The organism is Kitasatospora sp. NPDC023385 (assembly GCF_055664045.1).
The window spans coordinates 1-57,475 of sequence record NZ_JBVOOL010000016.1 but is presented as its reverse complement, the minus strand read 5'-3'; the positions used below and the strand labels follow the sequence as shown (position 1 = coordinate 57,475).

Annotated in this window: 50 protein-coding genes and 1 tRNA gene (1 of these 51 cut by a window edge); 10 read left to right on the top strand and 41 right to left on the bottom strand. The window is 72.8% G+C overall.

Annotated elements, in window-relative coordinates:
• Positions 1-793, bottom strand: the 5' portion of a protein-coding gene (meaB, locus tag AC0B61_RS24210; RefSeq protein ID WP_471742824.1) for a methylmalonyl Co-A mutase-associated GTPase MeaB. Its footprint begins 164 nt before the window's first position; only the first 793 of its 957 coding nucleotides appear in the window; the start codon lies at positions 791-793; its stop codon lies off the left edge, out of view.
• Between the two features lie 84 nt (positions 794-877).
• On the bottom strand, positions 878-2,071 hold the full coding sequence (locus AC0B61_RS24205) for an acetyl-CoA C-acetyltransferase (RefSeq protein ID WP_471742823.1): 1,194 nt from the start codon (positions 2,069-2,071) through the stop codon (positions 878-880).
• Positions 2,072-2,328: 257 nt separating this feature from the next.
• Between AC0B61_RS24205 and mce the strand changes: the two genes are divergently transcribed.
• The 3 genes from mce (at position 2,329) to AC0B61_RS24190 (ending at position 9,023) form a co-directional block, all read left to right on the top strand.
• Positions 2,329-2,769 (top strand): methylmalonyl-CoA epimerase, encoded by a 441-nt coding sequence (gene mce / locus AC0B61_RS24200; RefSeq protein WP_471742822.1) that lies wholly within the window; start codon positions 2,329-2,331, stop codon positions 2,767-2,769.
• A gap of 522 nt (positions 2,770-3,291) precedes the next feature.
• Entirely contained in the window at positions 3,292-7,986 is a 4,695-nt protein-coding gene (locus AC0B61_RS24195) for a hypothetical protein (RefSeq protein ID WP_471742821.1), read from the top strand.
• A gap of 107 nt (positions 7,987-8,093) precedes the next feature.
• Positions 8,094-9,023, top strand: coding sequence for a coiled-coil domain-containing protein (locus tag AC0B61_RS24190; RefSeq protein WP_030057505.1), 930 nt, complete (start codon positions 8,094-8,096; stop codon positions 9,021-9,023).
• 79 nt (positions 9,024-9,102) lie between these two features.
• Here AC0B61_RS24190 and AC0B61_RS24185 read toward each other — a convergent pair whose 3' ends face one another.
• A complete protein-coding gene (locus AC0B61_RS24185) occupies positions 9,103-9,423 on the bottom strand; it encodes a hypothetical protein (RefSeq protein ID WP_471742820.1) in 321 nt (106 codons plus the stop codon).
• On the bottom strand, positions 9,420-10,217 hold the full coding sequence (locus tag AC0B61_RS24180) for an alpha/beta fold hydrolase (protein WP_471742819.1): 798 nt from the start codon (positions 10,215-10,217) through the stop codon (positions 9,420-9,422). Before AC0B61_RS24180 ends, AC0B61_RS24185 begins: the two co-directional genes overlap by 4 nt.
• 92 nt (positions 10,218-10,309) lie before the next feature.
• On the opposite strand from AC0B61_RS24180, the gene AC0B61_RS24175 reads away from it, so the two are divergent.
• Positions 10,310-11,341, top strand: a complete 1,032-nt coding sequence (locus AC0B61_RS24175; protein WP_471742818.1) for an ABC transporter ATP-binding protein — start codon at positions 10,310-10,312, stop codon at positions 11,339-11,341.
• A gap of 1 nt (position 11,342) precedes the next feature.
• Positions 11,343-12,110, top strand: a complete 768-nt coding sequence (locus AC0B61_RS24170) for an ABC transporter permease (protein ID WP_471742817.1) — start codon at positions 11,343-11,345, stop codon at positions 12,108-12,110.
• Positions 12,111-12,135: 25 nt separating this feature from the next.
• On the opposite strand, the gene AC0B61_RS24165 is transcribed toward AC0B61_RS24170, so the two are convergent.
• The gene (locus AC0B61_RS24165; RefSeq protein ID WP_471742816.1) at positions 12,136-12,462 is read right to left on the bottom strand and encodes an ATP/GTP-binding protein; all 327 of its coding nucleotides are present in this window, start codon (positions 12,460-12,462) and stop codon (positions 12,136-12,138) included.
• A gap of 390 nt (positions 12,463-12,852) precedes the next feature.
• On the opposite strand from AC0B61_RS24165, the gene AC0B61_RS24160 reads away from it, so the two are divergent.
• Entirely contained in the window at positions 12,853-14,001 is a 1,149-nt protein-coding gene (locus AC0B61_RS24160) for an LLM class flavin-dependent oxidoreductase (protein ID WP_471742904.1), read from the top strand.
• Between the two features lie 73 nt (positions 14,002-14,074).
• Here AC0B61_RS24160 and AC0B61_RS24155 read toward each other — a convergent pair whose 3' ends face one another.
• Positions 14,075-14,467 (bottom strand): SCO5389 family protein, encoded by a 393-nt coding sequence (locus AC0B61_RS24155; protein WP_471742815.1) that lies wholly within the window; start codon positions 14,465-14,467, stop codon positions 14,075-14,077.
• A gap of 482 nt (positions 14,468-14,949) precedes the next feature.
• Here AC0B61_RS24155 and nucS point away from each other — a divergent pair, with 482 nt between their 5' ends.
• Complete coding sequence (gene nucS, locus AC0B61_RS24150; protein WP_360233661.1) at positions 14,950-15,609, top strand: endonuclease NucS; 660 nt, start codon at positions 14,950-14,952, stop codon at positions 15,607-15,609.
• Positions 15,610-15,613: 4 nt separating this feature from the next.
• Here the strand turns inward: nucS and AC0B61_RS24145 are convergent, their stop codons facing one another.
• From AC0B61_RS24145 to AC0B61_RS24125, 5 genes are all read right to left on the bottom strand, one after another.
• Positions 15,614-17,896: a P-loop NTPase family protein gene (locus tag AC0B61_RS24145; protein ID WP_471742814.1), complete on the bottom strand. Its 2,283-nt coding sequence runs from the start codon at positions 17,894-17,896 to the stop codon at positions 15,614-15,616.
• Positions 17,897-18,103: 207 nt separating this feature from the next.
• On the bottom strand, positions 18,104-18,427 hold the full coding sequence (locus AC0B61_RS24140) for an STAS domain-containing protein (RefSeq protein WP_471742813.1): 324 nt from the start codon (positions 18,425-18,427) through the stop codon (positions 18,104-18,106).
• 370 nt (positions 18,428-18,797) lie between these two features.
• Positions 18,798-19,667, bottom strand: coding sequence for a 3-hydroxyacyl-CoA dehydrogenase family protein (locus AC0B61_RS24135; protein WP_471742812.1), 870 nt, complete (start codon positions 19,665-19,667; stop codon positions 18,798-18,800).
• 166 nt (positions 19,668-19,833) lie between these two features.
• Positions 19,834-20,484, bottom strand: coding sequence for a response regulator (locus tag AC0B61_RS24130; RefSeq protein ID WP_471742811.1), 651 nt, complete (start codon positions 20,482-20,484; stop codon positions 19,834-19,836).
• Positions 20,481-21,683, bottom strand: a complete 1,203-nt coding sequence (locus AC0B61_RS24125) for a sensor histidine kinase (protein ID WP_471742810.1) — start codon at positions 21,681-21,683, stop codon at positions 20,481-20,483. The genes AC0B61_RS24130 and AC0B61_RS24125 overlap by 4 nt, the downstream gene beginning before the upstream one ends.
• Before the next feature lie 155 nt (positions 21,684-21,838).
• Between AC0B61_RS24125 and AC0B61_RS24120 the strand changes: the two genes are divergently transcribed.
• The gene (locus AC0B61_RS24120) at positions 21,839-22,477 is read left to right on the top strand and encodes a hypothetical protein (protein WP_471742809.1); all 639 of its coding nucleotides are present in this window, start codon (positions 21,839-21,841) and stop codon (positions 22,475-22,477) included.
• On the opposite strand, the gene AC0B61_RS24115 is transcribed toward AC0B61_RS24120, so the two are convergent.
• From AC0B61_RS24115 to AC0B61_RS23990, 26 genes are all read right to left on the bottom strand, one after another.
• On the bottom strand, positions 22,474-23,046 hold the full coding sequence (locus tag AC0B61_RS24115; protein WP_471742808.1) for a cob(I)yrinic acid a,c-diamide adenosyltransferase: 573 nt from the start codon (positions 23,044-23,046) through the stop codon (positions 22,474-22,476). The genes AC0B61_RS24120 and AC0B61_RS24115 overlap by 4 nt on opposite strands.
• Positions 23,047-23,069: 23 nt before the next feature.
• Positions 23,070-23,570, bottom strand: coding sequence for a DUF2550 domain-containing protein (locus AC0B61_RS24110; RefSeq protein WP_471742807.1), 501 nt, complete (start codon positions 23,568-23,570; stop codon positions 23,070-23,072).
• A gap of 146 nt (positions 23,571-23,716) precedes the next feature.
• On the bottom strand, positions 23,717-24,100 hold the full coding sequence (locus tag AC0B61_RS24105; RefSeq protein ID WP_471742806.1) for a F0F1 ATP synthase subunit epsilon: 384 nt from the start codon (positions 24,098-24,100) through the stop codon (positions 23,717-23,719).
• Between the two features lie 184 nt (positions 24,101-24,284).
• A complete protein-coding gene (gene atpD / locus AC0B61_RS24100) occupies positions 24,285-25,730 on the bottom strand; it encodes a F0F1 ATP synthase subunit beta (RefSeq protein ID WP_471742805.1) in 1,446 nt (481 codons plus the stop codon).
• A gap of 2 nt (positions 25,731-25,732) precedes the next feature.
• Positions 25,733-26,647, bottom strand: a complete 915-nt coding sequence (locus tag AC0B61_RS24095) for a F0F1 ATP synthase subunit gamma (RefSeq protein ID WP_471742804.1) — start codon at positions 26,645-26,647, stop codon at positions 25,733-25,735.
• A gap of 32 nt (positions 26,648-26,679) precedes the next feature.
• The gene (gene atpA, locus AC0B61_RS24090; protein WP_471742803.1) at positions 26,680-28,254 is read right to left on the bottom strand and encodes a F0F1 ATP synthase subunit alpha; all 1,575 of its coding nucleotides are present in this window, start codon (positions 28,252-28,254) and stop codon (positions 26,680-26,682) included.
• A 156-nt stretch (positions 28,255-28,410) separates the two neighbouring features.
• Positions 28,411-29,226: a F0F1 ATP synthase subunit delta gene (locus tag AC0B61_RS24085; protein WP_471742802.1), complete on the bottom strand. Its 816-nt coding sequence runs from the start codon at positions 29,224-29,226 to the stop codon at positions 28,411-28,413.
• Complete coding sequence (locus tag AC0B61_RS24080; protein WP_471742801.1) at positions 29,223-29,780, bottom strand: F0F1 ATP synthase subunit B; 558 nt, start codon at positions 29,778-29,780, stop codon at positions 29,223-29,225. The genes AC0B61_RS24085 and AC0B61_RS24080 overlap by 4 nt, the downstream gene beginning before the upstream one ends.
• A 37-nt stretch (positions 29,781-29,817) precedes the next feature.
• Positions 29,818-30,051, bottom strand: coding sequence for an ATP synthase F0 subunit C (gene atpE / locus AC0B61_RS24075; protein WP_350504378.1), 234 nt, complete (start codon positions 30,049-30,051; stop codon positions 29,818-29,820).
• An 84-nt stretch (positions 30,052-30,135) separates the two neighbouring features.
• Positions 30,136-30,951: a F0F1 ATP synthase subunit A gene (atpB, locus tag AC0B61_RS24070; RefSeq protein ID WP_471742800.1), complete on the bottom strand. Its 816-nt coding sequence runs from the start codon at positions 30,949-30,951 to the stop codon at positions 30,136-30,138.
• A gap of 285 nt (positions 30,952-31,236) precedes the next feature.
• Positions 31,237-31,680, bottom strand: coding sequence for a hypothetical protein (locus AC0B61_RS24065; RefSeq protein WP_471742799.1), 444 nt, complete (start codon positions 31,678-31,680; stop codon positions 31,237-31,239).
• Positions 31,681-31,977: 297 nt separating this feature from the next.
• Positions 31,978-33,255, bottom strand: coding sequence for an MraY family glycosyltransferase (locus tag AC0B61_RS24060; RefSeq protein ID WP_471742798.1), 1,278 nt, complete (start codon positions 33,253-33,255; stop codon positions 31,978-31,980).
• Between the two features lie 166 nt (positions 33,256-33,421).
• Positions 33,422-34,708, bottom strand: coding sequence for a serine hydroxymethyltransferase (locus tag AC0B61_RS24055; RefSeq protein WP_471742797.1), 1,287 nt, complete (start codon positions 34,706-34,708; stop codon positions 33,422-33,424).
• Between the two features lie 117 nt (positions 34,709-34,825).
• The gene (locus AC0B61_RS24050; protein WP_471742903.1) at positions 34,826-35,467 is read right to left on the bottom strand and encodes an arsenate reductase/protein-tyrosine-phosphatase family protein; all 642 of its coding nucleotides are present in this window, start codon (positions 35,465-35,467) and stop codon (positions 34,826-34,828) included.
• Between the two features lie 32 nt (positions 35,468-35,499).
• Positions 35,500-36,147: an L-threonylcarbamoyladenylate synthase gene (locus AC0B61_RS24045; protein WP_471742796.1), complete on the bottom strand. Its 648-nt coding sequence runs from the start codon at positions 36,145-36,147 to the stop codon at positions 35,500-35,502.
• Between the two features lie 174 nt (positions 36,148-36,321).
• Positions 36,322-37,188: a peptide chain release factor N(5)-glutamine methyltransferase gene (gene prmC, locus AC0B61_RS24040; protein ID WP_471742795.1), complete on the bottom strand. Its 867-nt coding sequence runs from the start codon at positions 37,186-37,188 to the stop codon at positions 36,322-36,324.
• Positions 37,189-37,250: 62 nt separating this feature from the next.
• Complete coding sequence (prfA, locus tag AC0B61_RS24035) at positions 37,251-38,330, bottom strand: peptide chain release factor 1 (RefSeq protein ID WP_471742794.1); 1,080 nt, start codon at positions 38,328-38,330, stop codon at positions 37,251-37,253.
• A gap of 129 nt (positions 38,331-38,459) precedes the next feature.
• Positions 38,460-38,681, bottom strand: a complete 222-nt coding sequence (gene rpmE / locus AC0B61_RS24030) for a 50S ribosomal protein L31 (protein ID WP_471742793.1) — start codon at positions 38,679-38,681, stop codon at positions 38,460-38,462.
• A gap of 138 nt (positions 38,682-38,819) precedes the next feature.
• A complete protein-coding gene (locus AC0B61_RS24025) occupies positions 38,820-40,025 on the bottom strand; it encodes an LCP family protein (RefSeq protein WP_471742792.1) in 1,206 nt (401 codons plus the stop codon).
• 141 nt (positions 40,026-40,166) lie between these two features.
• On the bottom strand, positions 40,167-42,296 hold the full coding sequence (gene rho, locus AC0B61_RS24020; protein ID WP_471742791.1) for a transcription termination factor Rho: 2,130 nt from the start codon (positions 42,294-42,296) through the stop codon (positions 40,167-40,169).
• Between the two features lie 588 nt (positions 42,297-42,884).
• On the bottom strand, positions 42,885-43,823 hold the full coding sequence (gene thrB / locus AC0B61_RS24015; protein ID WP_471742790.1) for a homoserine kinase: 939 nt from the start codon (positions 43,821-43,823) through the stop codon (positions 42,885-42,887).
• 344 nt (positions 43,824-44,167) lie between these two features.
• The gene (thrC, locus tag AC0B61_RS24010) at positions 44,168-45,268 is read right to left on the bottom strand and encodes a threonine synthase (RefSeq protein ID WP_471742789.1); all 1,101 of its coding nucleotides are present in this window, start codon (positions 45,266-45,268) and stop codon (positions 44,168-44,170) included.
• Between the two features lie 9 nt (positions 45,269-45,277).
• Positions 45,278-46,570 (bottom strand): homoserine dehydrogenase, encoded by a 1,293-nt coding sequence (locus tag AC0B61_RS24005; RefSeq protein WP_471742788.1) that lies wholly within the window; start codon positions 46,568-46,570, stop codon positions 45,278-45,280.
• 135 nt (positions 46,571-46,705) lie between these two features.
• Positions 46,706-48,097: a diaminopimelate decarboxylase gene (gene lysA, locus AC0B61_RS24000; protein ID WP_471742787.1), complete on the bottom strand. Its 1,392-nt coding sequence runs from the start codon at positions 48,095-48,097 to the stop codon at positions 46,706-46,708.
• An 88-nt stretch (positions 48,098-48,185) separates the two neighbouring features.
• Positions 48,186-49,841 carry an arginine--tRNA ligase gene (gene argS / locus AC0B61_RS23995; RefSeq protein WP_471742786.1) on the bottom strand — a complete coding sequence of 552 codons (1,656 nt, stop codon included), beginning with the start codon at positions 49,839-49,841 and terminating at the stop codon, positions 48,186-48,188.
• Positions 49,842-49,925: 84 nt separating this feature from the next.
• On the bottom strand, positions 49,926-50,342 hold the full coding sequence (locus AC0B61_RS23990; protein ID WP_471742902.1) for a response regulator: 417 nt from the start codon (positions 50,340-50,342) through the stop codon (positions 49,926-49,928).
• Positions 50,343-50,521: 179 nt separating this feature from the next.
• Here AC0B61_RS23990 and AC0B61_RS23985 point away from each other — a divergent pair.
• Positions 50,522-50,593 (top strand) — tRNA-Arg (locus AC0B61_RS23985).
• A gap of 133 nt (positions 50,594-50,726) precedes the next feature.
• Here the strand turns inward: AC0B61_RS23985 and AC0B61_RS23980 are convergent.
• The 4 genes from AC0B61_RS23980 to AC0B61_RS23965 form a co-directional block, all read right to left on the bottom strand.
• Positions 50,727-51,734 carry a trypsin-like serine peptidase gene (locus AC0B61_RS23980; protein WP_471742785.1) on the bottom strand — a complete coding sequence of 336 codons (1,008 nt, stop codon included), beginning with the start codon at positions 51,732-51,734 and terminating at the stop codon, positions 50,727-50,729.
• A 103-nt stretch (positions 51,735-51,837) separates the two neighbouring features.
• A complete protein-coding gene (locus AC0B61_RS23975) occupies positions 51,838-52,773 on the bottom strand; it encodes a carbohydrate kinase family protein (RefSeq protein WP_471742901.1) in 936 nt (311 codons plus the stop codon).
• Between the two features lie 123 nt (positions 52,774-52,896).
• Entirely contained in the window at positions 52,897-54,552 is a 1,656-nt protein-coding gene (locus AC0B61_RS23970) for an MFS transporter (RefSeq protein WP_471742784.1), read from the bottom strand.
• Positions 54,553-54,724: 172 nt separating this feature from the next.
• Positions 54,725-56,431, bottom strand: coding sequence for a DUF885 domain-containing protein (locus AC0B61_RS23965; protein ID WP_471742783.1), 1,707 nt, complete (start codon positions 56,429-56,431; stop codon positions 54,725-54,727).
• Positions 56,432-56,571: 140 nt separating this feature from the next.
• On the opposite strand from AC0B61_RS23965, the gene AC0B61_RS23960 reads away from it, so the two are divergent.
• Positions 56,572-57,327, top strand: a complete 756-nt coding sequence (locus AC0B61_RS23960) for a TetR/AcrR family transcriptional regulator (RefSeq protein WP_471742782.1) — start codon at positions 56,572-56,574, stop codon at positions 57,325-57,327.
• Positions 57,328-57,475 lie beyond the last annotated feature (148 nt).

Genomic DNA, 57,475 nt, shown 5'->3' with positions numbered 1-57,475 from the left:
CCCGGCGGCGGCGGCGCACCGCGAGTTCGCCGTGCTCCTCCAGCCAGGCGCGGTGCTTCTCCAGCGCCTCGACCACCTCGTCCACGCCCTCGCCGCGGGCGGCGACGGTCTTCACGATCGGCGGGCGCCAGTCCCCCGGCTCGCGGGCCTCGCCGAGGCCGAGCATGTGGTTGAGCTCGCGGGCGGTGGCGTCGGCGCCGTCCCGGTCGGCCTTGTTGACCACGAAGACGTCGCCGATCTCCAGGATCCCGGCCTTGGCGGCCTGGATGCCGTCGCCCATCCCGGGGGCCAGCAGCACCACGGTGGTGTCGGCCTGGGCCGCGACCTCGACCTCGGACTGCCCGACGCCGACGGTCTCCACGAGGATCACGTCGCAGCCGGCCGCGTCCAGCACCCGCAGGGCCTGCGGCGCCGCCCAGGAGAGCCCGCCGAGGTGCCCGCGGGTGGCCATCGAGCGGATGAACACCTCGGGGTCGGTGGCGTGGTCCTGCATCCGGACCCGGTCGCCGAGCAGCGCGCCGCCGGAGAACGGCGAGGACGGGTCGACGGCGAGCACCCCGACCCGCTTGCCGAGCCGCCGGTAGGCGGAGACCAGCGCCGAGGTGGAGGTGGACTTGCCGACCCCGGGCGAGCCGGTCAGGCCCACCGTGTAGGCCCGACCGGTGTGCGGCGCGAGCGCGGCCATCGCCTCGCGCAGCTGCGGGGCGGCGTTCTCGACCAGTGTGATCAGCCGGGCGACGGCCCGCGGCCGGCCCTCCCGGGCCTGCCCGACCAGCGTGGCGACATCGATCATCGGGAGCTCCTAGCGTGATGCGGACGCCGAAGGGGCCGCGGACCGCTCGTGGCGGTCCGCAGCCCCGAAGACCGGACCGGCCGATCAGGCCTTGGGGACGCGCACGATGAGCGCGTCGCCCTGGCCGCCGCCACCGCACAGCGCGGCCGCGCCGACCCCGCCGCCGCGGCGCTGCAGCTCCAGCGCCAGGGTCAGCACCACGCGGGCGCCGGACATGCCGATCGGGTGGCCGAGCGCGATCGCGCCGCCGTTGACGTTGACGATGTCCGAGGAGACGCCCAGGTCCTTGGTCGACTGGTAGGCGACGGCGGCGAACGCCTCGTTGATCTCGATCAGATCGAGGTCGGCGACCTCCAGACCCTCCTTGGCCAGCGCGTGCCGGATCGCGTTGGACGGCTGCGACTGCAGCGAGTTGTCCGGGCCGGCCACGTTGCCGTGCGCGCCGATCTCGGCGATCCAGGTCAGGCCCAGCTCCTCCGCCTTGGCCTTGCTCATCACGACCACCGCGGCGGCGCCGTCGGAGATCTGCGAGGAGGTGCCGGCGGTGATCGTGCCGTCCTTGGTGAAGGCCGGGCGCAGCCGGGCCAGGCCCTCGACGGTGGTGTCCGCGCGGATGCCCTCGTCCTGGCCGAACAGGACCGGCTCGCCCTTGCGCTGCGGGATGGCGACCGGGACGATCTCGGCCTCGAAGACGCCGTCGGCCTGCGCCTTGGCGGCCCGCTGGTGCGAGGCGGCGGCGATCTCGTCCTGCACCTCGCGCGGGATGCCCAGGCGGGTGTTGTGCTTCTCGGTGGACTCGCCCATCGGGATGTTCTCGTAGGCGTCGGTGAGGCCGTCGTACGCCATGGCGTCGAGCAGCTCGACCGCGCCGTACTTGTAGCCCTCGCGGGACTTCGGCAGCAGGTGCGGGGCGTTGGTCATCGACTCCTGGCCGCCGGCCACCACGATGTCGAACTCACCGGCCCGGATGAGCTGGTCGGCCAGCGCGATGGCGTCGAGGCCGGAGAGGCAGACCTTGTTGACGGTCAGCGCCGGCACGCTCATCGGGATGCCGGCCTTGACGGCGGCCTGGCGGGCCGGGATCTGGCCGGCGCCGGCCTGCAGCACCTGGCCCATGATCACGTACTGGACCTGGTCGCCGGCGATGCCGGCCCGCTCCAGGGCGCCCTTGATGGCGGCGGCGCCGAGGTCGGCACCGGAGAAGCCCTTGAGGGAGCCGAGCAGGCGCCCCATCGGGGTCCGTGCACCGGCAACGATCACAGAGGTGGTGTTGGTCATGGGACGGGCCCCTTCGCACGTCGTGGCCAGGTGAGGATGCCGCTCAATGTACTGACCTGTAACCCGCCCGTCACCGGACCGACGGTGTGATCGAGCGCACTGGCACCCTCCAGTCAACACCGTGCCGACGCGGCCCGGGTGAACGGTCCGGGTGAACCCCGTCGCGTGTGAGCAGGCTCGCACGTCCGGCACTGGCGTCCGCCGCGGGCCATGCGCTGCACTGGGTGCCACCTTCTCCCGACCCCCCGGAGGCCGTCGTGCTGACCCGAATCGACCACATCGGCATCGCCTGCCGCGACCTCGACAGGACGGTCGAGTTCTACCGCGCCACCTACGGCTTCGAGGTCTTCCACTCCGAGGTCAACGAGGAGCAGGGCGTCCGCGAGGCCATGCTCAGGATCAACGGGACGGACGACGGCGGCGCCTCCTACCTCCAGCTGCTGGAGCCCACCCGGCCCGACTCCACCGTCGCCAAGTGGCTGGAGAAGAACGGCGAGGGCGTGCACCACATCGCCTTCGGCACCGCCGACGTGGACGGCGACGCCGACGCGATCCGGTCCAAGGGCGTCCGGGTCCTCTACGACGAGCCGCGGACCGGCTCGATGGGCTCGCGGATCACCTTCCTGCACCCGAAGGACTGCGGCGGCGTGCTGACCGAGCTGGTCACGTCCGCGCAGGAGGCCCACGACGAGCACTGATCGCCCGCCGGACCGCCCCCGGGGTGCCGCCCGCCCCGGCGGCAACCGGCGGCAACCGGAGGCCCCGCCGGTCATGACCCGTCAGTAACCTGGCCGGAACAGCCGGAAAACCCCCCTGCGGCCATTCCCCCGCAGTGCGCGCCCACTACAATGCCCAAGTGCGCGAAGACTCCGGGGAACGGAGGCGACGGGCACGGCCGAAGACAGGCCCGTCCGCCCGCCGGTGGTCGGCCCGTCGCAAGGGGAGTCCAGTACGCGGGCACGGCTGAGCAGTCGCAAGACGGATCTGTCACCATTCTCCACAAGGCAAGAGTTCGCCCAGGAGTCCACCCGGACGGGGGAACGCGGTACCACCGCGCTCCCGCACCCCCGGACTCCGACGACCGCGGCGGGCGGTCCCGGCATGCCGGGGGTCGTCCGGCAACCGCGGATGCAAGGACCAGTCGGACCGGCGCCCGGAAAATCGGGAGTCCTGGACCGGCCGGGTCGAGGACGCAACCAGGAGATGGATGGGACCGCGGAGTGCGGGGCAACGACCGCTACGAGGTTGACGATCACCTCTCCCAGTTCGAGGCCGAGATGGGTCGGACTCGGAAGGAGCGGGACAAGGCAGTCGAGCATGCCGAGGACCTCGCCTACCAGGTGGAGGTGCTGCGGGCGAAGCTGCACGAGTCCCGCCGCATGCTCGCCCAGCCGCGCGCCTTCGACGCCGTCTCCGGCCAGGCCGAGCAGATGCTCCGCACCGCCGAGATGCAGGCCCAGCAACTGCGCGCCGACGCCGAGCGCCAGCTGCGCGACTCCCAGGCCGCCACCCAGCGGATCATGGCCGAGGCCGCCGAGCGCACCGCCCGCCTGGAGGCCGAGCTCACCGCCCGCCGCCGCCAGCTGGAGGACGAGCTCGCCGAGCTGCGCCGCACCGCCGAGCAGCACGTCAACGGCTGGGCCGAGCAGACCCGGGCCGGCTCCGAGCAGGAGGCCCAGCGCCTGCTGCGGGAGGCCCGCGTCGAGGCCGAGCGGATGGTCGCCGCCGCCCGCGCCGAGGCCGTCGCCCTCGCCGACCAGGCCCGCGCCCAGACCGCCGCCGACGTGGACGCCGCCCGCGGCGAGGCCCACGCCGCCGCCGAGGCCGCCCTCCAGCGCGCCCAGACCGATGCCGAACGCCTGCTGCGCGCCGCCTCCCACCAGGCCCAGCAGGCCGGCGCCCAGGCCGCCGCGGACGTCGACGCCGCCCGCGGCCAGGCCCAGCAGGAACTGGCCGCCGCCCACGTCGCCGCCGAACAGCAGCTGACCGTCGCCCACGCCGAGATCGGCCGGCTCAAGGAGCAGGCCGCCGTCGAGCAGGCCCGGGCCGAGCAGCAGCTCGCCGCCGCCAAGGCCGAGATAGACCGGCTGCGCGCCGAGGCGATCGCCGAGGCCGAACGCACCCGTCGCGAGGCCGCCGAGCTGCGCGCCCAGGCCGAACAGGCCGCCGAACAGCTCCAGGCCGACGCCGAGGCCGCCGCCGAACGCAAGGTCGCCGACGGCGAGGCCGCCAGCGAGCAGCGCTCGCAGACCGCCCGGGCCGAGGTGGCCCGCATGGTGGCCCAGGCCACCAAGGAGGCCGCGGCGATCCGCGCCGAGGCCGAGGCCGTCCGCACCGCGGCGGCCACCAAGCAGGCCGAGGCCGACGCCGCCAGGGCCGCCGCCGCGGAGGAGAGCGAGCGGCTGCGGGCCACCGCCGAGTCGGTCGCCGCCCAGCTGCGCGGCGAGGCCGAAGCGGCGATCGCCGAGCTGCGCGCCCGGGCCGAGCGGGACCTCGCCGAGCTGCGGGCGCACGCCGAGGCCGAGGCGCAGCGACTGCGCAGCGAAGCCGAGGAGGAGGGCCGGGCAGCCGGCGCCAAGGACGCCACCGTCCACCTCGCCAAGGCCGCCAAGACCGCCGAGGAGGTGCTCGGCCGGGCCAACCAGGACGCCGAGGCCGCCCGCGGCGAGGCCGCCGCCGAGGCCGAACGGATCCGCGCCGAGGCCGCCGCCGAGGCGCAGCGGCTGCGCGAGCAGGCGCAGGCCGCCGTCGAGCAGGCCCAGAACGCCGCCCTCGACGACGCCGCCGCGATCCGCGAGCGGATCGAGCAGATGCAGGACGAGGCGGCCCGGCTGCGCGCCGAGGCCGAGGCACTGCGGGCCCAGGCCGCCGCCGAGGCCGACCGGGTCCGCAGCGAGGCCCGCCGCCAGGCCGTGGTGCAGATCGAGGAGTCGGCGAAGAACGCCGAGGAACTGCTCACCAAGGCCAAGGCCGACGCGGACGAGCTGCGCGCGGGCGCGGCCGGCGAGATCGAGCGGCTGCGCGAGCAGGCCCAGGAACAGGCCGCCGAGACCCAGGGACGGGCCGAGCAGACCCTGGCCCGGGCCCGCGCCGAGGCCGAGAAGATCACCTCCACCGCCGAGCAGCAGGGCCAGGACGCGCTGTCCGCCGCCCGGGCCGCGGCCGCCGAGAACCGAGCCGCCGCCGAGCGGGAGACCGCCGAACTCCGGCGCGAGGCCACCGAGTTCGACCAGCGGGTGCGCGCCGAGGCGAGCGCCGGGGCGCAGGCCCTGACCGCCGAGGCACAGGCCGAGGCGCAAGCCGTACGGGACGCCGCCGCGGCCGACGCCGAGCGGGTCCGCACCGAGGCCGACGCCGAGGCCGCCCGCGCCCGGGCCGAGGCCGAGGCCGCCGCGAACGCGCTGCGCGAGGAGAGCCGGCGCGAGCGCGAGGAGGCCGCCGCCGGGCTGAGCCGCGAACGCGAGGAGACCGCCGAGCAGTTGGCCGCCGCCGCGGCCGCCCGCGAGCAGGCCGAACAGGCCGCCGCCGAGCTGACCGAGCGCACCGCCGCCGAGACCGCCGAACTGCGCGCCCTCGCCCAGCGCGAGACCACCCAGCAGCGCGAGGCCGCCGAGGCGTACGCCGACCGCGTCCGCACCGACGCCGAGCAGCACGCCGCCGAACTCACCGAGCGCACCGACAGCTACGCCGCCGAGGTGCGGGCCGAGGCCGAGCAGGCCGCCGCCGAACTGCGGGCCCTCGCCCAGCGCGAGACCACCGAGCAGCGGGAGCACGCCGAGGCCTACGCCGACCGCGTCCGCACCGACGCCGAGCAGGCCGCCGCCGAGCTGACCGAGCGCACCGCCGCCGAGACCGCCGAGCTCCGCCAGGCCGCCGAGGCGTACGCCGCCGAGCAGCGCGAGACCGCCGACCAGCTGCTGGAGCGCGCCGAGGCCGCCGCCGAGCAGCGCCGGGCGGAGTCCGCCAAGGACGCCAAGGCCACCCGGGAGAAGGCCGCCGCCGAACTGGCACTGGCCAACGAGCAGGCCGAGACCGTCCGCGCCGAGGCCGGCCGCGAGCTGTCCGAGGCCCGCGCCACCGCCGACGGCATCCGCGCCGAGGCCGCCGCCGAGCTGGCGCAGGCCGAGACGGAGCGTGCCGAGCTGGTCGCCGCCGCCAAGGCCGAGGGCGCCGAGCTGGTCGCCGTCGCCGAGGAGGAGGCCGCCGAGGTCCGCCAGTCGGTGGCCGGCATGTACGAGGCCGCCGCCGAGCAGATCGCCGCGCTCAGGGCCACCGCCGAGCAGGAGGCCGCCGACGTCCGCGAGGCCGCCGAACTGGCCGCCGCCGAGGTCCGCGACCTCGCCGAGCGCGAGACCGCCGAGCAGCGCGAGGCCGCCGACGCCTACGCCGCCGAGGTGCGCGAGCTCGCCGACCGCGAGACCGCCGACCTGCGCGCCCGCACCGAGGCCGAGACCGCGGAGCAGCGCGAGGCGGCCGATCGGTACGCCGCCGCGCTGCGCGAGCGGACCGAGCGGGAGCTGGCCGCCGAACGGGAGGCCGTCGAGGCCGAGCTCGGCCGGCAGCGCGCCGATGCCCAGGCCTACGACGCCCGGCTGCGCGCCGACGCCGAGGCCGAGCTGCGCGCCGCCCAGGAAGCCGCCGAGCAGCTGCGCGCCGAGGCGCGGGCGCAGGCCGCCCGGGCCGTGGCCGAAGCCGAGGCGCACGGCGCCCGGACGGTCGCCGACGCCGAGGAGCTGGCCGCCGCGCTGCACACCGAGGCCGAGGAGTACGCCCTGGCCACCCGCTCCCTGGCCGACGAGTACGACAGCGCCACCCACGCCCGCGCCGACGCCTACGACGCGAAGACCCGGGAGGCCGCCGAGCAGTTCGACAAGGCCACCCGCGACCACGCCAAGTCCGTCCTGGAGAAGGCGTTCGCCGACGCCGAGTCGCTCGGCGAGGACGCCCAGACCACCGCGCTGGCCACCACCGCCGCCGCCGAGGAGCAGGCCGACGCGATGGTCGCCGCCGCCCGCAAGGAGGCCGACCGGCTGGTCGCCGCCGGCGAGGCGGCCGGCCAGGCCGCGGTCGAGAAGGGCCGCTCCGACGCGGACGCGCTGCTCGCCGAGGCCCGCCGGGACGCCACCGCGATCCGCGAGCGCGCCGAGGAGCTGCGCGAGCGCACCGACGCCGAGGTGGAGGCGCTGCACGAGCGTGCCCGCAAGGAGAACGCGGCGGCCATGAAGTCGGCCGGCGAGCGGGTGGACGCGCTGGTGACGGCCGCCCAGGAGCAGCTGACCGAGGCCGAGGAGCAGGCGGTCGCCACCGTCGCCGAGGCCGAGGACCGCGCCGCGGCCCTGGTCGCCGCCGCCGAGGACCGCGCGAGCGAACTCACCTCGCAGGCCTCCGCCGAGGCCAGCAAGGTCCGGCTCTCGGCCGTCCGCAAGGCCGAGGGCCTGCTGAAGGAGGCCGAGACCAAGCTCGCCAACTCCACCGAGCGGGCCGAGGCGCTCATCGGGAAGGCCGAGGCGAAGCTGCAGTCGTCCGAGGCCGAGGCCGAGGGGCGGCTGGACGAGGCGGCCGCCGAGGCGGAGAAGCGCCTGCGGGACGCGGAGCGGACGGCCGACGAGCAGGTCGAGCTGGCGAAGGCGGAGGCGGAGCGACTGCTCGCCGAGGCGAAGGCGGAGGCCAAGCGGGTCACCGACGAGGGCCGGCGCGAGCTGGACGAACTGGTGCGCCGCCGCAAGGACATCAACACCGAGATCTCCAGGGTGCAGGACGTGCTGTCCGCGCTGGAGGCGTTCGAGGCACCGTCACCGGTCGCCCAGGCCAACGGGGGAAGCAGTACCAAGAAGGACGGGGGTGCCAAGGCCGGTGCCGGAGTCGGCTCCCCCCGGTCGGGTGGCAATCGCTCCAAGAACGCACCACCCGATTGAGCGGACATTGTCCGCGAGACAACGGCATTTCGCCGTCGACACTCCGGTACCGTGTCAGGATTCCCTCAACCACCTCAGCGGTTTGACGACAGGAAGCCCAGAACCCCATGAGCGACAGTCACTCCCCTCACGGCTTCGACCTGGTGCGCCGTGGGTACGAGCGCGCCCAGGTCGACGAGCGGATCACCAAGCTGGTGGCCGACCGTGACAGTGCATTGACCCGGATCAGCGCGCTGGAGAAGCGCATCGAGGAGCTCCACCTCGAGACCCAGACCGCCCAGGCGGCGGTCGTCGAGCAGGAGCCCTCGTACGCCGGTCTCGGCGCCCGGGTCGAGAAGATCCTGCGGCTCGCCGAGGAGGAGGCCAAGGACCTGCGCGACGAGGCGCACCGCGCCGCCGAGCAGCACCGCGAGCTCGCCGAGGCCGCCGCCCAGCAGGTCCGCACCGAGGCCGAGAACTACGCCAAGGACCGCAAGGCCAAGGCGGAGGACGAGGGCCTGCGGATCGTCGACAAGGCCAAGAGCGACGCGGCCCAGCTGCGGGCCGAGGCCAACAAGGACGCCCAGAACAAGCGCGAGGAGGCGGACGCCCTCTTCGAGGAGACCCGCACCAAGGCCGCCCAGGCCGCGCTGGAGTTCGAGACCAACCTGGCCAAGCGCCGCGAGCAGTCCGAGCGGGACCTGGCCGCCCGTCAGGCCAAGGCCGAGAAGCGCCTGGCCGAGATCGAGCACCGGGCCGAGCAGCTGCGCCTGGAGGCGGAGAAGCTGCGCACCGACGCCGAGCGCCGCGCCCGCCAGACCGTCGAGACGGCCCAGCGCCAGTCCGAGGACATCGTGGCGGACGCCAACGCCAAGGCGGACCGCATCCGCAGCGAGTCCGAGCGCGAGCTGGCGGCGCTCACCAACCGCCGCGACAGCATCAACGCGCAGCTGACGAACGTCCGCGAGATGCTGGCGACGCTGACGGGCGCGGCCGTGGCCGCCGCCTCGCTGCCGAACGACGACACCATGGGCGTGCCCGCCCAGCAGTCGCGCTGACGCCGGGACACCGCAGGCCCTCACCCGCCAGGGTGAGGGCCTGTCGGCTGTCGCGCCGTCATCACCTCGGGTCCTTCTGCTACCGGGGGTAGGCGCCGTCCGGCCGCTGGTGGCCGCTGCTGAGCTGGTTGCCCTCGTCGTCCGAGACGGTGCCGAACCAGGAGGTGCACCAGACCGACACCGAGTCGGGCCAGTACTGCACCTCGAAGGGGTGCCCGGGGCCGTAGTCGCCGTACGAGGTGACGATGAAGGTCTCCCCCGGCCGCATCCAGTAGTCCTCGCCGAGCGGTTCCAGCGTCAGTTCGACCAGCCCCTCGCTCCGGTTGGTCACGGGCATCCGGCCGCTCACCTCCAGCGCCGAGTAGTCCCAGGCGGCCGCGTCCTGGCTCTCCTGGCTCATCCGGCGGCCACCCGGGCCAGCAGGCCGCGGACGGCGGCGTCGAAGGCCTCGGGCGCCTCCAGGGGGCTCAGGTGGGCCGCCCGGGGGATGACGGTCAGCTCGGCGTCCGGGCGGGCCCGGACCATCAGCGCGGCCTCCTCCGGCGCCACCAGGGGGTCCTGGCCGCCCGCCACGACGGCGACCGGCACCCGTAGCGCGGCCAGCACGTCCAGGGCCTCCGGGCGGGCCGCCATGGCCCGCTGGGCCCAGGCGACGGCGGCCGGGGACGCGGCGGCGAGCATCGTCTCCACCCGCGCCACGAGGTGCTGCGAGTCGGGCCCGAGCTGCCCGGCCGCCACCTGCTCGTCCAGCAGCAGCTGCACGCTGTCCCGCGCGGTGACGGCGGCCGCGATCCGCTCCCGGTTGGCCCGGACGGCGTCGGTGTCGGCGGTGGCGCGGGTGTGGGCCAGCAGCAGCCCGGACAGCCGCCCGGGGTGGCGGCGGGCGAAGGCCAGCGCCACGTAGCCGCCCATGGAGATCCCGCCGACCACCGCGCGCTCGATCCCGGCCGCGTCGAGCAGCAGCGCGAGGTCGTCCGCGACCCGGTCCAGCGAGGGCTCGTCGACGCCCAGCTCGGTGCCGCCGAACCCCCGCTGGTCGGGGGCGAGCACCCGGGCCTCGTCCCCGGTCAGGCCGGGCAGCGTGTCCAGCTGGGACGACCACATCGAGGCGTTCAACGGAAAGGCGTGCAGCAGCACGAGGGGTGTTCCGGTACCGCTCTCGCGGACGGACACTGCGGAGGGGAGCTGGGTCATGGGCCCACCGTATTCCGGAGCGCCCGAGGGGCCCACTCAGCGGGCCCCGATATCCGCTTTGTCCTAGCCTGCCAGAGAGCAAGGGAGCGCGAATGATCGAGTTGCACGACCTGACCAAACGTTACGGCAAGACGCTCGCGGTGGACCGGCTCAGCTTCACCGTCCCGCGGGGAGTGGTGACCGGCTTCCTCGGTCCCAACGGCGCCGGCAAGTCCACCACCATGCGCATGATCCTCGACCTCGACCGCCCCACCGGCGGCCGGGTCACCATCGACGGCAAGCGCTACGGGCAGCTCAGCGAGCCGCTCAAGTACATCGGCGCGCTGCTGGAGGCCAAGGCCGTCCACCCCGGCCGCACCGCCCGCGACCACCTGCTCTGGCTCGCCCAGAGCAACCGCATCCCGGAGCGCCGGGTGGACGAGGTGCTCGCCCTGGTCGGCCTCACCCCGGTCGCCCGCAAGCGGGCCCGCGGCTTCTCGCTCGGCATGGGCCAGCGCCTGGGCATCGCCTCCGCCCTGCTCGGCGACCCGGAGATCGTCATGTTCGACGAGCCGGTCAACGGCCTGGACCCGGAGGGCATCCTCTGGATCCGCAACCTGATGAAGCGCCTCGCCGCCGACGGCCGGACGGTCTTCGTCTCCTCCCACCTGATGAGCGAGATGGCCGTCACCGCCGACCACCTGGTGGTCATCGGCAAGGGCCGGCTGCTCGCCGACCTGCCGATGCCGGAGTTCATCCGGCGCAACTCCCGCTCCGCCGTACGGCTACGCAGCCCGGAGCCCGAGCGGCTGCTCGACGTGCTGGCAGACGCCGGACTGCGCCACGAGCCCGGCCCGGACGGCTCCTACGAGGTCGTCGACGGCGACCTCGCCCGGCTCGGCGAACTGGCCGCGGCCAACGGTGTGGTGCTGCACGAACTCAGCCCGCAGCAGGCCTCGTTGGAGGTGGCGTTCATGCAGATGACGGCCGACTCGGTGGAGTACCACGCGGGCGGCGGACCGGACTCGGACACGACCGGCGGCCCGCACCGGGACGCGGCCGGGGACGCGCCCGTCGCCTGGGGCTCCGGCTGGAAGGCCGACGGCGCCCGGCAGACCACCGCCACGCGGCAGGAGGAGAACTGAGATGGCGTCCTTCCCGGCGATCCTGCGCTCCGAGTGGACGAAGATCAGCAGCGTCCGCTCGACGGTCTGGACGCTCGCGCTGACCTTCGTCGTCACCGTCGGCATCGGCGCGCTGCTGTCCCTGCTCACCAACAACAACTTCGCCGAGTTCCGCCGCAACGACCAGTCCCCGTTCGACGCCACCGGGACGGCCTTCTCCGGCATCATGCTCGGCGAGCTCGCCATCATCGTCTTCGGCGTGCTGGCCATCGGCAACGAGTACAGCACCGGCATGATCCGGGTCACCCTGGCCGCCGTCCCGCAGCGCGGCACGCTGCTCACCGGCAAGGCCGCGGTGCTCGGCGCGATGGCCCTCGGAGTCTCGGTGGTGACGGCCTTCGTCACCTTCTTCGTCGGCCAGGCGCTGCTCGGCTCGCACTCCACCGGCATCGGCGAACCGCACGTCCTGCGCGCGGTCTTCGGCGCCGCGCTGTACCTGACGATGCTCTGCCTGTTCTCGGCGGGCGTCACCACGATGCTGCACAACCAGACGCTCGCGCTCGGCGTGCTGGTGCCGTTCTTCTTCCTGCTCTCGCCGATCCTCTCGGCGGTGCCGAAGGTCAAGACCCTGGCCCACTACTTCCCCGACTACGCGGGCTCGCGGATGCTGCTGGTGTACGAGCAGCACGGCCAGCCGTACGGGCCGTGGCCCGGCTTCCTGATCTGCCTCGCCTGGACGGCCGCGGCCCTGACCGGCGGCGCGCTGGTGCTCAAGAAGCGGGACGCGTAAGGCGGTTCGGCCCCCGTACGGGGGCTCAGTAGCGCGGAGCGCCGCGGCCTCGCAGGACGTTGGAGGCCCGGCGCTCCCGTGCTCCCCAGCACGCCCGGTGCCAGTGCCGCCGGTCGTCCACGCCCGCGCCGTGCATCGGCCAGGCCACCACGTGGCCCGTCCTCGGCGGGATCTCCTGGTCACAGCCCGGGCAGCGGTAGAACCGCCCGGCCGTCCCGGCCACCGTCTGGACCACCCAGTCGTCGCCCTGGTAGCTCTCGGTGCGGCGCAGCGAGCCACCGAGTGGGGCGGCCGTCTCGGCGCTCTCGTGGGGGGCGGCGGCGCTCTTGATCCGGTTGCGGCGCGGCGACACGGCGGACTGCCTCTCTTCCGGGGCTGTGGGCCGTTCCAGCCTACGGCCGGCCGGCCTCCTGAACGGCCTCTATCACGGCTCCCCCCGGTGCTCCGGCGTTTTTGCCGAGATCCACCCGATCATCGGGGAAATTCGGGGTTCCGCGTGCCATTGGCACATGACATCGGATACCCACAAGGGGAAGAGGCGGGGCCCGCAGACCCTGCGCGCACCCGAGGAGGCCCAAGGATGACCAAGACCAGCACCCGCGCCGAGACCCGTCGGCCGGTCGGGGTCCGACCGCCCGCACCCGGTCCGACGCTGACCGCCGTCCCCCCGGTGACGGCCGCCGCCGGCGAGCCGCTGCCCGCGGCCCAGCGCGCGGGGGCGCGGCCGGCGGACACCGCGCCGGTGCGGGTCGGCCTGTTCATGCTGTCCGCGCAGTTCCCCGGGCAGAGCCACGGCGAGGCGCTGGAGCGCACCGTCCGGTCCGCCGTCGAAGGCGAGCGCGCGGGCCTGGACAGCGTCTGGCTGGCCGAGCACCACTTCGTGCCGTACGGGGTCTGCCCGGACGCCGCCACACTGGCCGCGCTGCTCCTCGGGCGGACCCGCCGGATCGGCGTCGGCACGGCGGTCAGCGTGCTCTCCACCCGGCACCCGGTCGCGCTCGGCGAGCAGGCCGCGCTGCTGCACCTGACCTCCGGCGGGCGCTTCACGCTAGGGGTCGGCCGGGGCGGGCCGTGGATCGACCTGGACGTGTTCGGCGACGGCGTGGCCGCCTTCGAGAACGGCTTCCCGGAACGGCTGGACCTGCTGCTGCGCTGGCTGCGCGGCTCCCGGGTGGGCGCGGACGGCCCGCAGTTCGAGTTCCCCGAGGTGGCGGTGGTGCCGCGGGCCACCGAACCGGTGCGGCGGCCCGGCCTGAGCAGCTGGCTCGGCCTCGGCGAGCAGTCCGGCCCGGTGCGCCTCCCGCGCCAGCGCCAGGACGAGGAGGGTCTCGGCGAGGAACTCACCGCCTCCGGCCGGCCGAAGGCCGGTCCGCCCGTGGTGGTCGCCTGCACCTCGCCGGGCGGGGTGCGGATGGCCGCCGAGCGCGGCCTGCCGATGCTGCTCGGCATGCACTCCGGGGACGAGGACAAGCTGCGGATGCTGGAGCTGTACCGCACCGCCTGGCTGGCCGCCGGGCGCAGCGAGGAGCAGCTGCGCCGGGTGGGCCGCCGTCACGTCGCGGCCGGGGTCGCCCAGGTCGACGACCGGACGGCGGCGGCCCGGTCCACCCTGCTGAACGCGATGCCCGGCTGGTTCGAGTACGGGCTCGGCGCCCACCGGACCGTGGACGGCCGCGAGCGCAAGATGCGCGACCCGCGCCAGTACACCGAACTCCTCTGCGACCTGCACGCGGTGGGCACCCCGCGGCAGTGCGCCGACCGGCTGCTGGCCACCGCCGAACGGACCGGCATCCGCCGGTTCGCCCTGCTCGCCGAGGGCAGCGGCGACCAGGAGGCGACGCTGCACAACATCGCCCGGCTCGGCTCCGAGGTGCTGCCGCAGCTGGGCTGAGGCCCGGGCCGCCGCCCCTCCCCCCGCACCGGGGGACGGGGCGGCCGGCACCGTGCCGGTCGAGATCGGGCGCTCAGCAGTCCCGCAGTTCCTCGGACTGGTTGAGCAGCTGCTCCCGGACGGAGGTGAAGCGCGTGAACCGCGCCTCATTGGCCTCCGACGGCACGAACACCGCGACCCGGTGACAGTTCTGGAAGGCCAGCCGGACGCCGAAGTGGCGCTGCAGGGCGCCCCGGATGGCATCGCTGGCGAGGGCGCGCAGCAGCTGGCCGCGGGCCTGCTCACTGGGCGGGGGTACGTGGTTGTCGGCGAAGTCGGTGCCGTCGACCTTCGCCTGGGCGACCAGCGAACTGATCAGGTCCCAGGCGTACGGCAGGGAGACGCGGACGCAGTCGACGAATTCCCGCTCGTCGACCTCGCCCCGCTCGGCCTTCTCCAGCAGGGCCGGTGAGACGTCGAGCGACATGGATTCTCCTCTCACGGTCCACCCGCGCGGCGCCCGGGTGGTCATGCGTAGTCCAAGCTCAGATGAGGTGGGCGTATCGCGCGTGGTGTCCGGAACACCGTGGAGCGGGCGTTTCCGGCACCTTCGCGACCAGTGGCGACGGGCACGGGACGTGACGTCCCGAACACCGACCGCGCTCAGGACAGCGTGTCAGTGAACAGCGGAGCAGGCCGGTCATTCCTGCGGATTGCTCCGGAAACCCGCCTCGGTGCACCAGATTGGCCGGATCCTGTCGGATCGTTCATCGGAAGTCTCCATCCCCGTTGACAGCGATCCCGCAAGCGTGCCGTCACACACCGTAGCGACCCCAGGGGATGGGCGCCAGACCACGAACGGACGGGAGCGGGAACCGCTGACCCTCCATGTTCGCGGGGTTCGCGCTTTCTTCACCCCGTCGTCGTGGAATCGCATCAACTGGCCCCGGTGGGCTAGCGTGGTCGACCGTGCGTCTCGTAATTGCCCGCTGCTCAGTCGACTATGCCGGTCGGCTCTCCGCCCATCTGCCCTCCGCCACCAGGCTCATCCTGGTCAAGGCCGACGGCAGCGTCAGCATCCACGCCGACGACCGCGCCTACAAGCCGCTCAACTGGATGTCCCCGCCGTGCGTCCTCAAGGAGGCCGACGGGGTCTGGACGGTGGAGAACAAGGCCGGCGAGAAGCTCATCATCACGCTGGAGGAGGTGTTGCACGACTCGTCCCACGAGCTCGGGGTGGACCCGGGCCTGATCAAGGACGGCGTCGAGGCACACCTCCAGGAGCTGCTCGCGGACCGGATGGAGGTGCTCGGCACCGGCTGGTCGCTGATCCGCCGCGAGTACCCGACGGCGATCGGCCCGGTCGACATCCTCTGCCGCGACAGCGACGGCGCCACGGTGGCCGTCGAGATCAAGCGCCGCGGCGAGATCGACGGTGTCGAACAGCTCACCCGCTACCTCGAACTCCTCAACCGCGACCCGCTGTTGGCCCCGGTCAAGGGCGTCTTCGCCGCGCAGGAGATCAAGCCCCAGGCCCGCGTGCTGGCCACCGACCGGGGCATCGGCTGCGTGGTCCTGGACTACGACGAGCTGCGCGGCATCGACGACGACAAGCTCAAGCTGTTCTGACCGCTCAGCGCGTCCCGGTCGGGGCGCCCGTCCCGCTCGGGGCCGTCGGCGACATGGACGACGTCGGCGACGTGCTGCTCGGGGTGGGCGCCGGGGGCGTCGAGGTGGTGCTGGGTACCGGATTCGTCGACGGCGCCCCGGTCGGCTGGGGCGGCTGGGACTGCCCCGGCTGCGGCACCGGCGGCTGCGGCTGGCCCGGCGCGGGCGACTGCGACTGCTGCGGGGCCTGCGACCCGGTCGCCCCCGGCGAGGAGCTCGGCTTCTTCGACGCCGACGGGCTCGGCGAGCGCGACGCGCCGGCACTACCCGACGGCTCCGGGCTGCCGCCGGGCTGCCCCGTCGCCGCGCCCGGCGCGGTGCCGACCGTGCTCGGGCCGGTGCTGCCGGAGGGCAGCGGGAACGGCGGGTCCTGGACGCCGCCGCCGTCGTCCAGCCGGCCGCTGTGCGGGTCGTTGCCCTGGTGGCCGTCCGGCCCGGCGAAGCTCATCGCCACCGCCGTCCCGAGCACGCCCAGGGTCAGGACGGCCGCGGAGACCACAGCCACCCGACGCCGCCTGCTGGACTTCAGACGGGCCGGCACCCGGGCCGCGATCTTGCGGATGACCGGGCCCCGGCTGGACACCGCGGCGGGCGGCCCGGCGGGCAGCTGCCGCCCGTCGGCGTGCAGCAGGTCGAGCATCCGGCGGGCGGAGGCCACACCGCGCTGCTCCCCCGCGGCCGCCCGCAGGGTGAGCGCGGTCTCCAGTTCGGCGACGGCCCGGGACGGCTGCTGGAGACAGATCGCGTGCACGCCCGCCTCGTGGTGGAACCAGGCCTGGTCGACCGCCGAGCCGCTGCGCCGGGCCGCCTCCAGGCCGAGCTGCAGCACCCGCTCCCAGGCGCCCCAGCGCAGCGCCAGCGCCAGCGCGGGCGCCGCCGCCCGGGCGAGCTTGACCACCGCTTCGTGCCGTCCGGCGGTCCGGTCGGCGAGCAGGACGCCGATCAGCACCTCGGCCTCGGCGGCGATCTGTTCCAGCGTCACCGAGCTGTGCCCGACCCACCAGGCGAAGTGCTGGGCGGCCCCGTCGACGCAGCCGAGGGGCGGCCAGTGCGGGGCGAGCAGGTCGAGTGCTCCGGCGGTCAGCCGGTGGTGCCCGCCGATGGACACCGCCAGTCCGGCGTCGGCGAGTTCGGCGAGGGCGGCCTCGCCCTGGCCGACGTCGATCAGCGCGGGCAGGTGCGGGGCGGTGGGGCACTCGCCGCCGAGCGCGACGGCGAGCCGCAGCACGGCCTGCGCGGGCTCGCTCAGCCCCTCGGCGAGCCGCACGGCGGGCGAGGCCGTCTCGGCGACCGAGGGCAGCGGGACGGTGCGGCGCAGCGCGTTCTCCCGGACCGCCGGGTCGGCGTCGCGGACGGGCCCCTCGACGGCGCCGAAGACGTCCAGCCGGTCGTCCTCGGCGGCGACCAGCGCGTCCACCGCGACGTCCCGCTGGCGCAGCAGCGCGGCGGCCTGGACGAAGCGCAGCGGCAGGCCCTCGGACTCGAACCAGAGGTCCACCGCCCAGGCCTTCTCGGCGACGTCCATGGGCCGCCCGGCCAGCCGGGCGGTGAGGGTGAGGCAGGCGGAGCGGGAGAGCCCGGCGACGAGGTGGTCCCGCATCCGGGAGTCGGCCGGCAGCGGCGGGCTCTCCGGCGCGACCGAGACCAGGAAGGCGCAGCCTGGCGCGGCGGCCAGCAGTTGCTCCAGTTCGGCGCCGGAGGGCTCGGCGGCGTCGATCACGACGACCGCGGCGAGCTCGGCGAGGTGGACGGCGAGCCGGCCCGGGTCGGGCCGGTAGCCGGGGGCGTGGTGGGTGGCGGCGAACAGGTCCTGGAGCAGGTCCGCGACGGTGCGGCGGTGGCCGCACAGCTGGACGACGCCGCCGGGGGCGAGGTCGGCGGCGGCCTCGGCGACGGCCGACAGCAGGGAGCTGCGGCCCGAGCCGGCCTGGCCGACCAGGCGTATCGAGCGGCCTTCGGCGAGCAGGCCGAGCAGTTCGGCGATGTCGGCCTCGCGGTCCAGCAGCGGCAGGTCGGCGGGGCCCGCGCCGAGCGCGAGCGGGCCGACCGCGCGGCCGACGCCGCCGACCGGGCCGCGGGCGGGCTCGCTGCGTTCGATCCGGCGCGGGCGCGGGCGCCACTCCTCGGGGCAGGGCCGCGCCTCGGAACCGTCCGGGGCGCCGACTCCCACCAGCAGTCCGCCGGAGACCAGTTCGCCGCCGCGGGTGCGGACGGCCTCCTGCCGGAACTCCCCGGATGGCTGTGCCACGTTCTGCTCCGCATCGTGCTCGGCCGCCGGCGCCGCGCGCCGGCCGGCGGACGCCCCGGTCATGGCCGCGGACGTCCCGGTCGTGGCCGCGGGCGGTCTGGGGCAGCCCCGGCGGCCGTCTTCTGACGGGCAGACTCTCGCACATCCGGGCCCGCCCGTGCAGGGCGGTCCCGGGGCGGGGCCGGTGGAGGGCGCTGACCAGGCGCGTTACAGGGCGATCCCGTGCGCTTCGGCGATGCCGCCGTCGACGGCGAGGATGCGGTGCAGCTTGGTGGCCACCAGCAGTCGTTGGAGCTGCGCGGGGACGGAGCGCAGCACCAGGCGGCGGCCGATCCGGCCGGCCCGCCGGTGGGTGCCCATGATCACTCCGAGGCCGGTGGCGTCCCAGAACTCCAGTCGGGCGAGGTCGAGCACGAGGTCGCCGAGGCCGCCGTCCACGGCCCGGTGCAGCTGGGCCCGCGCGTCGGCGGCGGTGCGCACGTCGAGGCGGCCCTCGATGGCCAGCGCCGCGTGGTCGCCGGTGATGCGCATGCTCTCCTCCTTCGCCTGGAAGGCCTGGTGCGGGGCGGGTCCACCCCGGCCGTACCGGGTGCGGGAGTGAGGGGCCGTTCCGGGCGGGTTCGTTCCGGGCGGGCCGCGGCCCCACACCCGGACCCGGTCGGAATGCCGGGTTCCCTCATCTGACGGTGAACCGGCTCCGCAGGTTGCTGGTTCCGGCCGGATCTGAAGCAACTTCACTCGTCCGAGGGAATATACGCAGGAAGTCTCCACACCTACGCTCGATTACCGCCCAAATCACCCGTCTGCGGCACCCGGCGTGAGGAAACTCACCCGCGCCCCGCGGGGCGGGCCGAACGATGCTTCGCCCGTACGGCCCACCCGGTCGTTCGACCCCGTCGGCTCACTTGCCTTCGTACGGGTAGAAGCCGCGGCCGCTCTTGCGGCCCAGGTCCCCGGCGGTGACCATGCGGGCCATGATCTCCGGGGCGGCGAACTTCTCGTCCTTGGTCTCGGTGTAGATGTTCTGGGCGGCGTGCAGCAGGATGTCGACGCCGGTCAGGTCGGCGGTCTGCAGCGGGCCCATGGCGTGGCCGAAGCCCAGGCGGCAGGCGGTGTCGATGTCCTCGGCGGTGGCGACGCCCGACTCGTACAGCTTGGCGGCCTCGACGACCAGCGCGGTGATCAGGCGGGTGGTGACGAAGCCGGCCACGTCGCGGTTGACCACCACGACCTCCTTGCCGACGCCCTCGGCGTAGGCGCGGACGGTGGCCAGCGTCTCGTCGCTGGTCTTGTAGCCGCGCACCAGCTCGACCAGCTTCATCATCGGGACCGGCGAGAAGAAGTGGACGCCGACGACCGACTCGGGGCGCCGGGTGGCGGCGGCGATCCGGGTGATCGGGATGGCGGAGGTGTTGGAGGCCAGCACGGCGCCGTCCTTGGCGAGCTTGTCGAGCTCGCGGAACACGGCCTCCTTGACGTCCAGTTGCTCGAACACGGCCTCGACCACGATGTCGGCCTCGGCGACGGCGCCCAGGTCGGTGGTGGTGGTGATCCGGCCCAGTGCGGCCTCGGCGTCCTCGGCGCTCAGCCTGCCCTTGGCGACGAACTTCCCGTAGGAGGCGCGGATGCCCGCGAGGCCGCGCTGCAGCGCCTCCTCGGTGACGTCCCGCAGGACCACCGGGTGGCCGGCCTGCGCGGAGACCTGGGCGATGCCGGCGCCCATCAGGCCGGCGCCGATCACGGCGATCTGCTTGCTGGACGCATTGCTCATGGCTGGGTCTCCCGATGCCGTCGCCGCCCCGCGGGCGGGCCCTGAAGGCGGCTCAGGGCAGGGGTGACCGCCTTCACGAGCCGCATCGCTCACGCGGACTCTAGTGCCCGAACCCCGCGCGCAATAGCAATCGGGAGTGTGATCTGCAACCGGCCTGGTCAGGTGATCAGATGGTCAGTCCGAGGTCCTGGGCCAGGATCGCCGCCTGCACCCGGCTGCGCAGCCGCAGCTTCGCCAGGATCCGGCTGACGTGCGTCTTCGTGGTCGCCTCGGCCATCTCCAGCCGGGCCGCGATCTCCCCGTTGGACAGCCCCGCCCCGATGCAGGCCAGCACCTCCCGCTCACGGCCGGTCAGCCCGCCCACCGCCGCCCGGGCCTCCGGCCCGACCTGCCGCTCCGAGCGGGCGAAGGACCCGATCAGCCGTCGGGTGACCGACGGCGCCAGCATGCCGTCCCCGCGCGCCACCGTCCGTATCCCCTCGACCAGGGTGTCCGCCTCCAGGTCCTTGAGCAGGAACCCGGCCGCGCCGGCCCGCAGCGCGCCGTAGACGTACTCGTCCAGGTCGAAGGTGGTCAGCACGAGCACCTGGGCGGCACCGGCGGCGACCACCTCGCGGGTCGCCGAGACGCCGTCCAGCCGAGGCATCTGCACGTCCATCAGCACCACGTCCGGCCGCAGCTCCAGGGCCAGCCGGACGGCCTCCTCGCCGTCGGCGGCCTGCCCGACCACCTCGAAGTCCGGCTCGGCGCGCAGGATCATCACCAGCGCCGCCCGTACCGCCGCCTGGTCCTCCGCCACCAGCACCCGGATCGTCATGCCCGCCCCTCGCTCTCCTGTGCCCGCGGCAGCACCGCGCGCACGCTCCAGTACCCGTCCTTCGGCCCCGCCTCGAAACTCCCGCCGAGCAGCCCGGCCCGCTCCGCCATGCCCACCAGCCCGGCCCGGGCCCCGGGGAGTCCGCGGCCCGGCTCGCCGCGGTACGGGCTGTCGACGGCGATCCGCAGCTCCTCGGGCCCGAACTCCAGCCGCAGCCGGACCAGTCCGGGGCCGGCGTGCTTGAGCGCGTTGGTCAGCGACTCCTGGACGATCCGGTACGCGGCCAGCCCGACCGGCACCGGCACCTGGCCGCGCTCGCCGTGCTCGGCGAGCTCGAAGTCCAGCCCGACGTCCAGGCCGGCCGCCCGGGCCTTGGCCAGCAGGGCGTCCACCGCGGCCAGGTCCGGCGCCGCGTACGACTCGTCGACCTCTCCCCCGCCGCTGTCCCGGAGCAGTCCGATCATGCGACGCATTTCGGCCAATCCCTGGACGCTGTTCTCCCGGATCACCGCCAGCACCTCCACCAGCGGGTCGTCCGAGGGCAGGCTCCGGCGCCTCGCCACGGACTGCGCACCGGTGGCGTGGATCGCGATCGCCGACAGATGGTTGGCCACCACGTCGTGCAACTCCCGTGCCATCCGCGCCCGTTCCGCGCCGACCGCCTCGCGCCGGTCCATCTCCGAGAGCAGCGCGGTCTGTTCGGCCCGCAGCCGCTCGGTGTCCGCCTCCTGCCGGTGCTTGCGCACCACGTCGCCGGTCCACACCGGCGCCAGGAAGACCAGCGCGCTGAGCACCGCGATCAGCAGCCCGGTCGAGGTGCCGTTGGCGTACCAGGCCAGGCCCGCGAGCACCAGCACGGTGGACCCGCCGGTCAGGTGCAGCACCCGCGACATCCGGCGGCCGCCGTAGATCACCGCCGCGTACAGCAGATCGGTGTACATGATCAGCGTCGCCAGCAGGCTGCCGGTGAGCAGGCCGGCCGCGAAGGCGAGCCCGCCGACCGACACCGCGAGCACCGGCCTGGTCCGCCGGCCCAGCTCCAGCCCGGCCATCACCAGCATCGGCAGCGCCACCGCCCAGACCGGCACGTGGTCGGCGTTGTCGTACACCCGGAAGACGATCAGCACCGTGCCGCCGAGCAGGCCGCACAGCGCGATCAGCCGGTCCAGCCGGCGCGGGGAGAGGGACGGAACGAGCACACCCCATCTCACCATCCCCGGCAGCCCGCCCGGCTCCGGTCCACGGACGAGCCCGCTACATCGAAAGATGCAGGCCCGGACGGCACCGCACGACGACGACACGGCCGCACCCGCCCCCGAGGCTGGACCCACCGCCGAACGCCCGGGAGCACAACGTGATCATCACCCTCATCGTCGCCGCCGAGATCTCCTGGTGGATCGTGCTCGGCCTCGCCCTCTCCACCCGCTACCTGCTGCGGTGGCGCCGCACCAGCACCGTGCTGCTGCTCGGCCTCCCGGCCGTCGACCTCGCCCTGTACGCGCTCACCGTGCTCGACCTGCGCGGCGGCGCCGAGGCGAGCTGGACGCACGCGCTCGCCGCGAGCTACGCAGGCTTCTCGGTCGGCTACGGCCCCTCGCTGGTCCGCTGGGCCGACCGGCACTTCCTGCACCGCTTCGCCGGCGGCCCCAAGCCGCTGCCCTCGCCGAAGTACGGCCCGGAGCGGACCAGGTACGAGTGGCAGATCGCCGGTCGCACCGTCGTCTCCGCGGCGATCACGCTCAGCCTGATCACCCTGCTCGTCCCGCTCTCCGGGGGCACCGCCCACTACGGCACCTTCGCCCAGTGGTACTGGCGCCTCGGCATCACGGCCGTGGTCAACGTGGTCGTGGCCGCCTGCTACTCGCGGTGGCCCAAGGAGGCGCCGGCGGGCGTGCCGGTCGAGAACGGCCGGGTCGTCGAGGTCGAGAAGGTCGAGAAGGCCGAGGATGCCCGGAGTGCCGAGGGCACCGAGACGGTCGGACGGCGCTCCTAGCGGTTCTCGCCCGGAACCCAGAGCACGTCGCCGCGCTCCTTGTTGGCCACCCGGGCCAGGATGAACAGCAGGTCGGAGAGCCGGTTGAGGTACTTCGCGGTCAGCGGGTTGACGGTGTCGCCGTGCTCCGCGATCGCCGCCCAGGTGGAGCGCTCGGCCCGCCGCACCACCGTGCAGGCCAGGTGCAGGTGGGCCGCGCCGGTCGTGCCGCCGGGCAGGATGAAGCTGCGCAGCTTCTCCACCTGCTCCAGGTAGTGGTCGCAGTCCCCCTCCAGCCGGTCGACGTAGGACTGCAGCACCCGCAGCGGCGGGTACTTCGGGTCCTCGACCACCGGGGTCGACAGGTCCGCGCCGACGTCGAACAGGTCGTTCTGGACCCGGACGAGCACCGCCGCCACGTCCTCGGGCAGGGCCCCGACCGCGAGGGCCACCCCGATCGCCGCGTTCGCCTCGTTGGCGTCGGCGTAGGCGATCAGCCGCGGGTCGGTCTTGGTGGTCCGGCTCATGTCACCGAGCGCGGTGGTGCCGTCGTCGCCGGTACGGGTGTAGATGCGCGTCAGATTGACCATGCGGCCACCCTAGCCGGGCACCGTCAGGCGACGTTGACCCTCTGCCCGGGCGGGGCCGCCTCCAGCCATGCGAGGAAGCCGGTGAGCGCGTCGTCGCTCATCGCCAGCTCCAGCGGCGCCCCGTTGTGCAGGCAGCGCAGCACCACCGAGCCGGAGAGCAGGGCCAACTCCTCCTGGCCCTCCGGGTAGCGCCGGCCGAGCACCTCGATCTCCCGGCGCGGCAGCACCCTGCGCGGGCGCGGGGCGTACGAGAACACCCGGAACCACTCGATCGAGTCGCCGCTGTACCGGCCGATACCGAAAACCCACCCCTTGCCGTCGGTCGGGGGGACCGGGGCGGAGGTGGGTTTGCCGTTCTCGTCGAGGTCGGGCTGGGTCGAGGCGTCGGCGGGCATTTTGAGCCGGTAGCTGCAGTCGAACGTGCCGCCCACCCGTTGGATCAGGCGGCGGCGCACGGCGAAGGCCACCAGGCCGATCACACCGAGGGCCACGACCGCCGCACACACCACAAGCGCGAGGACCATGCTCACCTACCTCCTCGCTACCCGCGTTCCCCGTAGCGGTCGTATCAAGCGACCGCCCTGACCTACCAACTACGACGACAGTCCCGGGGTCACGCTCGCGCGTCCCCGGGACCGTCGGTCGACCCCGAAGCCGGGGTCCGGCACACTCAGGCGTGGGCCTTGAGGCCGCGCGCCGCGAACAGTCGGACCTCGGCACGCCGCTCGGCGTGCTCGTCCAGGCCCGACTTGGCCTTGTCCAGTGCGCGCTCGGCGCGCGCGACGTCGATCTCGTCCGCCAGCTCGGCGATCTCCGCGAGCAGAGACAGCTTGTTGTCGGCGAAGGAGATGAAGCCGCCGTGCACCGCGGCGATCACGGTGCCGCCGTCCACCGTGCGGATGGTGACCGGTCCGGTCTCCAGCACGCTCAGCACCGGGGTGTGCCCCGGCATGATGCCGGTGTCACCGGAGGCCGTACGGGCGACGACGATGGTGGCCGCACCGGACCACACCTTGCGGTCGGCTGCGACCAGCTCGACGTGCAGCTCAGCCAACGTGGGCTCCTAGGCTCATGCAACGCCCGATTACTCGGGAGTTTCGGTAAGAATAACGGCCCCGCGCCTCCGGCATGAAACCGGCGGCACGGATTTGACCGGAATCACAGCCGATGCGACGCGAGGGGCGGTCCCCAGGCTCGGGGGCCACCCCTCACGGTCACTCAGCTGCTACCGGCCGCGACTACTTCTTCGCCAGCTCGGCGGCGTTCTTCTCGAGGTCCTCGATGCCACCGCACATGAAGAAGGCCTGCTCCGGGACGGAGTCGTACTTGCCGTCCGCGATCGAGTTGAAGGCCTCGATGGTCTCCGACAGCGGCACGGTCGAGCCCTCGACACCGGTGAACTGCTTCGCCACGTAGGTGTTCTGCGAGAGGAAGCGCTCGATGCGACGGGCGCGGTGCACCGTGATCTTGTCCTCTTCGGACAGCTCGTCGATGCCGAGGATCGCGATGATGTCCTGGAGGTCCTTGTACTTCTGCAGGATCCCCTTGATACGGATGGCCGTCTCGTAGTGGGTGTGCGCGATGTACCGCGGGTCGAGGATGCGGGACGTGGAGTCCAGCGGGTCGACGGCCGGGTAGATGCCCTTCTCCGAGATCGGGCGCGACAGAACGGTCGTCGCGTCCAGGTGGGCGAAGGTGGTGGCCGGCGCCGGGTCGGTCAGGTCGTCCGCGGGGACGTAGATCGCCTGCATCGAGGTGATCGAGTGACCGCGGGTCGAGGTGATGCGCTCCTGCAGGAGGCCCATCTCGTCGGCCAGGTTCGGCTGGTAGCCCACCGCGGAGGGCATGCGGCCGAGCAGGGTCGACACCTCGGAACCGGCCTGGGTGAACCGGAAGATGTTGTCGATGAACAGGAGCACGTCCTGCTTCTCGACGTCACGGAAGTACTCCGCCATGGTCAGCGCGGAGAGCGCGACGCGCAGACGGGTGCCCGGCGGCTCGTCCATCTGGCCGAAGACCAGCGCGGTCTTGTCCAGGACGCCCGAGTCGACCATCTCGTCGATGAGGTCGTTGCCCTCACGGGTGCGCTCGCCGACGCCGGCGAACACCGACACACCACCGAAGTTCTCGGCGACGCGGTAGATCATCTCCTGGATCAGAACGGTCTTGCCGACACCGGCGCCACCGAACAGACCGATCTTGCCACCCGTGACGTACGGGGTGAGCAGGTCGATGACCTTGATGCCGGTCTCGAACATCTCGGTCTTGGACTCGAGGTCCTTGAACGCGGGGGCCTTGCGGTGGATCGGCCACCGGACCTGGACCTGCGACTCGAACTCGTCCTTGTCGACGTTCAGCACGTCGCCGAGGGCGTTGAAGACCTTGCCCTTGGTGATCTGGCCGACCGGCACGGAGATCGCGGCGCCGGTGTCGGTGACCTGCGAACCGCGGACCAGGCCGTCGGTCGGCTGCATCGAGATGCCGCGGATCACGCCGTCGCCGAGGTGCTGGGCGACCTCGAGGGTGAGGAGCTTCTTGCCCGTGCCGTCGGGGTTCTCGACCTCGACGTGCAGGGCGTTGAACATCTCCGGAATCGCGTCGACGGGGAACTCCACGTCGACGACCGGGCCGATGACCCGCGCGACGCGGCCCGTCGCCGTGGTCGGCTCAACAGTGGTGGTCATACTCATTCGCTCCCGCGGCTAGCGTCGGCCAGCGCGTTGGCGCCACCGACGATCTCGCTGATTTCCTGGGTGATCTCGGCCTGACGGGCCGAGTTGGCAAGCCGCGTGAGCGACTTGATGAGCTCGCCGGCGTTGTCCGTCGCGCTCTTCATCGCGCGACGACGGGCGGCGTGCTCGGAGGCAGCCGACTGCAGCATCGCGTTGTAGATCCGGCTCTCGACGTACCGCGGCAGCAGTGCGTCGAGGACGCCCTCCGCCGACGGCTCGAAGTCGTACAGCGGGAAGATCTCCGACTTGGCCGGCGTCTGGTCGCTGAGCTGGACCTCGTCCAGCTTCAGCGGCAGCAGCCGGGCCTCCACCGCGTTCTGCGTCAGCATCGACACGAACTCGGTCGAGACCAGGTGGAGTTCGTCCACGCCGCCCGTCTCGGCCGTGAAGGCCTCGATCAGGTCGGCCGCCACGGTCTTCGCGTCACCGTACGTCGGCTTGTCGGAGAATCCCGTCCACGAGCCCGCGATCGTGAGACCGCGGAACGTGTAGTACGAGACGCCCTTGCGGCCGACGATGTACGTCACCACGTCCTTGCCCTCGGCCTTCAGGCGCTCGGTGAGCACCTGGGCGGCCCTGATGGCGTTGGTCGAGTAACCGCCCGCCAGACCGCGGTCCGCCGTGATCATCAGCACGGCGGCACGCGCGGCGTTCGGGTTCTCGGTGGTGAGCGGGTGCTTGGCGTTGGACCGGGTGGCCACCGCCGTCACCGCCCGGGTGAGCTCATCGGCGTACGGAGTGGAGGCGGCCACCGCGCGCTGCGCCTTGACGATGCGCGACGCGGAGATCATCTCCATCGCCTTGGTGATCTTCTTCGTCGCGGTGACAGAGCGGATCCGGCGCTTGTAGACCCGAAGCTGTGCTCCCATGGGTCGTTACGTCCTTTCCCTCGCTACCGGACTCAGGCCTGCTCGGAGAGCAGCTTGCCGTCAGCCGTCTGGTAACCCTGCTTGAAGGCCTCGATCGCGGTGGTCAGCGCGTCGACGGTGCCCTCGGCGAGCAGACCGGTCTCGACGATGCCGGCGAGCAGGTCCTTGTGCTGCAGGCGGACGTGGTCCAGGAACTCGCGCTCGAAGCGGCGGATCTCGGCGACCGGGACGTCGTCCAGCTTGCCGGTGGTACCGGCCCAGATGGAGACGACCTGCTCCTCGACCGGGAACGGCTGGTACTGGCCCTGCTTGAGCAGCTCGACCATGCGCGCACCGCGCTCCAGCTGGGCCTTGGAGGCCGCGTCCAGGTCGGAACCGAAGGCGGCGAAGGCCTCCAGCTCGCGGTACTGGGCGAGGTCCAGACGCAGGCGGCCGGCGACCGAGCGCATGGCCTTGATCTGGGCGGAGCCACCGACGCGGGAGACCGAGATGCCGACGTTCACGGCCGGGCGGATGCCGGCGTTGAACAGGTCGGACTCCAGGAAGCACTGGCCGTCGGTGATGGAGATGACGTTGGTCGGGATGTACGCCGAGACGTCGTTGGCCTTGGTCTCGATGATCGGCAGACCGGTCATCGAGCCGCCGCCCAGGGCGTCGTTGAGCTTGGCGCAGCGCTCCAGCAGACGGGAGTGCAGGTAGAACACGTCACCCGGGTACGCCTCGCGGCCCGGCGGGCGGCGCAGCAGCAGGGAGACGGAGCGGTAGGCCTCGGCCTGCTTCGACAGGTCGTCGAAGATGATCAGGACGTGCTTGCCGTCGTACATCCACTCCTGGCCGATGGCCGAACCGGTGTACGGGGCGAGGTACTTGAAGCCGGCCGGGTCGGAGGCGGGAGCGGCCACGATGGTGGTGTACTCCAGCGCGCCGGCCTCCTCCAGGGCGCCGCGGACGGACGCGATGGTGGAGCCCTTCTGGCCCACGGCGACGTAGATGCAGCGGACCTGCTTCTCCGGGTCGCCCGAGCGCCAGTTGTCGCGCTGGTTGATGATCGTGTCGACGGCCACCGCGGTCTTGCCGGTCTGGCGGTCGCCGATGATCAGCTGACGCTGGCCGCGGCCGATCGGGGTCATCGCGTCGATGGCCTTGATGCCGGTCTGCAGCGGCTGCTTGACCGACTTGCGGGCCATGACGCCGGGGGCCTGCAGCTCGAGGGCACGACGGCCGGTGGCCGCGATGTCGCCCAGGCCGTCGATCGGGTTGCCCAGGGGGTCCACGACGCGGCCGAGGTAGCCGTCACCGACCGGAACCGAGAGGACCTCGCCCGTGCGGCGCACGGTCTGGCCCTCCTCGATGCCGCCGAACTCACCGAGGACGACGACACCGATCTCGCGGGTGTCGAGGTTCAGCGCGAGGCCGAGCGTGCCGTCCTCGAACTTCAGCAGCTCGTTCGCCATGACCGAGGGCAGGCCCTCGACATGCGCGATGCCGTCCGCCGCGTCAGTGACCGTACCGACCTCTTCCACAGAAGCGGCGTCCGGCTGGTACGACTGGACAAAGTCGGCCAGCGCGTCCCGGATCTCCTCCGGACGGATCGTAAGCTCCGCCATCAGGCTTCCCTGCTCTCCTAGTTTGCGATCCTCGGCCCGCCATTGAGGGCCGCAAGTACTCGACTCTCGGCCGGGTCGTATGAACCGGCCGTACGATGTACCGGCTCCTTGGGGAACCGGTTTCCCGACCGAGGGTCGGATGTGCTGCTTCGGTGCTCAGCCTTCGAGCGACTGGCGAGCGCCTTCGAGGCGGCTCGACACGGTGCCGTCGATGATCTCGTCGCCGATCTGCACCCGGACGCCGCCGACGACCTCGGGGTCGACGTCGATGTTCAGGTGGACCTGGCGGCCGTACATCCGGCCCAGAGCGCCGGACAGGCGCTCCCGCTGGGCGTCCGACAGCGGCACCGAGGTGGTGACCAGGGCCACCATGCGGTCACGGCGCGCAGCGGCGAGCTTGGAGTAGGACTCCAGGCCCTGCTCCAGGCTACGGCCACGCGGTGCGTTGACCAGGGCGGTGACCAGTCGGACGGTGCCGGCGTTGGCGCGGCCGCCGAGCAGCTTCCTGATCAGCTCGGCCTTCGCGACGGCGCCGGCCTTCGGCTCGGTCAGCGCGGCGCGCAGCTCGTGCGAGCCGCTCACCACCCGGCCGAAGCGGAACAGCTCGTCCTCGACGTCGTCCAGGACGCCGACCCGGTCCGCGGCGATGATCTCGGCGTACGCGGCGAGCTCCTCGATCGCGTCCACCAGGTCACGCGCACCCGACCAGCGGGAACGGACCAGCCCGGAGACCAGGTCCACGGCCTCGCCGGAAACCTGACCGGTGAGCAGCGAGCTGACGAGCTGGGCCTTGTCCTGGCCGGACCGCGAGGGGTCGGTCAGGACTCGGCGCAGCGACACCTCGCGGTCCAGCACGGCCGTGACGGCGGTGAGCTCCTCGGCGAGCTTGGCCGGGTCCACCGCGGTGGAGTCGGTCAGGCTCTCCAGGTTCTGCCGGCCGGCGCCGAGGGCCTCACGGCTGGCGCCGATCACTTGGCCGCACCCTGAGCAACGGCGGCCTTGGCCTCCAGCTCGTCCAGGAAGCGGTCGACGACGCCGCTCTGGCGGGTGTGGTCCTCCAGGGACTCACCCACGATGCGGGACGCCAGCTGGGTGGCCAGCGAGCCCACGTCCTGACGCAGGGCGGCAGTCGCCTGCTTCTTGTCCGCCTCGATCTGGGCGTGACCGGCCGCGACGATGGCCTCGCGCTGGCGCTGGCCCTCCTCGCGCATCTCGGTGAGCTGGGCGGCGCCCTGCTCGCGAGCCTGCTCGACGATGCGGGCAGCCTCGTGGCGCGCCTCGGCGAGCTCGGCGCGGTACTGCTCAAGCACGGCCTGAGCCTCCGCCTGAGCGGCCTCGGCGCGCTCCATGCCGCCCTCGATGGCGTCCCGACGCTCCGACAGCACCTTCTCGATGCTGGGGAGGAGCTTCTTGCCGAGGAGACCGAAGACGATGAAGAAGCAGAGCAGGCCGATGACGATCTCGGGCCAGTTGGGGAGGAGAGGGTTCATCGTCTCCTCGGCCGCGAGCTGAGCCGCGATGCTCATATCTGGACCTTCCTCGAAAGGGTCTAACGGCGGGGAATTACTTGCCGGCGCCGAAGACGAACGGCATGACGATGCCGATGAGGGCGAGCGCCTCGGTCAGCGCGAAGCCGATGAACATGTTGGAGCGGATCAGGCCGGCAGCCTCGGGCTGACGGGCCATGGCCTGGACACCGTTACCGAAGATGAGACCAACACCGATGCCGGGGCCGATCGCGGCGAGGCCGTAACCGATCGAGGCGACGGAACCGTAGACCTCAGCGAGGTTCTGCATTTCAGCTTGTCCTTTGCGGGGTGGTGGACCGGTGGTGGTTGGCCACCGGGCGTTCGGGAGGGGAGGCAGCCGGAGCTGCGAGGCTCAGTGCGCTTCTTCCAGGGCACCGGCGATGTAGCTGCTGGCCAGCATCACGAAGATGTAGGCCTGCAGGAACTGGACCAGCAACTCGAAGGCGGTCAGGCCGACGGCGACCACGAAGGAGGCCGAGCCGTAGAGCGCGCCCAGGGTCGGGCTGAGCAGGTACCAGGAGGCGATGGAGAACATCACGATCAGCAGGTGGCCGGCGAACATGTTCGCGAAGGCTCGGACCGCGAGCGTGAAGGGGCGCACGAAGATGTTCGAGAAGAACTCGATCGGCACCAGGATGAACATGACCCAGCCGGGGATGCCCGAGGGCCAGCAGAGGTTCTTGAGACCGCCGACGAAGCCGTGCTTCTTGAAGGTCAGCGTCATGTAGGTGATCCACACGACCGCGGCCAGACCCGCCGGGAACGCGATCGACGCCGTCACCGGGAACTGGGCGAACGGGATGATCGACATGATGTTCATCAACCAGACGAAGAAGAACATCGAGACCAGCATCGGGACGTACTTCTCGCCCTTCTTGCCGATCGTCTCCATCACGATGGAACGCTTGACGAAGTCGTAGCCGATCTCACCGACCAGCTGCAGCTTGCCGGGGACCAGGCGCGGCTTGGCGAAGGCGGCCCAGAAGAACACGACCACCAGCAGCGCGACGATGATCGACAGCAGCATCGGCTTGTTGAAGTCGACGCCACCGACCGAGAAGATCGGCTTGAACTGGAACTCGTTCAGGCCCGGGGCCGGGAAGCCGCAGCCAGCGTCCCCGAAGTGGCAACTGCCTGAGGCGAGCGAGGACGTGAGTTCAGCACTCACCGCGGACTCCTTCGTCGTGACGCATGGTTACGGCAACCTCGGTGTGTCGGCGTGGCCTGCGACCACGGAGCGGCACTGGAACTTGATGGGTTTCTCGCCGACCCCGCGCGACGGCGTACTGCACGACCACGGGATCATCGAAGACTGCGCGGGTCCGGGGGGCGATCCGTCCACTGTCAGGACAGACCTGGCCTCTTCCCGTACTCCGTTGTTGCGACGGACGATAGCAGCCCGTCAGTGCGGCATAAACACCGCCCCCCTCGTTGGGGGGACAGTTGGCCCTCGTCACTGTTGACGACCCTTGTCGGAGGGCTTGTCACCCTTGCTTTCCGAGGCATTGGGGTCGACGTAGAAGGTCTTGGCCTTGAGCGCGCCGCGCACCTGGAAGCCGGTGAAGATCAGCACGCAGCCGATCAACGTGAAGGCGAAGGTCCGCCGGTCGAAGAGCTCGGTGTTCTTGAACACCGCCAGCACGATGCCGACCAGCAGGATCTGAGTGGTGTACACCAGCAGCGCCGCGGCCATCATGATCTGCGGGTTCGACCTGGTCAGCCGGTCGAGCGCGAACTGGCCCGAACTGAAGAAGGCCAGCACCAGGAGGGCGCCGAAGAGGGCGCCGAGCAGGCCCTTCCCGCCGGCGACGGCGAAGGAGATCGCCATGGCGATGATTCCGGCGGCCGCAGTGGGAATCGCGGCGCCTCGGAGGATCCGGGCGTCGGTGGACGGCATGTCGGCAGCTCCGGCGGCATGTCGATGTGGCGGGGGGACGGGCACAACGGTGACGGGTGACACCGGACCGAGCATCGCCGCCGGGCCGCCCGCGGGGACGGCGGGCCCGTCGAGGGAGACCAACAGGGACGGAAGTCATCCACCTGTCAGGTCTTTCGGCGTGTTCTCGGTACTCGTGAACGGTATCACAAACTATTTGATGAGAGCTTTACCATGAATGTGTGGCACCTGTCACACCGACGGCCCAGCGAACCCGCCGATCGGGTGAAGCCATCCGACGGATCGTCAACTCACCCGTCAGCGACGGCCGCCGGCCGGTCCGTGGTCGGCCCGCTCAGCGGAGTCCCGGCCGGCCTCACCGAGGAGTTGCTTGTCCTTCGCCGACAGTTCGGCCATCGGAGCGGAGGACTGCCGGCGGTACCGCGGCGGGACGAAGGACTGCACCGCCCGCGGGGCGCGCGGCCGGAACCGCGGGGTGAGCAGCACCACCAGGCCGACCAGGCAGAGCCCGGAGAGCGTCAGGGCCACCGTGCGGCCGGTGTTGGTCACCGAGAAGGCCACCGTGCCGAAGGCGATCAGCGCGGCCCAGAAGTACATGATCAGCACGGCCCGGCTGTGCGAGTGCCCGACCTGCAGCAGCCGGTGGTGCAGGTGGCGCTTGTCCGCGGCGAACGGCGACTGGCCGGCCCAGGTGCGGCGGACCACCGCGAGCAGCAGGTCGGCCAGCGGCAGCGCGATGACCGTCAGCGGCAGCAGCAGCGGGATGTAGATCGGCACCAGGGCGTGCACGGCGGCCCGCTCCGAGCCGGTCTCGTTGCTGATCAGGTCCGGGTCGACCCGGCCGGTGACGGAGATCGCGGCGACGGCCAGCATCAGGCCCAGCATCATCGAGCCGGAGTCGCCCATGAAGATCCGCGCGGGGTGCATGTTGTGCGCCAGGAAGCCCAGGCACATGCCGATCAGCAGCACGCTGAACAGCACGGCGGGCGCCGCGTCGGTGATCGCGTAGCCGTACCAGAGCCGGTAGCTGTACAGGAAGAAGGCCATCGCGGCGATGCAGACCATGCCGCCGGCCAGCCCGTCCAGGCCGTCGATGAAGTTCACCGCGTTGACCATGACGACGACCAGGGTGACCGAGATGACCATGCCCTGGGTGGGGCTCACCGCAACCGCGCCGACGCCGGGCACCGGGAGGGTGATCACCGTGACGCCCTGCCAGACCATCACACCGGCGGCGATCATCTGGCCGCCGAGCTTCACCAGCGCGTCCACGCCCCACTTGTCGTCGAGCACCCCGAGCAGCCACATGATCCCGGCGCCGGACAGCAGCGCGCGGATGTCGGTGCCCTGGGTGAACACCTTGCTCAGGTTGTCGAGTTGCGAGGCGACCAGGATGCCCGCGCACAGCCCGCCGAACATCGCGATGCCGCCGAGCCGCGGCGTGGGCTCGCGGTGCACGTCACGGGCGCGCACCGGCGGCATCGCGCCGGCCGCGATGGCGAACTTCCGGACCGGGCCGGTCAGCAGGTAGGTGACGGCGGCGGTGCAGAACAGCACCAGCAGATACTCACGCACCACTGGCCTCCTGCATGACTGTCGAACGGGGAAGTACCGAAGGTACTCCCCTGCCTTCCCGGGGTTCGAGGTGCGTCGCCACGGCACACACCTTATTGAGTCGGACGCCGGGGACGTGCATCGCGGTTCGCCCTCCCGGGTAGGAGATCGGGATGCCCGTGGCCGGTCAGCCCCGGGCCGGCCCGGCGAAGGCCGCCGCCAGCTCCCGGACCCGGGCCGCGGCCGGGGCGGTGGCGCCGCCGGCGACCACCCGCGCGATCAGCCCGGCGATCTCCGACAGCTCCGCCTCGCCCATCCCCTGGCTGGTCACCGTGCCGGTGCCCAGCCGGATCCCGGAGGTCTCCGCGGCCGGCGCCGGGTCGTACGGCAGCGCGCACTTGCCGAGCAGCAGCCCGGCCGCCGCGCAGCGCCGCTCGGCCTCCGCGCCGCTCACGCCCAGCGGGCTCACGTCGGCCGTCACCAGATGCGTGTCGGTACCGCCCGTCAGGGGGCGCAGGCCGGCCGCTGCGAGCCCCTCGGCCAGGGCCCGAGCCCCGGACACCGTCCGCTGCGCGTACGCCCGGTAGGCGGGCGTCGCGGCCTCCGCGAGGGCGACCGCCTTGCCGGCCACCTCGTTCATCGCCGCGCCGCCCTGGCTGAACGGGAACACCGCCCGGTCGACCCGGTCGGCCAGCTCGGCCGTGCACAGCAGCAGGCCGCCGCGCGGGCCGCGCAGCAGCTTGTGGGTGGCCGCCACCGTGACGTCCGCGTACGGCACCGGCGAGGGCGCCACCCCGGCCGCGACCAGGCCGGTGGTCTGCGCGACGGAGGCGATCAAGTAGGCGTCCACCTCCTCGGCGATCTCCCGGAAGGCCGCCCAGTCCGGGTGCCGGGGGTAGGAGATCGACCCCGCGACGATGGCCTTCGGGCGGTGCAGCCGGGCCAGTTCGCGCACCTGGTCGAGGTCGATCAGCCCGTCGTCCTCGCGCACGCCGTACCCGGTGAAGTCGAACCAGCGGCCGGAGAAGTTGGCGCGCGAGCCGCAGCTGAGGTGGCCGCCGTGCTCCAGCGACATCGCCAGCACCCCGTCGCCGGGCCGCAGCAGCGCCGCGTACGCCGCCAGCATCGCCGAAGTCGCCGACCGGGGCTGGACGTTGGCGTGCGGGGCGGCGAACAGCTCGCGGGCCCGGTCGATCGCCAGCAGCTCGGCGGCGTCCGCCAGCGCGCAGCCGGTGTGGTGCCGGCGGCCCGGATAGCCCTCGGCGTACTTGTCGATCAGCGGGCCGGTGAGGGCCGCCAGGACAGCGGGAGTGGTGAGGTTCTCCCCCGCCAGCAACTGGATCGTCTCGGCCCGCCGTTCGGCCTCCGCGGCCAGCAGGTCCGCGAGCTGCGGATCGGCGCGGTGCAGCGCCTCGGACGCCGACGGGCGCCCCTGGGTCGTGGTCGGTCCGGTCGCGGCATCGGTGACGGTCATGGCGGGGCTCCCGGTCGCTGCGAGTGGGGGCACCTCCCAGCCTGCGGCCGGGGGACGGTCCGACCAGCGTAGGACCGTTGCCGCCGCCAGGCCCGCCGGGACAGGGCCGTTCGGCCGTCAGCGGCGCGCCGCAACCCCCGTGAGCGCGGTGACCACCGGGTCGACCGCGTGGAATATCTCCTCGCCGCAGTTGCGGAACATGCCGATCGGTGCCCCGTACGGGTCGTCCAGCTCGTCCGACTCCGGAATGGCGGCCAGCAGCCAGCCGCGCAGCGCGGCGGCCGCCCGGACCAGCGCGCGGGCCCGTTCCGTGACGTCCGCGCCGCGCCGGGGATCGGGCAGCGTGCCCGGGTCGATCGTCCGCACCAGGCGGGTGAACTCCTTCAGCGTGAACGTGCGCAGCCCCGCCTCGTGGCCCATCGAGATCACCTGGGCGCGGTGGTCCAGGGTCGCGGTGAGCACCAGGTCGGCCTCGACCACGTGCTCGTCCAGCAGCTCGCGGCCGGTGAAGCCGCCGCTGTCCGCGCCGTACTCGTCCAGCACGGTCGCGGCGTGGTCCTCCATCGGCGCGCCCACGTGGCCCCAGGTGCCGGCGCTCTCCACCAGGATCCGCCCGGCCACCCGGGGGCTCAGCCGGGTGTCCAGCTCACGCCGGGTGAGCCGCTCGGCGATCGGCGAGCGGCAGATGTTGCCCGTGCAGACGAACAGGATCCGGAAGTGGTCCAGCGGCCTGGGGCCCACACTCAGGTACGGCGCTATGCCGGGCCCGGAGTGGAGCGAGGCGGTCGGCGTCAACTGCCGGCCTCCAGGTCGGGGACGACCTCCCTCAGCTGCTCGACGCTGATCGCGCCCGCCCGCAGCAGGACCGGGACCTTGCCGGTGACGTCGACGATGGACGAGGCGGCGGTGTGGTCCGCCGACCCGCCGTCCAGGTAGACCGAGACGGCGTCGCCGAGCTGCGCCTGCGCCTCGTCACAGGTCACCGGCGACGCCCCGCCGATCCGGTTGGCACTGGAGACGGCCATCGGGCCGGTCGCGTTCAGCAGCTCGATCGCCACCGGGTGCAGCGGCATCCGGACGGCGACGGTGCCGCGGGTCTCGCCGAGGTCCCAGCGCAGCGAGGGCTGGTGCCGGGCGACCAGGGTGAGCCCGCCGGGCCAGAAGGCGTCGACCAGCTCCCAGGCCTGCTCGGAGAAGTCCGTCACCAGGCCGTGCAGGGTGGTCGGCGAGCCGACCAGCACGGGCGAGGGCGTGGCGCGGCCACGGCCCCGGGCCGTCATCAGCTCGCCGACGGCCTCCGGGGAGAAGGCGTCCGCACCGACCCCGTACAGGGTGTCGGTGGGCAGCACGACGAGTTCGCCGCGGCGGACCGCCGAGGCGGCCTCGCGCAGGCCGGTGGCGCGGTCCCCGGCATCGGCACAGTCGTAGCGGCGGCTCATCGGTGCGGTCCCCTTCCGGAGTGGCTCATGGCAGTCACGGCGATCGTCACAGCGCGGCCGTGCGCGCACTGGTGCTGCGCTTGCTGGTCAGGACGACGCCACCCTCCGGGCGGTCGTACTGTGCCTGACCCTTCACGACGCCACCCTCCGGGCGGTCGTACCGTGCCTGACCCTTCACGACGCCACCCTCCGGGCGGTCGTGAAGCGGGGCCGGTTGTTCAGGTCGCGGTGGTCGGCGGTGTCCGTCCAGCCGTGTTCCTCGTTGAAGATCCACGGCACCTGGCCGCCCTGCTGGTCGGCGTGCTCGATGACCACCGCGCCGCCCGGGCGCAGCAGCCGGGCGGCCACCCGCTCGATGCCGCGGATGGTGTCGAGGCCGTCCTCGCCGGAGAACAGCGCCATCTGCGGGTCGTGGTCGCGGGCTTCGGGCGCGACGTACTCCCACTCGGCGAGCGGGATGTACGGCGGGTTGGAGATGACCAGGTCGAAGCGGCCGTCCCAGGAGTGGTCGTCCTCGAAGGCCCGGGTGGCGTCCCCGGCGTGCAGGGTGACGCGGGCGCGGTCCGGGCTGGCGTCGATGTTGCGCCGGGTGTACTGCAGCGCGCCCTCGTCCAGTTCGAAGGCGTGCACGGTCGAGCGCGGCAGTTCCTGGGCCAGGGCGAGGGCGATCGCGCCGGAGCCGGAGCACAGGTCCACCACCAGCGGCTCGGCCACGTCCATGTCGCGCACCGCGTCTATGGCCCACTCGACGACCGTCTCGGTCTCCGGCCGGGGCACGAACACCCCGGGGCCGACGGCGAGTTCGAGGTAGCGGAAGAACGCCCGCCCGGTGATGTGCTGGAGCGGCTCGCGCGCTTCCCGGCGCGAGACCGCCTCCCAGTAGCGGGCGTCGAAGTCGGCGTCCTTCACCGTGTGCAGCTGGCTGCGCTTGACGTTGTGGACGTAGGCGGCGAGTTCCTCCGCGTCGAAGCGCGGCGACGGCACGCCGGCCGCGGCCAACCGCTGGGTGGCCTGGGCCACCTCGGCGAGCAGCAGGTTCATCCGTACGACCTCGTTTCTGCGCTCCGGCTCGCGGACTGCGCGTGGGCTGGGGCGCGCCGGTCTCAGTTCTCTTGGGCCGCGGCGAGCTTGACCGCCGCGTCCTTGTCCACGCAGGACTGGATCACCGGGTTCAGGTCGCCGTCCAGGACCTGGTCCAGGTTGTACGCCTTGAATCCCGTGCGGTGGTCCGAGATGCGGTTCTCGGGGTAGTTGTACGTCCGGATCCGCTCGGAGCGGTCCACGGTGCGGACCTGGCTGCGGCGCGCGTCCGAGGCCTCGCGCTCGGCCTCCTCCTGCGCGGCGGCCAGCAGCCGCGAACGCAGGATGCGCATCGCCTGCTCCTTGTTCTGCAGCTGGCTCTTCTCGTTCTGGCAGGACGCCACGATACCGGTCGGCAGGTGGGTGATCCGGACGGCGGAGTCAGTGGTGTTGACCGACTGGCCGCCGGGGCCCGAGGAGCGGTAGACGTCGATCCGCAGGTCGTTGGCGACGATCTCGACCTCGACCTCCTCCGCCTCGGGGGTGACCAGCACGCCCGCCGCGGAGGTGTGGATGCGGCCCTGGGACTCGGTGGCGGGGACACGCTGCACGCGGTGCACGCCGCCCTCGTACTTCAGCCGGGCCCAGACGCCCTGGCCGGGCTCCGTGCTGTTGCCCTTGGTCTTCACGGCCACCGAGACGTCCTTGTAGCCGCCGAGGTCGGACTCGTTGGCGTCGATGATCTCGGTCTTCCAGCCGATCCGCTCCGCGTAGCGCAGGTACATCCGGAGCAGGTCGCCGGCGAACAGCGCGGACTCCTCGCCGCCCTCGCCCGCCTTGATCTCCAGGATGACGTCCTTGTCGTCGCTCGGGTCGCGCGGCACCAGCAGCAGCCGCAGCTGCTCGGTGAGCTCGTCGCGGCGCGCCTCGGAGTCCTTCACCTCGGAGATGAACTCCGGGTCCTCGAGGGCGAGTTCGCGGGCGGCCTCGATGTCCTCGCCGGCCTGCCGCCACTCCCGGTAGATCCGGGTGATCGGGGTCAGCTCGGCGTAGCGCTTGGCCAGCTTGCGCGCGTTGTTCTGGTCGGCGTGGACGGACGGGTCGGCCAGCCTCTTCTCGAGGTCGGCGTGCTCGACGAGGAGCTCTTCGACTGCCTCGAACATGGGGTGGCCTTCTTCCCGGGGGTTCGGATGGTGCGGTGTGGGCGGTGCGTGGGGGGACGCGAACGGCGCCGGTCCCCGGCGCCCCCGACAACGAGTACGGGGGCGCCGCGAACCGGCGCCGAGGGAGCGCTAGGCCTTCGCGCTGTGCTGCTTGCCGAAGCGGGCCTCGAAGCGGGCCACACGGCCACCGGTGTCGAGGATCTTCTGCTTGCCGGTGTAGAACGGGTGGCACTGCGAGCAGACCTCGGCGCGGATCTCGCCACTGGTCTCGGTCGAGCGGGTGGTGAACTCGGCACCGCAGGTGCAGGTCACGTGCGTGAGCACATACTCGGGGTGAACGTTGGACTTCAAGGGATGCTCCTAGGTTTCGGGAGGGCACCGGGTCGGCGGCTGGAGCGCCGCACGTGAACCGGGACCGACGGACCAGTCTGCCAGGACCGGCCGCATCTTCCCAAACCGGGGCCCGTTCCGGGATATTCCGGGCCCCGCTCAGCGCGCGGTGGCCGGGTTCGTCCCGGTCTTCGGGGTGGCGTGCGCGGTGGCCTTCGGGGAGGGCTTCCCCCCGGCACCTGCGGTACCTGCGGCTGCGGAGGCCCCGGCGGCTCCGGAGGTCCTCGCGGACGTCGACGGGGTGGCCGCGGGGTCGGCCTGGGCGGGGTTCTCCGGCTGCGCGGAGACGACCGCCTGCGGGAACGGCTGGTCAGCCTTGAGGGCGGCCCAGACCTGGTCGGCCTGCGGCTGCTGCTCGACCACCCGGTTCGGGTCGCCGGGGGCGGCCGCCACCGGCAGGGTGACCATGCCGAGCTGCTCCGGCCCGATCCCCTTGAGTTCCTGGGCGAGCCCGACCAGCGCGTTCACCGAGCCGAGCGCGGAGTCGGTGGTGACGCTCCTGGTCACCGTGTCGCCGATCGACCACGCCTTGACCGGGTCGGTGAACAGTCCCGCCCCGCCGGCCTGCCGGAGCAGCGACTTCACCATCTGCTTCTGCAGCTCGATCCGGCCGAGGTCGCTGCCGTCGCCGACGCCGTGCCGGGTGCGGACGAAGGCGAGCGCCTGCTGCCCGTCCAGGTGGTGCTCCCCGGCCGGCAGGTCGAGGCCGCTGTCCTTGTCGTGGATGGCCACCGTGGTGGTCACGGTGGCCCCGCCTATCGCGTCCACGACCCGGGCGAAGCCGGCGAAGTCGACCTGCAGGTAGTGGTCCATCCGCAGTCCGGTGAGCTGCTCGGTGGTCTTGACCGCGCAGGCCGCGCCGCCGGTCTCGAAGGCGCTGTTGTACATCGCGCGTTTGGCCCCGGCGACGGTCCTGCCGCTCGCGTCGGTGCAGTCGGGGCGGGTGACCAGGGTGTCGCGCGGTATCGAGACGATCTGCGCGCCCGAGTGGGCCTGGTTGATGTGCACCACCATCGCGGTGTCCGAGCGGGCGGTGTCGCCGGTGTCCCCGCCGGCCAGGGAGCCGTTGTCGCCGTTCCGCGAGTCGGAGCCCAGCACCAGGATGTTGAAGGAGCCGTCGGTGGCGGCCGGCGGCCGGGCGCCGCCGAGGCGGCCGTCGATGTCGACGCTCTTGATGTTGCCGTTGAGCTTGACGTACGCGTAGACGGCCGCGCCGGCGCCGAGGACGACGAACGCGACCAACGCGCAGGCGGCCGTCCGCAGGACCTTGCGGCGGCGACTCAGGACCCTCTTGTGCTCGGCCATACGGTCCAGAGTAAATCGGACAAGATGATCCAGACGCCCCCAAGATGTCCCGACTCTGGAACAAAGCGGGCCTGGACGCACGGAACCCCGGACCGCTCGCGCGATCCGGGGTTCCGTGCTGTGACAACCGTCCGGCTACGGTCAGTCGTTGGAGCCGGGGGTGGTCTTGGCGATCTGCATCAGGAACTCGGCGTTGCTCTTGGTCTGCTTCATCTTGTCCAGGAGCAGCTCGATCGCCTGCTGCGAGTCGAGCGCGTGCAGCACCCGGCGCAGCTTCCAGACGATGGCCAACTCCTCGCTGCCGAGCAGGATCTCCTCCTTGCGGGTGCTGGAGGCGTCCACGTCGACGGCCGGGAAGATGCGCTTGTCCGAGAGCTTCCGGTCGAGCTTGAGCTCCATGTTGCCGGTGCCCTTGAACTCCTCGAAGATCACCTCGTCCATCCGCGAGCCGGTCTCGACCAGCGCGGTGGCCAGGATGGTCAGCGAGCCGCCGTTCTCGATGTTGCGCGCGGCACCGAAGAACTTCTTCGGCGGGTACAGCGCGGTCGAGTCGACACCACCGGACAGGATGCGGCCGGAGGCCGGCGCCGCCAGGTTGTAGGCGCGGCCCAGGCGGGTGATCGAGTCCAGCAGGATGACCACGTCGTGGCCCAGCTCGACCAGGCGCTTGGCGCGCTCGATGGCCAGCTCGGCGACGGTGGTGTGGTCCTCGGCCGGGCGGTCGAAGGTCGAGGAGATGACCTCGCCCTTCACCGACCGCTGCATGTCGGTGACCTCTTCCGGACGCTCGTCGACCAGGACGACCATCAGGTGGCACTCGGGGTTGTTGTGGGTGATCGCGTTGGCGACCGCCTGCAGCACCATCGTCTTGCCGGTCTTCGGCGGCGCGACGATCAGACCGCGCTGGCCCTTGCCGATCGGCGACACGAGGTCGATGATCCGGGTGGTCAGCACGCCCGGGTCGGTCTCCAGGCGCAGCCGGTCCTGCGGGTACAGCGGGGTGAGCTTGTTGAACTCGGGGCGGCCCCGGCCGCTCTCCGGGTCCATGCCGTTGACGGAGTCCAGCCGCACCATGGCGTTGAACTTCTCGCGGCGCTCACCGTCGCGCGGCTGGCGCACCGCACCGGTGATGGCGTCGCCCTTGCGCAGGCCGTTCTTGCGGACCTGGGCGAGCGAGACGTAGACGTCGTTCTGGCCCGGCAGGTAGCCGGAGGTGCGCACGAACGCGTAGTTGTCGAGGATGTCGAGGATGCCGGCGACCGGGATCAGGACGTCGTCCTCGCCGACCACGGGCTCGGCCGGGCCGGCCTCGAAGCCCTCGCGGCCGCGACGGCCCCGGCGGTCGCGGTAGCGGCCACGACGGCCGCGACGGCCCTCGCCGAACTCGTCGTCGTCGTAACCGCCCTGCTGAGCCTGGGGCTGCTGCTGGGTCTGCGGGGCCTGGCGGCCCTGCTGGTCGCCCTGGCTGCTCTGGCCGCCGCTCTGCGGCTGGCCCTGCTGGCCCTGGCGGTCGGTGCGCTCACGACGGTTGCGGCGGTCGCGGCGCGACTCGCGCGAGTCGGCGTCCTGGGCCTCGGCGGACTCCGGACGCTCGGCGCGCTCGGTCCGCTCCGTGCGGTCAGCGCGGTCAGTGCGCTCGGTGCGCTCGCCGGAGTCGCGGCGGTCACGCCGCTCGCGGCGGTCGCGACGGCTCTCGCGGCTGTCCTCGCGGCTCTCGGCCGTGCGGGCCTCGCCCTGCTTCGGCTCGGCGACCGTCACGGCGGCGTCGGCCGAGCCCTCGGCGCCGACCGGCGCGGTGGGGGCGCCGGCGGCCGCGGTGGCGCGGCGGCGGGTGCGCTCGGCACGGGCGGGCGCGGCGGTCTCGGCGGCGGCCTGGACCGGGATCTCGATCTGGGCCTGCGGCTCGGCGGCGGCCGGGGCCTCGGCGGCGGCAGCAGCGGCCGCGGCGGCCTTGGTACGGCGGGCCGGCTTCTCCGCCGGGGCCTCGGCCTCCGCCTTCGCGGCGGTGCGCTTGGCGGCCGGGGCGCCACCGGCGGCGAGCAGCGGGTCTCCGCCGCTCTTCTCCTTGATGGTCTCGATCAGCTGGCTCTTGCGCATGCGTCCGGTACCGGTGATGCCAAGGTCCCCGGCGAGCTTCTGCAGCTCGGCCAGGACCATGCCGTCCAGGCCCGCGGCGGCGCTGCGGCGGCGGCGCGCCGGGGCAGCGGGGGCGGCTGCGTCCGACGCTTCGGCGTCCGGGCGCGCGCCCATCAGATCGGTGGAGTCGCTCACTAAGGGTCCTTCCCTGGAGCGGACGTCGGCCTGTCTGGCTCGGCGACCGGTTGTGCTGTCCTGACCGACGCTCGACTGCGTCGGTCCGAGGCGGTGATCCCTCGAACGGCGGGAGCCTGTCGAGGGAGGGCTGCGAGGTGCGGTGCGTGAAGCACGGTGGTGCTGAGTGGCGCGTGGGCCGGTCGTGTGTCGACCTCCCCTGAGGGCGTAACCCCCACGCTGCCTGCGAATCCCGGGCCCCCGTCGCGTGACGGTGGCCCGCGCTCCGCCCGTCCTGGCCTCAAGGTGGGAGGCCGCGGGTGGGAGTCAGGTGCCGTCACGGCTTCGGGATGCGGCCGCGTGTCGCGCAGGCAGGCTGCGTACGCGCTGCGGTGGGCTCCCGGAGAATCGTCGCCCCGTGCATCGCCGGGACTCCACGGCAGTGGAGTGCTGGGATCGGGACGCGGCGCACCGGGCCCCGGAGGGCACCTGGTGCAGCAATGAGGTTAACACTACCGACCCCCTCAGACATTCCCCAGCCTGGTGCTTGCCAATCGTGTCCGTGGGCCCGGCTCGGCGCGGTGCCGGGGCCGGGCCCGTACGGGCAGCTCAGACGTCCAGCGGGAGCACCACGGCCCCGGCGCGGTCGACGTCCAGCCGGTGCGCGGCGAACCCCGGATCGCCGCCGTGGCCGTGGTGCCCGGCGAAGGAGAGCACCTTGTCGACGCCCGCCTCGTCGGTGAGCGCCAGGACGGTCGGGCCGGCCCCGGAGATGACCGCGGGGACGCCCTCCGCGCGCAGCGCGCCGACCAGTCCGGCGCTGTCCGGCATGGCGGAGGCGCGGTAGTCCTGGTGCAAGCGGTCCTCGGTGGCGGGGAAGAGCAGTTCGGGCCGCCGGGTCAGGGCCTCCACCAGCAGCGCGGAGCGGCCGGCGTTGATGGCGGCGTCGGCCAGCGGGACGGTCCTGGGGAGCAGGCCGCGGGCGGTCTCGGTGAGCACCGCGCCGGCCGGGACGAACACGACCGGGACGACCAGCTCGGAGGGTTCCAGGGAGACCGCCTTGGCCGACTCCTCGTCGGTCCACGCGATGGTGAAGTTGCCGCGCAGGCAGGCCGCGACGTTGTCCGGGTGGCCCTCCAGCTCGGAGGCGAGGGCCAGCAGCGCGTCGTCGTCCAGCGCCGACGGGCCGCCGATGGTGACCGCGCGGGCGGCCACGATGCCGGCGCAGATGGCGGCGGAGGAGGAGCCGAGGCCCCGGCCGTGCGGTATCCGGTTGGCGCAGACCACTTCGAGGCCGCGCGGCTGGCCGCCGAGCCGGTCGAAGGCGGCGCGCATCGAGCGGACCAGCAGGTGGCGCTCGTCGCGCGGCAGCGTCTCGGCGCCCTCGCCGGCGATGTCGACGGCGAGGCCGGAGTCGGAGACCCGGACGACCACGTCGTCGTACAGACCCAGCGCGAGTCCGAAGGCGTCGAAGCCGGGGCCGAGGTTGGCACTGGTCGCGGGAACCCGGACCCGGACGGCGGCGGCACGGAACGCAGGACCGGCCATGCGGTGGACTCTCCTGGGGAAATCGGGCGGCGCGGAGCGCGTCGTCGGTGCGAGGTGGGGGAAAGGGCCGCGGGCCCCGGTCGGGGCGGGTGGCCGCGGTCGTCGGCGCGGCCCGGACGGCGCCGGGCCCGGGGCATGTGCCACACGGCCGAAGCCAGAGTATCGAAGAGAGGTTCCCCAGCGGTACACCCCGTGGGGCTTCGATCTGGTGTGTTGCCGGTTCTGGCCGGAATGCGTGCCGGAATCGGATCGGAATGCGAAGCGGAATTGACACAAAAGTGTCAGTGGAGAGCTTTGACGGGCCGACCCCCGAAAGGGTCAGCCCGTCGAAGTGTCAGACTCCGCTACCGGTCGAGCAGTCCGAGCTGCCGGGCCGCCGCCTGCGGGTCGACCGGGACGATCTGCGGCTGCGGCGCGCCGGCCACCGCCCAGTCCGGGTCCTTGAGGCCGTTGCCGGTCACGGTGCAGACGATCCGCTGGCCCGGGTCGACCAGGCCGGCCTCCGCCTTGGCCAGCAGGCCGGCCACCGAGGCGGCCGAGGCGGGCTCCACGAAGACGCCCTCCTGAGAGGCCAACAGCCGGTAGGCGGCCAGGATCTGACGGTCTGTCACCTTGTCGATGAGGCCGCCGGACTCGTCCCTCGCGGCGAGCGCGAAGTCCCAGGAGGCCGGGTTGCCGATCCGGATCGCGGTGGCGATGGTCTGCGGCTTGAGCACCGGCGCGCCGTCCACGATCGGGGCCGAGCCGGAGGCCTGGAAGCCCCACATCCGCGGGGTGCGCGAGGAGAGGCCGTCCGCGCGGTACTCGCGGTAGCCCTTCCAGTACGCGGTGATGTTGCCCGCGTTGCCGACCGGCAGGACGTGGATGTCCGGGGCGTCGCCGAGCATGTCGACGATCTCGAAGGCCGCGGTCTTCTGGCCCTCGATGCGCACCGGGTTCACCGAGTTGACCAGGGCCACCGGATACTTCTCGGACAGTTCACGCGCAAGGGTGAGGCAGTCGTCGAAGTTCCCGTCGACCTGCAGGATCCGGGCGCCGTGCACCAGCGCCTGGCCCATCTTCCCGAGGGCGATCTTGCCCTGCGGGACGAGCACCGCGGAGACCATCCCGGCCCGCACCGCGTACGCGGCGGCGGAGGCCGAGGTGTTGCCGGTGGACGCGCAGATGACCGCCTGCGCGCCCTCCTCCTTGGCCTTGGAGATGGCCATCGTCATCCCGCGGTCCTTGAAGGAGCCGGTCGGGTTGGCGCCCTCGACCTTGAGGTAGACCTCGCAGCCGGTGCGCTCGGACAGCACCTGGGCGGGGACCAGGGGCGTGCCGCCCTCCAGCAGGGTGACCACCGGGGTGGCCGCGGTGACCGGCAGGCGGTCCCGGTACTCCTCGATCAGGCCGCGCCACTGGTGGGTGTGCGCGCCTCGGACGACGTTCTCGGCAACGGCGTTCATGGCAGTTCCTTATTCCCCTTCGACCCGCATGATGCTGGCCACGTCCCGCACGCTGTCCAGCGCGCGGAGCTTGTCGACCGTCGCCGACAGCGCGGCGTCGGTGGCACGGTGGGTGACCACGACGAGCGAGGCGTCGCCGTCGCGGCCCTGCTGGCGCACGGTGTCGATGGAGACGCCGTGCTCGGCGAAGACGGACGCCACCTGGGCGAGCACACCCGCGCGGTCGTCCACGTCCAGGCTGACGTGGTAGCGGGTGACCACCTCGTCCATCGGCTTGGCGGGCAGCTGCGTGTACACCGAGTCGCCGGGGCCGGTGGCGCCGGCCAGCTTGTTGCGGCAGACCGCGACCAGGTCGCCGAGCACCGCGGAGGCGGTCGGCGCGCCGCCCGCGCCGGGGCCGTAGAACATCAGCCGGCCGGCCGCCTCGGCCTCGACGAAGACCGCGTTGTACGCCTCGCGGACGGAGGCCAGCGGGTGCGAGAGCGGGATCATCGCCGGGTGGACCCGCGCGGTGACGGACTCGCCGTCGGCGGCCCGCTCGCAGATCGCGAGCAGCTTGACCACGCAGCCCATCTCCTTGGCGGAGGCGATGTCGGCCGCGGTCACCTCGGTGATGCCCTCGCGGTAGACGTCCGCCGCGGTCACCTCGGTGTGGAAGGCGATGCCGGCCAGGATCGCGGCCTTGGCGGCGGCGTCGAAGCCCTCGACGTCGGCCGTCGGGTCGGCCTCGGCGTAGCCCAGCGCGGTGGCCTCCTCCAGCGCCTCCGAGTAGCCGGCGCCGGTGGTGTCCATCTTGTCGAGGATGAAGTTGGTGGTGCCGTTGACGATGCCCAGCACCCGGTTGACCTTGTCGCCCGCGAGGGACTCGCGCAGCGGGCGCAGCAGCGGGATCGCGCCCGCCACCGCCGCCTCGTAGTACAGGTCCACCCCGGCCCCGGCGGCCGCCGCGTGCAGCGCGGTGCCGTCCTGGGCGAGCAGCGCCTTGTTGGCGCTGACCACCGAGGCGCCCTGCTCGAAGGCCGACAGGATCAGGGATTTGGACGGCTCGATGCCGCCCACCACCTCGACCACCACGTCGATGTCGCCGCGGCCGACCAGGGCCTCGGCGTCGGTGGTGATGAGGTGCTCGGGCACGCCCGGGCGCACCCGCCCGGCCCGGCGGACCGCGATCCCGGCCAGCTCCACCGGGGCACCGATGCGAGCGGCGAGGTCGTCGGCCGTCGTCGTCATGATGCGCGCCACCTCGGAGCCCACCACACCACAACCCAGCAACGCCACCTTCAGCGGGCGCGTACGCATCATCCGACTCCGCTCTGCATTCATCTGCTTCGGTATTTCCGGCGGTTTTCCCGCCCGCCGGGAACTTCGGTCCGTACCAGTCTCCGGGACTTTCCGCACGGATCTACGGTCGTTCCATGATCTGAGACAAGGATTTCGTCATCCGATATCGAGACGCAGGAGATCCTCCTCCGTCTCGCGCCGGACGATCACCCGGGCCGCACCGCCCTCGACGGCCACCACCGGCGGCTTGAGGGCGTGGTTGTAGTTGCTCGCCATCGAACGGCAGTAGGCGCCGGTGGCGGGCACCGCGATCAGGTCCCCCGAGGCCAGGTCGGCCGGCAGGAAGGCGTCCCGGACGACGATGTCGCCGGACTCGCAGTGCTTGCCGACCACCCTGACCAGCATCGGCTCGGCCTCGCTGGTGCGCGAGACCAGGGCCACCGAGTACTCGGCGTCGTACAGCGCGGTACGGATGTTGTCGGACATCCCGCCGTCCACGCTGACATAGGTGCGCAGGCCCGCCACCGGCTTGACGGTGCCGACCTCGTACAGCGTGAACGCCGTCGGGCCGACGATCGCCCGGCCCGGCTCCACGCTCAGCCGGGGCGCGTCCAGCTGCGCGGCGGCGCACTCGCGGCGGACGATGTCGGCCAGCGCGGCCGCGATCTCGGCCGGCTCGCGCGGGTCGTCGTCGCTGGTGTAGGCGATGCCGAGGCCGCCGCCGAGGTCGATCTCGGGCAGCTGCACGCCGTGCTCGTCGCGGATCTCGGCCAGCAGGCCGACCACCCGGCGGGCCGCCACCTCGAAGCCGGCCGTGTCGAAGATCTGCGAGCCGATGTGCGAGTGGATGCCGCGCAGCTCCAGGCTGCCGTGGCCGAGCACCCGGCGCACCGCCTCGGCGGCCGCTCCCCCACCCAGCGACAGCCCGAACTTCTGGTCCTCGTGCGCGGTGGCGATGAACTCGTGGGTGTGCGCCTCGACGCCGACGGTGACCCGGATCAGCACCTGCTGGCGCACGCCCTGGCGGGCGGCGATCGCGGCCAGCCGCTCGATCTCCTCGTACGAGTCGACCACGATGTGCCCGACCCCGGTCTTCACCGCGTTCTCGAGCTCGTCCACCGACTTGTTGTTGCCGTGCAGCGCGATCCGCTGCGGCGGCATCCCGGCGGCCAGCGCGACGGCCAACTCGCCCGCGCTGCACACGTCGAGGTTGAGGCCCTCCTCGTGCAGCCAGCGCACGACCGCCTTGGAGAGGAACGCCTTGCCGGCGTAGTAGACGTCCGCCCCGGCGCCGAAGGCGTCCCGCCAGGCGCGCGCCCGGGCCCGGAAGTCCTCCTCGTCGAGCACGTACGCCGGGGTGCCGAACTCGGCCGCCAGCTGCCTGACACCGATCCCGCCGACGGTGGCCTCGCCGTCGGCGCCGCGGGCGACGGTGCGCGACCAGACCTTGGGGTCGAGCGCGTTCAGGTCGGCCGGCGGGGCCTGGTAGTGGCCCTCGGGCAGCACATCGCCGTGCCGGGGGCCTGCGGGGTGTGCGGAGCGACTCATGTCTCTCGGTTTCCTTGACCTATGGCGAGGGGCGGCGACGGTCCCCGTTGACCGTCAGCCGCCCCCGCTGTGCGCTTGGGGGTGGTTCCTACATCCGCTCGGGCGCCGTCACGCCCAGGAGCGTCAGGCCGTTGGCGAGCACGGTGCGCGTCGCCTCGACCAGCCAGAGGCGGGCGTGCGTGAGGTCCGTGACCTCGTCGTCACCCTTGGGCAGGACCGGGCAGTTGTCCCAGAAGCGGTGGTACGCGCCGGCCAGACCCTCCAGGTACACGGCGACCCGGTGCGGCTGGCGGAACTCGCCGGCCTCGGCCAGCACGCCGGGGAACTCGGCGAGCCGGCCGAGCAGTTCGTTCTCCCACTCGGTGGCCAGCAGCTCCGGTTTGAAGTCGGCCGAGCGCGTGATGCCCAGGTCCGCCGCCTTGCGCTGCAGCGAGGACATCCGGGCGTGCGCGTACTGGACGTAGAAGACCCGGTTCTCGTTGGTCTGGCTGGTCAGGATGTTGATGTCCAGCGTGATCGTCGAGTCCGTGGAGGAGCGCGCCAGGGTGTAGCGGGCGGCGTCCACGCCGATCCACTCGACCACGTCGTCGATCGTGATGATGTTGCCCGCACGCTTGGACATGCGGACCTCTTCGCCGTCGCGAAGCATCTTCACGAACTGGCCGATCTTCACCTCGATGTTGCGGTTCATGTCGTCGCCCGCGCAGGCCGAGATGGCCTTGAGGCGGTTGACGTAGCCGTGGTGGTCGGCGCCCAGCATGTAGAGCGCGACCTCGGCGCCGCGGTCCCGCTTGGACAGGTAGTAGGCGGCGTCGGCGGCGAAGTAGGTCTTGTCGCCGTCGGCCTTGATCAGGACGCGGTCCTTGTCGTCGCCGAAGTCGGTGGTGCGCAGGAAGACCGCGCCGTCCGCCTCGAAGACGTGGCCCTGCTCGCGCAGCCGGTCGATGGCCTTCTCGACGGCGCCGGAGTCGTGCAGCGACTTCTCCGAGAACCACACGTCGAAGTGGGTGCCGAACTCCTCCATGGAGCGCTTGATCTCGGCCACCATGAGCTTCAGGCCCTCGGTGCGGAAGACCTCCAGCTGCTCGGCCTCGGGCAGGTCGAGGACGCCCGGGATCGCGTCGGTGAGCGCCTTGGCGATGTCGCCGATGTACTCGCCGACGTACCCGTCGGCCGGCACCTCGCGGCCGTTCGCGGCGGCCTGCAGCGAGGCGGCGAACTTGGAGATCTGCACGCCCGCGTCGTTGAGGTAGTACTCGGTGGTGACGTCGGCGCCGGAGGCCCGCAGCACGCGTGCCAGCGAGTCGCCGACGGCGGCCCAGCGGACGCCGCCGATGTGGATCGGGCCGGTGGGGTTGGCGGAGACGAACTCCAGGTTGATCCTGAGGCCCTTGAGCGCCTCGTTGCGGCCGTAGGCCTCGCCCGCCTCGACGATGGTGCGCGCCAGCGCACCGGCGGTGGCGGTGTCCAGGGTGATGTTCAGGAAGCCCGGACCGGCGATGTCGACCTGAGCGACGCCGGTGATCCCTCGCAGCCGCTCGGCCAGCACCTCGGCAATGGCTCGCGGCGGCCTGCCGGCCGCCTTGGCGAGCTGGAGGGCCACGTTGGTCGCGTAGTCGCCGTGGTCCCTGTTCTTGGGCCGCTCGACCGTCACGTGCTCGGGCACGGCGACGGCCAGCTCGCCCGCCTCGACGGCGGCGCGCACTGCGGCCTGGACTGCCTGGGAAAGCTCTGCGGGGGTCACGACGCCAAGCGTAGGCGAGACGGGGTGCCCGCCCGCCACCCGGTTTACCGGTTGAGACGCCGCCGCACCGTCCCTCCAGGGGTGTCAGCCGCGATCCGTCCGCTCTGTTCGCTCAGGGCGAAACGCGGCCGACGGTCCGCCCGCCATCAGCCGGCGCACCAGCGCCACCAGGTCCGCCGGGTCGAAGGGCTTGCCCAGGTAGCCGTCCACGCCGACGGTCTCCCCCAGGTCCAGGTCCGCCGGACTGCAGGCGCTCACGATCGCGATCGGGAGCCGGCTGGTGGCCGGCGTCGCGCGCAGCCGGGCCGCCGTCCGCAGGCCGTCCAGCCGCGGCATCACCACGTCCAGCGTCACCACGTCGGGCTGCACCCGGCGGATGACCTCCAGGCACTCGGCGCCGTCGGCGGCGGTCACCACCTCGAAGCCCTCGAGCTCCAGGTTGACCCTGATCAGCTGGCGGATCACCTCGCTGTCGTCCACCACGAGGACCCGCCCGGACACTCCCGACACCTCACCGAGGGTATCCGCGGGCCCGCCGCGCCGTCCGGCCTTTGGGCACTTCCGCGGCCGCCCGCCCGCGGCCGCCCCCGCCCGGCTCCCGGAAAACCCGTGCACGGACCGCGGCCCGGGCCTGGTAGTGTTCTCCACGTCGGAAGCGCGAGCGCCCGACAGGCCGATAGGCCCCCGTAGCTCAGGGGATAGAGCACCGCCCTCCGGAGGCGGGTGCGTAGGTTCGAATCCTACCGGGGGCACTCACGCAGTGAGTGCGAGAGTGCAATCGAGGCCCAGACCAGTGGAGTTGTCCACGGATCTGGGCCTTCGTCATGTTCCGGGCCGGTCGCCGGGGCCTGCCCGCCCGGACGGTGCGGGCCGGGCGGGGCCGGGTCAGGAGGCGGCGACTTCGGCCTGGGCGTAGAGCGTCGCGATGGTGTGGTCGAAGTAGGCGCTGTACGAGACGTCGTCGGTGTCGCCGCCCTGCTGGTAGCCGCCGATGGCGCCGACCACGTCGCCGGTGGCGGCGTTGATCCACGGGCCGCCGCTGGTGCCCGCCGGGTAGGCGGGGCACTGGATGACCCGCTGGTAGGCGCTCTGTTGGCCGCTCGTGTTGGTGCACAGGTTGGGCACCTCGGAGCCGGCGGGGTAGCCGTAGAGGCGGACGGTGGCGTCGAAGGGCTCGTCGGCGCCCAGGCGGTTGCCGCCGACCACGTCCTCGACCTTGCGGCCGTTGCTGGGGGCCGTCTCCAGGATCGCGAAGTCCTCGTCCACGTCGCCCTTCTGGGCCCAGCCGGCGGTGGTGTGGATCGCGGTCACCTTCCAGGTGCCGTACGGGGCGGAGCCGTTGCGGTAGCCGGGGACGAAGGTGACGCCGTCGGTGCTGTCGAGGCAGTGCGCGGCGGTCAGCAGCAGGTTGCCGGTGGGGCTGTGCAGCACGCTGGCGGTGCAGAAGTGGTTGCCGGCCGCCACCGATCCGCTGAACAGCGCGCCCACGGTGGCGGTTTCGTGGGCGTCGGCGGGGGCGGGCGCGGTGGTGCCGGGCGCGGCGCCGTGGGTGGCGGGGGCGGCCGACGGGGTGTCGGCCGGGGCGGCGCTCGCGGTCGGGCCGTCGGTCGCACTGCCGGTCGGGCCGTCGGTCGGGGCCGGGCTCTCGGTCGGGGCCGGGCTCTCGGTCGGCGTGGGGGCCACCGCCGGGACGGCCGCCGACGCGGCGCCGGTCGGGGCGGGTGCGGCGGCGACGCGGGTGCTGCGGGCGGACTTGCCGGCGGCCGTCGCGTCGGAGAGGTCCAGCCCGTGCGTCCCGGCGACCACGGCGGCCACGACGACGGCGGACAGCGCGGTGAACAGGGACGGGCCCAGGAGACGGCGTCGGGATCTCCGGCGGCTGTGCTGACCCATGCCTTGTCTCCTGCCGGGTTCGGGGGCGGCGTCCGATCAACGACTATGACGCCTCAGCCTGGAAAGGTCGTTACCGGAGGCTGGGATCCTGATGAGAAAAACCTCACCCCGCGGCGAGTAAGCGGTCCAGCTCCCCCGCGGTGAGGAACGCGGTGTGCGTCCCGGCCGCCGTGCACGCGAACGCCCCGGCCGCCGAGCCGGCCCGGGCGCAGTCCAGCGGCGGGCGGCCCCGGAACCACGCGTACAGGAAGCCGGAGACGAAGGCGTCCCCGGCGCCGTTGGTGTCCACCACCGGGCGGCCCGGGTCGACGGCCGGCAGGTGGCGCGGTGCGCGGTCGCCGCGGGTGAGCAGGTGGCAGCCCTCGGCGCCCGCGGTGGCGACGACCAGCTGTGCGCGGCCCTCGGCGAGGATGGCCCGCATCACCTGCTCGTGCCGTCCGCGGCAGCCGGCCACCGAGAGGAAGACCAGGTCGGAGCGGAGCGCGTAATCGCGGTGGTGCGGGTCGGCGCCGTCCCAGTCGTGCAGGTCGGTGGAGGTGGTGCGGCCGAGCCGGTGGAGGTCGCCGTACATGTCGCGGTTGACGCCGGTGATGGAGAGGTGGACGTGCCGGCTGCGTTCGGCGTACGGCAGGTAGAAGGCGCGCGACAGTCGGAGGCCGGCGGGGTGGCGGCCGTCGTAGAAGGAGAAGCGGCGGCCTGCGGCGTCGACCAGGTTGACCCCGCGCGGGGTGCCGTGCGGGCTCACCAGGTGGGCGAAGTGCAGGCCGTGGCGCTCGTAGGCGGCGCGAACCAGCGCGCCTTGCGGGTCGTCGCCCAGGAAGTCGAGGAAGGCGGTGCGCAGGCCGAGGTGGTGGGCGCCGAGGGCGACGCCGTTGCCGGTGTGGCCGACGTAGTCGCGCACCGGCTCGACGTACTGCGAGTCGCCGGGCGGGATCTCCAGCCGGTCGACCCGGACGATGGTGTCCACGCCCGCGCCGCCGACGACCAGCAGGTCGAACTCGGGCGGTGCGGGGGCGGCCCCGGCGGTTGCGGCCTCGATGCTCGCGGTCTCGGCGCTCGCGGGCGTGGTCTCCGGCTGCACGACGGCGCCTCCTTGATCCCTGGACGGTGTCCAGGAGTCAAGCAGGCGCCGGAGGTTGACTGCAAGACCTTGCTGCAATTTTCAATCGGCAGGTGGCCGCTCCACCCCCGCTTCGGTACGCGCCTCGTCGCCGACCCGGACGTTGGCCCGGACGTTGGCCCGGACGTTGGCCCGGACGTCGGCCATGGCGGCGGCCCGCGGACTCGGCCGCCCGTCCACGTCCCGCCCGGCGGACGCCGTGGCCGCGGCGGCCTCCGGTTCGGCCCCGCCCGTCACGGCGGTGGCCTCACCGGGCTCCGGCCGGTGGTCGATCATCAGGAAGGCGACCAGCGCGGCCAGCAGCAGGATGCCCATCGCCACCCAGGTCGCGATCACGTAGCCGTGCACCGCGCCCTGGGCGCGGACCGCCGGGCTAGACGCGATCCGGGTGGCCAGGAAGCTCGCGGTGGCGCTCGCGGCGACCGTGTTCAGCAGCGCCGTACCGAACGAACCACCCACCTGCTGGGCCGAGTTGATGGTGGCCGCGGCCGCTCCGGCCTCGTTCGGGGCGACCCCGAGGGTGGCCAGGCTCATCGACGGCATGAACACCAGGCCCATGCCGAAGCCGAGCAGCAGTTCGGCGGGCAGCACCATGCCGGCCCACGGGCTGTCCACCCGCATCTGGGTCAGCCAGGCCATGCCGCCCGCGGCGAGCAGCAGGCCGGGGCCGATCAGGTTGCGGGACGGCACCCTGGTCATCAGCCGGGCCGCGAAGCCCGTCGAACTCACCACGATGGCGGCCGTCATGGGCAGGAAGGACAGGCCGGAGACCACCGGCGAGAAGTGCTTGATGGCCTGCAGGTAGTAGGTGAGGAACAGGAACAGGCCGAACATGCCGACCATGGCCAGGCCGACCGAGAGCGCGCCGCCGCCGCGGTTGCGGTCGGCGACGATGTGCACCGGCAGCAGCGGGTGCGCGCTGCGCCGCTCGACCAGGACGAACACCACGAGCAGGGCCGCGCCCAGGACCAGCGAGCCGAGCACCAGGCCGTCGACCCAGCCGCGGGTCACCGCCTCGGAGGTGCCGAAGACGATCGCCAGCAGGCCGCCGCAGCCGAGCAGCGCGCCCGGCAGGTCCAGCCTGACCCGGCGCCCCTTGGCGACGTGGTCGCGCTTCAGCACCGAGAACGCGGCGAAGGCGGTGGCGACGGCGATCGGGGCGTTGACGAACAGGCACCAGCGCCAGTTCAGGTACTCGGTCAGCAGCCCGCCGGCGATGAAGCCGATCGCGGCGCCGCCGCCGGCGATCGCGCCGAAGATGCCGAAGGCCGTACTGCGTTCCCTCGGGTCGGAGAAGGTGGTGGAGAGCAGCCCCAGCGCGGAGGGGGCGAGCAGGGCACCGAACGCGCCCTGGAGGGCGCGGGCGGCGAAGAGCATGGTCGGGTCGACCGCGGCGCCGCCGAGGGCGGAGGCGAGGGCGAAGCCGAGCAGGCCGATGGTGAAGACGCGCTTGCGGCCGAAGAGGTCGCCCAGCCGTCCGCCGAGCAGCAGCAGGCCGCCGAAGGCGAGCGTGTAGGCGGTGATCACCCACTGCCGGTCGGCGTCGGAGATGCCCAGGTCCCGCTGGGCGGACGGCAGTGCGATGTTCACGATGGTGATGTCGAGGACGATCATGAGTTGGGCGATGGCGATGACCGCCAGCGCCCACCAGCGGCGGCTGTCCGCGTCCTCATGACCGGTGGCAGGTTGGGCAGTCACTGGTCGAGCCTTCCGGAGTGGGTGCGGAGAGGTCACGCAGTCGCCTTCCAGCCAATACCCGGGCCCGACGGGATGGCAAGGAAAAACCTCACCAAATCGGACCTTTGGGACAAAAGAACCAGGGCCTTGGGACACCGGGACGAACCCCCCGGCCCTGGTTCCGTACGGCCGGCTAGAGCACCGAGAGCTCCTCGACCAGGTCGTCCAGGCCCAGCGAGCCCTGCGAGAGGGCCGCCATGTGCCAGGCCTTGAGGTCGAACTCCTCGCCGCGCGCCTCGTGCGCCGCCCGCGCCGCCGCCCGGCCGCGCAGCCAGGCGCGCTCGCCGAGCTTGTAGCCGATCGCCTGGCCGGGCATGCCCAGGTAGCGGACCAGTTCGCTGTCCAGGAAGTCGGCGGACATGCCGCAGTACTGCCCGAAGAACTCGCGCGCGTGCTCCGGGCTCACCGGCTCGCCCGGCTTGTACGGGGAGTCGGCCGGGAAGTCCAGGCCCGCGTGCATGCCGATGTCGACGATCACCCGCAGCGCCCGCATCATCTGCGCGTTGAGGTAGCCGAGGCGCTGGCCCGGGTCGGTGAGGTAGCCGAGCTCGTCCATCAGGCGCTCGGCGTACAGCGCCCAGCCCTCCAGGTTGGCGCTGACCCCGCCCAGGCTGACCTGGTAGGTGGAGAGGCGGTCGGCGACGTGGTTCCACTGGGCGAGCTGCAGGTGGTGGCCCGGGACGCCCTCGTGGTACCAGATCGAGACCAGGTCCCAGAGCGGGAAGCGCTCCCGGCCGAGCAGCGGCAGCCAGGTCCGCCCCGGGCGGTTGAAGTCCAGCGACGGCGGGGTGTAGTACGGCGCGGCGGCGCTGCCGGCCGGCGCGATCCTCGACTCGACCCGGGTGACGCGCTCGGCCAGGTCGAAGTGGATGCCCTGGAGGTCCCGGATCGCCTGGTCCATCAGGCCCTGCAGGTGCTCCCGGATGCCCTCGGCGCCCTCGACGGCGGGGCCGTCGGTGCCCAGCCAGGCCATCGCCGCCATCGGGTCGGCGCCCGGAAGGACCTTCTCGGCCTCGGCCCGCATCTGGGCGAGCAGGTCGTGGAACTCGGTCCAGGCCCACGCGTAGGCCTCGTCCAGGTCCAGGTCCGCGCCGGACCAATAGCGCACCCACCGGCGGTAGCGCTCGCGGCCCACCTCGTCCGGGGTGCCGGCCGCGGCCGGGCCGTACACGTCCCGCAGCCAGTCGCGCAGCGCGGCCAGCGCCTCGGCGGCGGCCACCGCGTGCCCGGACAGCTCGGCGCGCAGGGGCTCCGGCGCGTCCTGGGCGAACTGCCCGAACCAGCCGCCGGGCACGTCGCCCGCCAGCCACTCGGCGATCTGCCCGACCACCGTCGTCACCTGGCGCGGGCCCGCCAGCAGGCCGCGCTCGATGCCCGCGGCCAGGGTCTGCCGGTACTGCTCCAGCGCGACCGGGACCTTCGCCAGCCGGCGGCCGACCACCTGCCACTCGGCCTCGGTGCCGGTGGCCATCAGGGTGAAGGACTCCCGCAGGTCGTGCACCGGGGAGGCCAGGTTGCGCACCGCGCGGAAGTGCTCCCCCGCGTCGTGGACGGCGAGTTCGGCGGTCAGCCGCTCGCGCAGCAGCCGGGCGCAGCGGCGCTCGGCCTCGTTCTCGGCGGCGCCGGCCCGCTCGGCCTCGTCGAGCTGCGCGAGGGTGCGGCGGGCGAGGTCGGCGATCGCGGCGGGGCCCGCCGGGGAGAGGTCGGGCAGCCGGTCGTCCTCGGGGTTCAGGCCGAGGTAGACCGCGGTCAGCGGGTCGAGCTCGGCGAGCGCGTGGACGTAGCCGTCGGCGATGCGGCGCGGGGTGGTGCCGTCGGCGGTGATCAGTTCTTCAACCATCCGGACATCATGGCGTGGTGCGGCCGGTTTGCAACCCCTTTGCGGACCCCGGCCGACCCGTCCGCCCCGGGGCCGGCCCGCGGGAATCCGTTCGCCCGCGACAGGATCCGATCCGTCCGGCGCCCATTACGCTGGCCGCCATGGAAGCCCGCCCCACCCCGGCAGCCGATCAGGTGCCCGCCCCGGCCGTACCCGACGTGCGCCCGCGCCGCACCGGATACCGGCGGCTGCCGGTGCAGCAGCGGCGCGAGCAGCTGATCGCGGTCGCCCTGGAGCTGTTCGCCTCCCGGCCGCCCGAGGAGGTGGGCCTGGACGACGTCGCCGAAGCCGCCGGGGCCTCCCGCCCGCTGGTCTACCGCTACTTCGCGGGCGGCAAGCAGCAGTTGTACGAGGCCGCGCTGCGCACCGCCGCCGACGAGCTGACCAGCCGCTTCGCCGTACCCCTGGCCGGGACGCCGTCCGAGCAGCTGGCGGCCGTGCTGGACGGCTACTTCGCCTTCGTGGCCGAGCACGACGCGGGCTACTCGGCGCTGCTGCGCGGCGGTTCGGTGGTGGAGACGGCCCGCACCTCGGCGATCGTGGACGACGTCCGGCGGGCGGCGCTGCGGCGCACGCTGCGCCACCTGGGCGTGCGGGAGGCCGGGCCGCGGCTGACGCTGCTGGTGCGCTCGTGGATCGCGGTGGTCGAGGGCGCATCGCTGAGCTGGCTGGACGAGGGGCGCGCGCTGCCGGTGACCGAGCTGCGCGACTGGCTGGTGGACCAGTTCACCGCGATGGCGGCGGCGACGGCGCTGCGCGATCCGCAGACGGCGCAGGTGCTGGCGGGACTGCTCGCGCTGGAGGGGCCGGACGCCCCGCGGGCGGAGCGGCTGCGCGAGGTGCTGGCGGCCCGGTAGGGCCCGACCCCCGTGCCAAGGGTCGGGGCTGTGCCGACTAGATGACTGATGCCAAGGGGTTCAGTGGTCGTACGCGGTCAGCGAGCGCATGACGGGCTGGCCAGTGTGGTCGTTGTGCCAGATCGCGGCGGTCAGCGCGAGGATCCGC

What these genes read in the sequence shown, in the direction of transcription:
- AC0B61_RS24205 (WP_471742823.1), bottom strand. Translation starts at nt 2,071, where the DNA reads ATGACCAACACCACCTCTGTGATCGTTGCCGGTGCACGGACCCCGATG.
- AC0B61_RS24190 (WP_030057505.1), top strand. Translation starts at nt 8,094, where the DNA reads ATGAGCGACAGTCACTCCCCTCACGGCTTCGACCTGGTGCGCCGTGGG.
- AC0B61_RS24185 (WP_471742820.1), bottom strand. Translation starts at nt 9,423, where the DNA reads ATGAGCCAGGAGAGCCAGGACGCGGCCGCCTGGGACTACTCGGCGCTG.
- AC0B61_RS24180 (WP_471742819.1), bottom strand. Translation starts at nt 10,217, where the DNA reads ATGACCCAGCTCCCCTCCGCAGTGTCCGTCCGCGAGAGCGGTACCGGA.
- AC0B61_RS24175 (WP_471742818.1), top strand. Translation starts at nt 10,310, where the DNA reads ATGATCGAGTTGCACGACCTGACCAAACGTTACGGCAAGACGCTCGCG.
- AC0B61_RS24170 (WP_471742817.1), top strand. Translation starts at nt 11,343, where the DNA reads ATGGCGTCCTTCCCGGCGATCCTGCGCTCCGAGTGGACGAAGATCAGC.
- AC0B61_RS24155 (WP_471742815.1), bottom strand. Translation starts at nt 14,467, where the DNA reads ATGTCGCTCGACGTCTCACCGGCCCTGCTGGAGAAGGCCGAGCGGGGC.
- AC0B61_RS24140 (WP_471742813.1), bottom strand. Translation starts at nt 18,427, where the DNA reads ATGCGCATCACCGGCGACCACGCGGCGCTGGCCATCGAGGGCCGCCTC.
- AC0B61_RS24135 (WP_471742812.1), bottom strand. Translation starts at nt 19,667, where the DNA reads ATGAGCAATGCGTCCAGCAAGCAGATCGCCGTGATCGGCGCCGGCCTG.
- AC0B61_RS24130 (WP_471742811.1), bottom strand. Translation starts at nt 20,484, where the DNA reads ATGACGATCCGGGTGCTGGTGGCGGAGGACCAGGCGGCGGTACGGGCG.
- AC0B61_RS24115 (WP_471742808.1), bottom strand. Translation starts at nt 23,046, where the DNA reads ATGGTCAATCTGACGCGCATCTACACCCGTACCGGCGACGACGGCACC.
- AC0B61_RS24110 (WP_471742807.1), bottom strand. Translation starts at nt 23,570, where the DNA reads ATGGTCCTCGCGCTTGTGGTGTGTGCGGCGGTCGTGGCCCTCGGTGTG.
- atpD (WP_471742805.1), bottom strand. Translation starts at nt 25,730, where the DNA reads ATGACCACCACTGTTGAGCCGACCACGGCGACGGGCCGCGTCGCGCGG.
- AC0B61_RS24095 (WP_471742804.1), bottom strand. Translation starts at nt 26,647, where the DNA reads ATGGGAGCACAGCTTCGGGTCTACAAGCGCCGGATCCGCTCTGTCACC.
- atpA (WP_471742803.1), bottom strand. Translation starts at nt 28,254, where the DNA reads ATGGCGGAGCTTACGATCCGTCCGGAGGAGATCCGGGACGCGCTGGCC.
- AC0B61_RS24080 (WP_471742801.1), bottom strand. Translation starts at nt 29,780, where the DNA reads ATGAGCATCGCGGCTCAGCTCGCGGCCGAGGAGACGATGAACCCTCTC.
- atpE (WP_350504378.1), bottom strand. Translation starts at nt 30,051, where the DNA reads ATGCAGAACCTCGCTGAGGTCTACGGTTCCGTCGCCTCGATCGGTTAC.
- AC0B61_RS24065 (WP_471742799.1), bottom strand. Translation starts at nt 31,680, where the DNA reads ATGCCGTCCACCGACGCCCGGATCCTCCGAGGCGCCGCGATTCCCACT.
- AC0B61_RS24055 (WP_471742797.1), bottom strand. Translation starts at nt 34,708, where the DNA reads ATGACCGTCACCGATGCCGCGACCGGACCGACCACGACCCAGGGGCGC.
- AC0B61_RS24045 (WP_471742796.1), bottom strand. Translation starts at nt 36,147, where the DNA reads ATGAGCCGCCGCTACGACTGTGCCGATGCCGGGGACCGCGCCACCGGC.
- prmC (WP_471742795.1), bottom strand. Translation starts at nt 37,188, where the DNA reads ATGAACCTGCTGCTCGCCGAGGTGGCCCAGGCCACCCAGCGGTTGGCC.
- prfA (WP_471742794.1), bottom strand. Translation starts at nt 38,330, where the DNA reads ATGTTCGAGGCAGTCGAAGAGCTCCTCGTCGAGCACGCCGACCTCGAG.
- AC0B61_RS24025 (WP_471742792.1), bottom strand. Translation starts at nt 40,025, where the DNA reads ATGGCCGAGCACAAGAGGGTCCTGAGTCGCCGCCGCAAGGTCCTGCGG.
- thrB (WP_471742790.1), bottom strand. Translation starts at nt 43,823, where the DNA reads ATGGCCGGTCCTGCGTTCCGTGCCGCCGCCGTCCGGGTCCGGGTTCCC.
- thrC (WP_471742789.1), bottom strand. Translation starts at nt 45,268, where the DNA reads ATGAACGCCGTTGCCGAGAACGTCGTCCGAGGCGCGCACACCCACCAG.
- AC0B61_RS24005 (WP_471742788.1), bottom strand. Translation starts at nt 46,570, where the DNA reads ATGATGCGTACGCGCCCGCTGAAGGTGGCGTTGCTGGGTTGTGGTGTG.
- lysA (WP_471742787.1), bottom strand. Translation starts at nt 48,097, where the DNA reads ATGAGTCGCTCCGCACACCCCGCAGGCCCCCGGCACGGCGATGTGCTG.
- AC0B61_RS23980 (WP_471742785.1), bottom strand. Translation starts at nt 51,734, where the DNA reads ATGGGTCAGCACAGCCGCCGGAGATCCCGACGCCGTCTCCTGGGCCCG.
- AC0B61_RS23965 (WP_471742783.1), bottom strand. Translation starts at nt 56,431, where the DNA reads ATGGTTGAAGAACTGATCACCGCCGACGGCACCACCCCGCGCCGCATC.
- AC0B61_RS23960 (WP_471742782.1), top strand. Translation starts at nt 56,572, where the DNA reads ATGGAAGCCCGCCCCACCCCGGCAGCCGATCAGGTGCCCGCCCCGGCC.